The organism is Streptosporangium sp. NPDC002544 (assembly GCF_040295965.1).
In the GTDB taxonomy this organism is placed as follows: Bacteria; Actinomycetota; Actinomycetes; order Streptosporangiales; family Streptosporangiaceae; genus Streptosporangium.
On the sequence record NZ_JBEOWJ010000001.1, the window covers coordinates 248,512 to 306,182 of the forward strand.

Annotated in this window: 55 protein-coding genes (2 of these 55 only partly in view); 41 read left to right on the plus strand and 14 right to left on the minus strand. The window is 69.3% G+C overall.

The annotated features are described in order from the left end of the window. The 18 genes from rpsH to truA all read left to right on the plus strand — a co-directional run. On the plus strand, window positions 1-201 hold the 3' portion of the coding sequence (gene rpsH / locus ABT061_RS01225) for a 30S ribosomal protein S8 (RefSeq protein WP_343968325.1). The gene continues 198 nt to the left of window position 1, outside the view; 201 of the gene's 399 nt are visible here — the last part of the coding sequence; its start codon lies beyond the left edge, outside the window; it ends in the stop codon at window positions 199-201. Window positions 202-218: 17 nt separating this feature from the next. Continuing rightward, window positions 219-761, plus strand: coding sequence for a 50S ribosomal protein L6 (rplF, locus tag ABT061_RS01230; protein WP_343968323.1), 543 nt, complete (start codon window positions 219-221; stop codon window positions 759-761). A gap of 2 nt (window positions 762-763) precedes the next feature. Continuing rightward, entirely contained in the window at window positions 764-1,147 is a 384-nt protein-coding gene (gene rplR, locus ABT061_RS01235; protein WP_030912897.1) for a 50S ribosomal protein L18, read from the plus strand. Window positions 1,148-1,208: 61 nt separating this feature from the next. Next, entirely contained in the window at window positions 1,209-1,841 is a 633-nt protein-coding gene (rpsE, locus tag ABT061_RS01240; RefSeq protein WP_030912894.1) for a 30S ribosomal protein S5, read from the plus strand. Window positions 1,842-1,844: 3 nt separating this feature from the next. Further along, window positions 1,845-2,027 carry a 50S ribosomal protein L30 gene (rpmD, locus tag ABT061_RS01245; RefSeq protein WP_030912892.1) on the plus strand — a complete coding sequence of 61 codons (183 nt, stop codon included), beginning with the start codon at window positions 1,845-1,847 and terminating at the stop codon, window positions 2,025-2,027. Between the two features lie 2 nt (window positions 2,028-2,029). After that, the gene (rplO, locus tag ABT061_RS01250) at window positions 2,030-2,485 is read left to right on the plus strand and encodes a 50S ribosomal protein L15 (RefSeq protein WP_350911377.1); all 456 of its coding nucleotides are present in this window, start codon (window positions 2,030-2,032) and stop codon (window positions 2,483-2,485) included. Between the two features lie 179 nt (window positions 2,486-2,664). After that, on the plus strand, window positions 2,665-3,984 hold the full coding sequence (gene secY / locus ABT061_RS01255; protein ID WP_343968316.1) for a preprotein translocase subunit SecY: 1,320 nt from the start codon (window positions 2,665-2,667) through the stop codon (window positions 3,982-3,984). Further along, a complete protein-coding gene (locus ABT061_RS01260; protein ID WP_030912884.1) occupies window positions 3,984-4,634 on the plus strand; it encodes an adenylate kinase in 651 nt (216 codons plus the stop codon). Before secY ends, ABT061_RS01260 begins: the two co-directional genes overlap by 1 nt. Window positions 4,635-4,757: 123 nt before the next feature. Next, complete coding sequence (map, locus tag ABT061_RS01265; protein ID WP_350911379.1) at window positions 4,758-5,576, plus strand: type I methionyl aminopeptidase; 819 nt, start codon at window positions 4,758-4,760, stop codon at window positions 5,574-5,576. Window positions 5,577-5,626: 50 nt separating this feature from the next. Further along, complete coding sequence (locus ABT061_RS01270; protein WP_350911381.1) at window positions 5,627-6,061, plus strand: DUF1707 SHOCT-like domain-containing protein; 435 nt, start codon at window positions 5,627-5,629, stop codon at window positions 6,059-6,061. Window positions 6,062-6,492: 431 nt separating this feature from the next. After that, window positions 6,493-6,714 carry a translation initiation factor IF-1 gene (gene infA, locus ABT061_RS01275; RefSeq protein ID WP_012887858.1) on the plus strand — a complete coding sequence of 74 codons (222 nt, stop codon included), beginning with the start codon at window positions 6,493-6,495 and terminating at the stop codon, window positions 6,712-6,714. A gap of 23 nt (window positions 6,715-6,737) precedes the next feature. After that, the gene (rpmJ, locus tag ABT061_RS01280) at window positions 6,738-6,851 is read left to right on the plus strand and encodes a 50S ribosomal protein L36 (RefSeq protein WP_003956441.1); all 114 of its coding nucleotides are present in this window, start codon (window positions 6,738-6,740) and stop codon (window positions 6,849-6,851) included. 210 nt (window positions 6,852-7,061) lie between these two features. Next, complete coding sequence (rpsM, locus tag ABT061_RS01285; protein ID WP_012887859.1) at window positions 7,062-7,442, plus strand: 30S ribosomal protein S13; 381 nt, start codon at window positions 7,062-7,064, stop codon at window positions 7,440-7,442. Window positions 7,443-7,487: 45 nt separating this feature from the next. Further along, window positions 7,488-7,892 carry a 30S ribosomal protein S11 gene (gene rpsK / locus ABT061_RS01290; protein WP_012887860.1) on the plus strand — a complete coding sequence of 135 codons (405 nt, stop codon included), beginning with the start codon at window positions 7,488-7,490 and terminating at the stop codon, window positions 7,890-7,892. A 19-nt stretch (window positions 7,893-7,911) separates the two neighbouring features. Beyond that, entirely contained in the window at window positions 7,912-8,538 is a 627-nt protein-coding gene (gene rpsD, locus ABT061_RS01295; protein ID WP_030912875.1) for a 30S ribosomal protein S4, read from the plus strand. A 99-nt stretch (window positions 8,539-8,637) separates the two neighbouring features. After that, the gene (locus ABT061_RS01300; protein ID WP_030912872.1) at window positions 8,638-9,654 is read left to right on the plus strand and encodes a DNA-directed RNA polymerase subunit alpha; all 1,017 of its coding nucleotides are present in this window, start codon (window positions 8,638-8,640) and stop codon (window positions 9,652-9,654) included. Window positions 9,655-9,743: 89 nt separating this feature from the next. Continuing rightward, entirely contained in the window at window positions 9,744-10,280 is a 537-nt protein-coding gene (rplQ, locus tag ABT061_RS01305; RefSeq protein ID WP_350911386.1) for a 50S ribosomal protein L17, read from the plus strand. 89 nt (window positions 10,281-10,369) lie between these two features. Then, window positions 10,370-11,248: a tRNA pseudouridine(38-40) synthase TruA gene (gene truA / locus ABT061_RS01310; protein ID WP_350911388.1), complete on the plus strand. Its 879-nt coding sequence runs from the start codon at window positions 10,370-10,372 to the stop codon at window positions 11,246-11,248. On the opposite strand, the gene ABT061_RS01315 is transcribed toward truA, so the two are convergent. The 3 genes from ABT061_RS01315 to ABT061_RS01325 all read right to left on the minus strand — a co-directional run bounded on the left by ABT061_RS01315 (window position 11,238) and on the right by ABT061_RS01325 (window position 14,702). Beyond that, window positions 11,238-12,959, minus strand: a complete 1,722-nt coding sequence (locus tag ABT061_RS01315; protein ID WP_350911390.1) for a hypothetical protein — start codon at window positions 12,957-12,959, stop codon at window positions 11,238-11,240. The two genes, truA and ABT061_RS01315, sit on opposite strands and share 11 nt — an antisense overlap. A gap of 94 nt (window positions 12,960-13,053) precedes the next feature. Next, entirely contained in the window at window positions 13,054-13,980 is a 927-nt protein-coding gene (locus ABT061_RS01320; protein WP_350911392.1) for a hypothetical protein, read from the minus strand. A 35-nt stretch (window positions 13,981-14,015) separates the two neighbouring features. Next, on the minus strand, window positions 14,016-14,702 hold the full coding sequence (locus ABT061_RS01325; RefSeq protein ID WP_350911394.1) for a CAP domain-containing protein: 687 nt from the start codon (window positions 14,700-14,702) through the stop codon (window positions 14,016-14,018). Between the two features lie 493 nt (window positions 14,703-15,195). Here ABT061_RS01325 and rplM point away from each other — a divergent pair, with 493 nt between their 5' ends. The 5 genes from rplM (at window position 15,196) to ABT061_RS01350 (ending at window position 30,351) form a co-directional block, all read left to right on the plus strand. Next, the gene (rplM, locus tag ABT061_RS01330) at window positions 15,196-15,639 is read left to right on the plus strand and encodes a 50S ribosomal protein L13 (protein WP_343968292.1); all 444 of its coding nucleotides are present in this window, start codon (window positions 15,196-15,198) and stop codon (window positions 15,637-15,639) included. A gap of 69 nt (window positions 15,640-15,708) precedes the next feature. Further along, window positions 15,709-16,230: a 30S ribosomal protein S9 gene (rpsI, locus tag ABT061_RS01335; protein ID WP_030912863.1), complete on the plus strand. Its 522-nt coding sequence runs from the start codon at window positions 15,709-15,711 to the stop codon at window positions 16,228-16,230. A gap of 1 nt (window position 16,231) precedes the next feature. Next, the gene (gene glmM / locus ABT061_RS01340; RefSeq protein ID WP_350911396.1) at window positions 16,232-17,587 is read left to right on the plus strand and encodes a phosphoglucosamine mutase; all 1,356 of its coding nucleotides are present in this window, start codon (window positions 16,232-16,234) and stop codon (window positions 17,585-17,587) included. Between the two features lie 322 nt (window positions 17,588-17,909). Continuing rightward, window positions 17,910-29,609, plus strand: a complete 11,700-nt coding sequence (locus tag ABT061_RS01345; protein WP_350911399.1) for a DUF7927 domain-containing protein — start codon at window positions 17,910-17,912, stop codon at window positions 29,607-29,609. Window positions 29,610-29,691: 82 nt separating this feature from the next. After that, window positions 29,692-30,351 (plus strand): hypothetical protein, encoded by a 660-nt coding sequence (locus ABT061_RS01350; protein ID WP_350911401.1) that lies wholly within the window; start codon window positions 29,692-29,694, stop codon window positions 30,349-30,351. A gap of 78 nt (window positions 30,352-30,429) precedes the next feature. On the opposite strand, the gene ABT061_RS01355 is transcribed toward ABT061_RS01350, so the two are convergent. The 7 genes from ABT061_RS01355 to coaA form a co-directional block, all read right to left on the minus strand. Then, window positions 30,430-31,146: an ABC transporter permease gene (locus ABT061_RS01355; RefSeq protein ID WP_350911403.1), complete on the minus strand. Its 717-nt coding sequence runs from the start codon at window positions 31,144-31,146 to the stop codon at window positions 30,430-30,432. Window positions 31,147-31,148: 2 nt separating this feature from the next. Beyond that, window positions 31,149-32,063 (minus strand): ABC transporter ATP-binding protein, encoded by a 915-nt coding sequence (locus ABT061_RS01360; RefSeq protein WP_350911405.1) that lies wholly within the window; start codon window positions 32,061-32,063, stop codon window positions 31,149-31,151. Beyond that, on the minus strand, window positions 32,060-32,938 hold the full coding sequence (locus ABT061_RS01365; RefSeq protein ID WP_350911407.1) for an ABC transporter permease: 879 nt from the start codon (window positions 32,936-32,938) through the stop codon (window positions 32,060-32,062). Before ABT061_RS01365 ends, ABT061_RS01360 begins: the two co-directional genes overlap by 4 nt. Further along, the gene (locus ABT061_RS01370) at window positions 32,931-33,836 is read right to left on the minus strand and encodes an ABC transporter ATP-binding protein (RefSeq protein WP_350911409.1); all 906 of its coding nucleotides are present in this window, start codon (window positions 33,834-33,836) and stop codon (window positions 32,931-32,933) included. Before ABT061_RS01370 ends, ABT061_RS01365 begins: the two co-directional genes overlap by 8 nt. Window positions 33,837-33,910: 74 nt before the next feature. Continuing rightward, a complete protein-coding gene (locus tag ABT061_RS01375; RefSeq protein WP_350911411.1) occupies window positions 33,911-34,861 on the minus strand; it encodes a DUF389 domain-containing protein in 951 nt (316 codons plus the stop codon). 56 nt (window positions 34,862-34,917) lie between these two features. Beyond that, a complete protein-coding gene (locus ABT061_RS01380) occupies window positions 34,918-35,445 on the minus strand; it encodes a DinB family protein (protein ID WP_350911413.1) in 528 nt (175 codons plus the stop codon). A gap of 259 nt (window positions 35,446-35,704) precedes the next feature. Further along, window positions 35,705-36,640, minus strand: coding sequence for a type I pantothenate kinase (coaA, locus tag ABT061_RS01385; protein WP_350911415.1), 936 nt, complete (start codon window positions 36,638-36,640; stop codon window positions 35,705-35,707). 122 nt (window positions 36,641-36,762) lie between these two features. Between coaA and glmS the strand changes: the two genes are divergently transcribed. From glmS to tsaD, 12 genes are all read left to right on the plus strand, one after another. Further along, window positions 36,763-38,604, plus strand: a complete 1,842-nt coding sequence (glmS, locus tag ABT061_RS01390) for a glutamine--fructose-6-phosphate transaminase (isomerizing) (protein WP_350911417.1) — start codon at window positions 36,763-36,765, stop codon at window positions 38,602-38,604. A gap of 178 nt (window positions 38,605-38,782) precedes the next feature. Beyond that, window positions 38,783-40,198, plus strand: coding sequence for a PhoX family protein (locus tag ABT061_RS01395; protein ID WP_350911419.1), 1,416 nt, complete (start codon window positions 38,783-38,785; stop codon window positions 40,196-40,198). A gap of 97 nt (window positions 40,199-40,295) precedes the next feature. Next, complete coding sequence (locus tag ABT061_RS01400; protein WP_030912838.1) at window positions 40,296-40,646, plus strand: holo-ACP synthase; 351 nt, start codon at window positions 40,296-40,298, stop codon at window positions 40,644-40,646. 10 nt (window positions 40,647-40,656) lie between these two features. Continuing rightward, window positions 40,657-42,270: an NAD(P)H-hydrate dehydratase gene (locus tag ABT061_RS01405; RefSeq protein ID WP_350911421.1), complete on the plus strand. Its 1,614-nt coding sequence runs from the start codon at window positions 40,657-40,659 to the stop codon at window positions 42,268-42,270. Then, window positions 42,267-43,394, plus strand: coding sequence for an alanine racemase (gene alr, locus ABT061_RS01410; protein ID WP_350911423.1), 1,128 nt, complete (start codon window positions 42,267-42,269; stop codon window positions 43,392-43,394). The genes ABT061_RS01405 and alr overlap by 4 nt, the downstream gene beginning before the upstream one ends. Window positions 43,395-43,414: 20 nt before the next feature. Further along, the gene (locus ABT061_RS01415) at window positions 43,415-44,491 is read left to right on the plus strand and encodes an alpha/beta fold hydrolase (RefSeq protein ID WP_350911425.1); all 1,077 of its coding nucleotides are present in this window, start codon (window positions 43,415-43,417) and stop codon (window positions 44,489-44,491) included. Continuing rightward, window positions 44,488-44,985 carry a tRNA (adenosine(37)-N6)-threonylcarbamoyltransferase complex ATPase subunit type 1 TsaE gene (tsaE, locus tag ABT061_RS01420; RefSeq protein ID WP_451934970.1) on the plus strand — a complete coding sequence of 166 codons (498 nt, stop codon included), beginning with the start codon at window positions 44,488-44,490 and terminating at the stop codon, window positions 44,983-44,985. Before ABT061_RS01415 ends, tsaE begins: the two co-directional genes overlap by 4 nt. A gap of 169 nt (window positions 44,986-45,154) precedes the next feature. Beyond that, the gene (locus ABT061_RS01425; RefSeq protein ID WP_350911427.1) at window positions 45,155-45,832 is read left to right on the plus strand and encodes a hypothetical protein; all 678 of its coding nucleotides are present in this window, start codon (window positions 45,155-45,157) and stop codon (window positions 45,830-45,832) included. A 6-nt stretch (window positions 45,833-45,838) separates the two neighbouring features. Continuing rightward, window positions 45,839-46,393: a class F sortase gene (locus ABT061_RS01430; protein ID WP_350911429.1), complete on the plus strand. Its 555-nt coding sequence runs from the start codon at window positions 45,839-45,841 to the stop codon at window positions 46,391-46,393. A 126-nt stretch (window positions 46,394-46,519) separates the two neighbouring features. Further along, complete coding sequence (gene tsaB, locus ABT061_RS01435; protein WP_350911431.1) at window positions 46,520-47,203, plus strand: tRNA (adenosine(37)-N6)-threonylcarbamoyltransferase complex dimerization subunit type 1 TsaB; 684 nt, start codon at window positions 46,520-46,522, stop codon at window positions 47,201-47,203. Next, complete coding sequence (gene rimI / locus ABT061_RS01440) at window positions 47,200-47,652, plus strand: ribosomal protein S18-alanine N-acetyltransferase (protein WP_350911433.1); 453 nt, start codon at window positions 47,200-47,202, stop codon at window positions 47,650-47,652. Before tsaB ends, rimI begins: the two co-directional genes overlap by 4 nt. Continuing rightward, window positions 47,645-48,676 (plus strand): tRNA (adenosine(37)-N6)-threonylcarbamoyltransferase complex transferase subunit TsaD, encoded by a 1,032-nt coding sequence (tsaD, locus tag ABT061_RS01445; protein ID WP_350911435.1) that lies wholly within the window; start codon window positions 47,645-47,647, stop codon window positions 48,674-48,676. The genes rimI and tsaD overlap by 8 nt, the downstream gene beginning before the upstream one ends. 93 nt (window positions 48,677-48,769) lie before the next feature. On the opposite strand, the gene ABT061_RS01450 is transcribed toward tsaD, so the two are convergent. Then, window positions 48,770-49,828, minus strand: coding sequence for an alkene reductase (locus ABT061_RS01450; RefSeq protein WP_350911437.1), 1,059 nt, complete (start codon window positions 49,826-49,828; stop codon window positions 48,770-48,772). A 107-nt stretch (window positions 49,829-49,935) separates the two neighbouring features. On the opposite strand from ABT061_RS01450, the gene ABT061_RS01455 reads away from it, so the two are divergent. Next, window positions 49,936-50,463 (plus strand): MarR family winged helix-turn-helix transcriptional regulator, encoded by a 528-nt coding sequence (locus ABT061_RS01455; RefSeq protein ID WP_350911439.1) that lies wholly within the window; start codon window positions 49,936-49,938, stop codon window positions 50,461-50,463. 78 nt (window positions 50,464-50,541) lie between these two features. Here ABT061_RS01455 and ABT061_RS01460 read toward each other — a convergent pair whose 3' ends face one another. Beyond that, window positions 50,542-51,801, minus strand: coding sequence for a hypothetical protein (locus ABT061_RS01460; RefSeq protein WP_350911441.1), 1,260 nt, complete (start codon window positions 51,799-51,801; stop codon window positions 50,542-50,544). 190 nt (window positions 51,802-51,991) lie between these two features. Further along, the gene (locus ABT061_RS01465; RefSeq protein WP_350911443.1) at window positions 51,992-53,158 is read right to left on the minus strand and encodes a class I SAM-dependent methyltransferase; all 1,167 of its coding nucleotides are present in this window, start codon (window positions 53,156-53,158) and stop codon (window positions 51,992-51,994) included. Window positions 53,159-53,400: 242 nt separating this feature from the next. Here ABT061_RS01465 and groES point away from each other — a divergent pair, with 242 nt between their 5' ends. The 4 genes from groES to ABT061_RS01485 all read left to right on the plus strand — a co-directional run bounded on the left by groES (window position 53,401) and on the right by ABT061_RS01485 (window position 56,623). Further along, window positions 53,401-53,712: a co-chaperone GroES gene (groES, locus tag ABT061_RS01470; protein WP_030912806.1), complete on the plus strand. Its 312-nt coding sequence runs from the start codon at window positions 53,401-53,403 to the stop codon at window positions 53,710-53,712. A gap of 90 nt (window positions 53,713-53,802) precedes the next feature. After that, complete coding sequence (gene groL / locus ABT061_RS01475) at window positions 53,803-55,425, plus strand: chaperonin GroEL (protein WP_350911445.1); 1,623 nt, start codon at window positions 53,803-53,805, stop codon at window positions 55,423-55,425. 273 nt (window positions 55,426-55,698) lie between these two features. Further along, window positions 55,699-56,337 (plus strand): sigma-70 family RNA polymerase sigma factor, encoded by a 639-nt coding sequence (locus tag ABT061_RS01480; protein ID WP_030912801.1) that lies wholly within the window; start codon window positions 55,699-55,701, stop codon window positions 56,335-56,337. Between the two features lie 142 nt (window positions 56,338-56,479). Continuing rightward, window positions 56,480-56,623, plus strand: a complete 144-nt coding sequence (locus ABT061_RS01485) for a hypothetical protein (RefSeq protein WP_350911447.1) — start codon at window positions 56,480-56,482, stop codon at window positions 56,621-56,623. A gap of 55 nt (window positions 56,624-56,678) precedes the next feature. On the opposite strand, the gene ABT061_RS01490 is transcribed toward ABT061_RS01485, so the two are convergent. Then, entirely contained in the window at window positions 56,679-57,056 is a 378-nt protein-coding gene (locus tag ABT061_RS01490; protein WP_030912798.1) for a DUF5319 family protein, read from the minus strand. A gap of 294 nt (window positions 57,057-57,350) precedes the next feature. Between ABT061_RS01490 and guaB the strand changes: the two genes are divergently transcribed. Further along, window positions 57,351-57,671 carry the start of an IMP dehydrogenase gene (gene guaB / locus ABT061_RS01495; RefSeq protein ID WP_350911449.1) on the plus strand. Its footprint extends 1,161 nt past the window's final position, so 321 of the gene's 1,482 nt are visible here — the first part of the coding sequence; its start codon is at window positions 57,351-57,353; its stop codon lies beyond the right edge, outside the window.

The following is a 57,671-nucleotide window of genomic DNA, read 5'->3' on the forward strand; positions in this document are numbered from 1 at the left end:
GGGCCGAGCCGTGAGCGGTCGCTCGCGGGCCTGCGACGGGTTTCCAAGCCCGGCCTGCGGGTTTATGCAAAGAAGGACAACCTGCCCCGAGTCCTGGGCGGACTGGGCGTCGCGATCATCTCGACGTCCGGCGGTCTCATGACGGACAAGCAGGCCGGCAAGCGTGGAGTGGGCGGGGAAGTCCTCGCCTTCGTTTGGTAGAGGGGAGAACGAACAGCATGTCAAGAATCGGACGGCTGCCCATCCCCGTACCGAACGGAGTGGACGTCGCCATCGACGGCCGGGACGTCACGGTCAAGGGCCCCAAGGGCACGCTTTCGCTTACGGTCGCGGAACCCATCGCGATCGCCAAGGGTGAGGACGGAAATCTCTCCGTCACCCGCCCCAACGACGAGAACAAGGTCCGTGCGCTGCACGGCCTGTCCCGCACCCTGGTCGCCAACATGGTGACCGGTGTGACCCAGGGGTACTCGAAGTCCCTGGAGATCGTGGGCGTCGGTTACCGTGTGCAGGCCAAGAGCCCGACTCAGCTTGAGTTCGCTCTCGGCTTCAGCCACCCGGTGATCGTCAACGCTCCCGAGGGTGTCACCTTCCGCGTCGAGAAGCCGACGCTGTTCCACGTGGACGGCATCGACAAGCAGAAGGTCGGCGAGATCGCCGCGAACATCCGCAAGCTGCGCAAGCCCGACCCGTACAAGGGCAAGGGCGTGCGCTACCAGGGTGAAGTTATCCGCCGCAAGGTCGGAAAGGCTGGTAAGTAGGCATGGCTGGCAAGACTGCGTTCGGCAAGCACACGGCCGCCCGCGCCGTCTCGCGGGCCCGCCGCCACGGCCGAGTCCGCAAGAAGGTTGTCGGTACGGCCACGCGTCCGCGTCTGGTCGTCAACCGCTCCACGAGGCACCTCTTCGTGCAGATCGTCGACGACGCCCAGGGCCACACGCTGGTGAGCGCCTCCACCATGGACGCCTCCCTGCGCTCGGCCGAGGGCGCCAAGACCGACAAGGCCAAGCAGGTCGGCGAGCTTCTCGCTCAGCGGGCCAAGGCAGCCGGGATCACCGCGGTCGTGTTCGACCGGGGTGGCAACCGCTACGCGGGCCGCATCGCGGCTCTCGCGGACAGCGCCCGCGAAGGTGGACTGGAGTTCTGATGACTCCTTTCACCAGTGCGCAACCGATGGCCCGTCTTACGAATGAGAAGAGGAACCACTAATGGCTGGAGCTCCGCGTCGCGGTGGCGCCGCCGGTGGCGAGCGGCGTGACGGTCGTCGTGACGACCGCCGCGGTGGCAACGCTGACAAGGGCGTCTCGTACATCGAGCGCGTTGTGAAGATCAACCGAGTGGCCAAGGTCGTGAAGGGTGGTCGTCGCTTCAGCTTCACCGCCCTCGTCATCGTCGGTGACGGCAACGGCATGGTCGGTGTCGGCTACGGCAAGGCCAAGGAAGTGCCCGCGGCGATCGCCAAGGGTGTCGAAGAGGCCAAGAAGCACTTCTTCAAGGTGCCCCGTATCCAGGGCACCATCCCGCACATCGTGCAGGGCGAAGAGGCCGCCGGCGTCGTCTTCCTGCGTCCGGCATCGCCCGGTACCGGTGTCATCGCCGGTGGCCCGGTGCGCGCCGTGCTGGAGTGCGCGGGCATCCACGACGTGCTGTCCAAGTCGCTCGGCTCGGACAACCCGATCAACATCGTGCACGCCACCGTGGCCGCTCTGAAGGGCCTCAGCCGCCCCGAGGAGATCGCGGCCCGCCGTGGCCTGCCGATCGAGGACGTCGCCCCCAAGGCGATGCTCAAGGCTCGCGCCGAGGGTCTCGCGGAGGCCGCGGCGGCGAAGGCGGTGAGCTAGCCCATGGCGCGCCTGAAGATTACCCAGGTCCGCTCGAAGATCGGTGGCAAGCAGAAGCAGCGTGACTCGCTGCGCTCGCTCGGTCTTAAGCGAATCGGCGACGTCGTCGTCAAGGAGGACCGCCCGGAGATCCGCGGCATGGTCTCCGTGGTGACGCACCTCGTCACCGTGGAAGAGGTCGACTAGACATGGCAGAGAACACTCCGCTCCGCATCCACCACCTGCGTCCGGCCCCCGGCGCCAACAAGTCGAAGGTCCGCAAGGGCCGCGGCGAGGCGTCCAAGGGCAAGACCGCGGGTCGCGGAACCAAGGGCACGAGGGCCAGGAACACTGTCCCGCTCGGCTTCGAGGGTGGTCAGGTTCCGCTGCAGCGGCGCCTGCCCAAGTTCAAGGGCTTCTCCAACGCCCTGTTCAAGACGACCTACCAGGTCGTCAATCTCGACAGGCTCGGTGAGCTGTTCCCCGACGGTGGCGACGTCACCGTGGAGGCGCTGGTCGCCAAGGGCGCGGTTCGCAAGAACCAGCTCGTCAAGGTTCTGGGAACCGGTGACATCTCCGTGGCGTTGAACGTGGAGGCGCACGCCTTCTCCGCCAGTGCCAAGGAGAAGATCGCTGCCGCCGGAGGCTCCGTCTCCGAGCTGTAGGTGTCATCATCACGCGGCGCGGGGGCTCGTAATGGGCTCCCGCGCCCGTAGTGCGTTAGAGTTCGCTGGACAGTGGGCCTCGACTCATTTCCTTGGGCTCATTGACTGGATATGGCAAAGATGGAACACCCCCGCACCATCGCTGACCGACCTCGCCTTTCAGGCGCGCAGGAGGGACCGTGCTGACCGCATTTACCCGAGCGTTCCGTACGCCGGACCTGCGTAAGAAGCTGCTCTTCACTTTGGGCATCATTGCGCTGTTCCGACTTGGGTCGGTCCTGCCGACTCCGGGTGTGCATACCGAGAACATCAGCCGTTGTCTCACCCAGGCGCAGGCGGGGGACGCGGGCAACATCTACGGAATGGTGCAGCTGTTCAGCGGCGGCGCCCTCCTGAAACTTTCAGTGTTCGCCCTCGGCATCATGCCGTACATCACCGCGAGCATCATTCTTCAGCTGCTCGTCGTGGTCATCCCGCGCCTGGAGGCCCTCAAGAAGGAGGGACAGGCCGGACAGACCAAGATCACGCAGTACACGCGTTACCTGACGGTCGGGCTTGCCGTCCTGCAGTCGACCGCCTTCGTGGCCCTGGCCCGCGGCGGCCAGCTGTTCCCGCAGTGCCGCGAAGAGATCCTCCTCGACAAGGACAACGTCTTCGCCATCGTCACGATGGTGCTGACCATGACCGCCGGCACCGCCGTCGTCATGTGGCTGGGCGAGCTCGTCACCGACCGCGGCATCGGCAACGGCATGTCCATCCTGATCTTCACTCAGGTCATCGCCGTCTTCCCGTCCGAGCTGCTGAACATCGCCAGGCAGAAGGGCGGCTTCGTCTTCGCCGTGGTCATCGTCGTCGGTATCGCGATGATCGCCCTGGTCGTGATGGTCGAGCAGGCCCAGCGCCGGATCCCGGTGCAGTACGCCAAGCGCATGGTCGGCCGCCGGATGTACGGCGGGACGTCGACCTACATCCCGCTGAAGGTCAACCAGGCCGGCATCATCCCGGTCATCTTCGCCTCCTCGCTGCTCTACCTTCCGCAGCTGATCACGACGCTCTTCACGAACAGCCAGGAAGAGCCGAACAAGATCATCCAGTGGATCTCGCAGGAGTTCGGCGGCGGAGGGACCACCCCGACGTACATGATCACTTTCTTCCTGCTTATTGTGTTCTTCACGTACTTCTACGTGTCGATTACCTTCAACCCCGTTGAAGTCGCCGACAACATGAAGAAGTACGGTGGTTTCATCCCGGGCATCCGCCCGGGGCGCCCGACGGCTGAGTACTTGAACTATGTGCTCACGCGACTCACCGCTCCTGGCGCGCTGTATCTGGGCCTGATCTCCATGGTGCCGATCGTCGCGCTGGCGCTCGTCGGTGCGAGTCAGAACTTCCCGTTCGGAGGGACGAGCATTCTGATCATGGTTGGTGTCGGCCTTGACACCGTGAAGCAGATCGAAAGCCAGCTGCAGCAGCGCAACTATGAAGGCTTCCTGAAATAGTGCGCCTCGTCCTGGTCGGGCCCCCCGGAGCGGGTAAGGGGACACAGGCCCAGTTCATTGCGTCGAACCTGTCGATCCCGAAGATTTCGACAGGTGACATCTTCCGTGCCAACGTCTCGGGTGGTACGGAGCTCGGCAAGCTTGCCAAGGAATACATGGACCGCGGTGACCTCGTGCCTGACGAGGTCACCATCGCGATGGTCCGTGACCGCCTCGCTGAGAAAGACGCGCAGGACGGTTTCCTGCTCGACGGCTTCCCCAGGAACGTGCCCCAGGCCGAGATCCTGAAGAAGATCCTCGCCGAGTTCGGATCCGGTCTGGACATCGTTCTGGAGCTCGTGGTCGACGACGAGGAGGTCGTCCGCAGGCTCGCCGGGCGCCGCACCTGTAGCCAGTGCGGTCGTATCTGGCACGTCGACTTCGACGACAAGAAGGACGACATCTGCGACGCCTGTGACGGCCGGCTGTACCAGCGCGACGACGACAAGGAGGAGACCGTCAGGCACCGCCTGGAGGTCTATCAGGAGCAGACCGCCCCTCTGGTCTCCTTCTACGCGGACGAGGGCATCCTTGTCGGAGTCGACGCCACCGGTCCGGTGGAAGAGATCACTCAGCGCGCTATGGAGGCCCTGAGCCCCTTCGTCGGCTAGCGAAGCGATATCTACCTTGCACGCCACCCATGGCTTCTCATGGGTGGCGTGCTGTCATTTAGGGCAGAATCTGGGGAATTGGGCTCCCGGACCGCCCGTTGAACCACCCCAGGGGGTGTGCACGTGTTCAAGAAGAACAAGCACGGAATTCAGCTGAAGACGCCCGAACAACTGGAGAAGATGCGGGCGGCGGGCCTGGTGGTCGGTCGTACCCTGCAGTTGCTGCGGGAGAGCGTCCAGCCGGGCATGACGCCCCTGGACCTCGACGCGATCGCGGAGAAGGCCATCAGAGGCGAGGGGGCGATCCCCTCCTTCAAGGGCTACCAGGGCTTCCCGGCGACCATCTGCGCGTCGGTCAACCACGAGGTGGTCCACGGCATCCCGGGCGACCGCAGGGCGCTGCGGGAGGGCGATGTCATTTCGATCGACTGTGGTGCCATCCTGGACGGCTGGCATGGCGACTCGGCCATCACGGTCGGCATCGGTGAGGTGGACCCCAAGCTGACCGAGCTGATGCGGGTCACCGAGGAGGCCATGTGGCGGGGCATCGCCGCGCTCACCGTGGGTCGCCACCTGTCCGATATCGGGCACGAGGTGGAGAAGTACGTCCGCTCCCAGGGGCGCTACGGCATCCCGCAGGAGTACGGCGGGCACGGCATCGGCACCGAGATGCACATGGACCCGTGGGTGGCCAACCACGGCAAACCGGGCCGTGGCCCGCGTTTCGAACCGGGTATGTGCTTCGCCGTCGAGCCCATGGTCAACCTGGGGACGGACCGGACCAAGGTGCTGGCCGACGACTGGACCGTGGTCACGATCGACGGTAAGGCCTCGGCACACTTCGAACACAGCGTCGCCGTGACACATAATGGACCTTGGGTACTGACCGCCCTTGACGGGGGTAAAGAGCGGCTTGTCGACTTGTTGGGAGACGCGGGCTAGATCAGGCTCGCCGGTGAGCGGAAGTGGTTGATATGGCGGCTGGTCCAGATATGCGAGCTTCCGACGGGGACCGCGACAAGGTCGCCTCGGTCCTGCGGGAGCACTACGCGCAGGGCCGCCTGACCACCGAGGAGTTCGACGAGCGCCTCGAACAGCTCTACAGCAGCAAGACGTACGGCGAGCTCGCCGTCCTCACCTCCGACCTTCCCGACGTCGACCTGCGCCGGCTTCCAGAGACCCCCTCCCGCGCCCCTGAGCGCGCCAAGGGGGACAAGCAGGACAAGGCGCAGAAGGGTCTGGCGGCCGCCTGGGCCGCCTGGGCGACGGCCAGCGGCGTCAACTGGATGATCTGGCTCATCATCGGAGTGACCAGCGGCCTCGACTTCCCCTACCCGTGGCCGCTCTGGGTCATGGGCCCGTGGGGTGTGGTGTTGCTGGTGACGACCGTCCTCGCCGGGCTGGGCGGGGACAAGAAGTCCACCTGAGTGGTGGGGAGGGTGTGGCTCCCGGTGCCGGGTCATCGGGACCTGCCCATGGCGCGAGCCGCCGCGGGACGTCGGGCGGATCTTCTCGGGCGGCCTCGATAGGGGCGGTCGTCCGCGGGGATCCGGTCTGACCGGGCCGTAGGAGTGCTGGCCTGACCAGGCTGGACATGCCACAATGAGGCCACGAGCATTCGCGCGTCGAACCGTGCCGTCCATCCCTGAAGGGATCTGCGGTATCCTTTGTAGCGGTTGTGTCAAGGTGCCGGCCGTGTGTTTCGCATTTCCTCGCCCGGTGCCGTACACTCCTTCTTCGGTTCACTATGACCATTGCGCGTCGGCGGTGTCGCAACCGCCGCTCTCATCGAAGCGCTGGGTCGCGGCTGCTTAGTGTTCCGAAGCCTCAGACGACCGATCAGTGAAACGCGAGGGACATGGCCAAGAAAGACGGCGCCATCGAGATCGAGGGCACTGTGGTTGAGTCGCTCCCGAACGCGATGTTCAGGGTGCAACTCGATAACGGCCATAAGGTCCTGGCCCACATCAGCGGGCGGATGCGGATGCACTACATCCGGATCCTTCCTGACGACAGGGTTGTCGTCGAACTGAGCCCCTACGACCTCAGTCGTGGGCGGATCGTCTACCGATACAAGTAAGCGTCTGAGGGACGAATAGGACTATGAAGGTCAAGCCGAGCGTCAAGAAGATCTGTGACAAGTGCAAGGTGATTCGCCGGCACGGTCGCGTCATGGTGATCTGCGACAACCTGCGCCACAAGCAGCGCCAGGGCTAGTCGTTCCAACAGGCCCCACGAGAGTCCGTTCCCAAGAGGCGGGCTCGACCCATGTGGGGCTTCCAAGGTAATCGCGTTTCACACCTGCGCAGGCGGCTCGCGCCGTACCCCGCAGGAGACCCCCGGTCGGAGGCCGGGGCCCTCACCCCGGGCATGGGGAGGGGAAGTGAGGCGTAGGACCTCCGCCACAACGAAGGAGAATGCCCGACCATGGCTCGCCTGGTTGGCGTCGACCTCCCCCGCGACAAGCGGCTGGAGATCGCTCTCACCTACATTTTCGGGATCGGCCGCACGCGCGCGCTCGAGACCCTCAAGGCCACCGGTGTGAACGGCGACCTTCGCGTTCACCAGCTCACGGACGAGGAACTCGTCCCGCTGCGCGACTACATCGAGGCGAACTACAAGATCGAGGGTGACCTCCGTCGCGAAGTTCAGGCCGACATCCGTCGCAAGATCGAGATTCAGTGCTACCAGGGCATCCGGCACCGCCGTGGCCTTCCCGTGCACGGTCAGCGCACGCAGACCAACGCACGCACCCGTAAGGGCAAGAAGAAGACCGTGGCCGGTAAGAAGAAGCCCGGTAAGAAGTAGTCCGCGTAGCCGCAGGACCGAAGACCTCAGGAGTGAAGGCACAGAATGCCTCCTAAGAGCCGCCAGGGTGCACCGAAGAAGGTGCGCCGCAAGGAAAAGAAGAACGTCGCTCACGGGCACGCCCACATCAAGAGCACGTTCAACAACACGATCGTTTCGATCACCGACCCGAGTGGGAACGTGATCTCCTGGGCCAGCGCCGGCCACGTCGGGTTCAAGGGCTCTCGCAAGTCCACCCCGTTCGCCGCGCAGATGGCCGCGGAGAACGCCGCCCGCCGCGCCATGGAGCACGGCATGCGCAAGGTCGACGTCTTCGTCAAGGGCCCCGGCTCCGGTCGTGAGACCGCGATCCGCTCGCTGCAGGCGACGGGTCTTGAGGTCGGGTCCATCCAGGACGTCACCCCCGTGCCGCACAACGGCTGCCGTCCGCCCAAGCGCCGTCGCGTCTGAGCCCAGGAGAAGATAGAAAATGGCTCGTTACACGGGTGCGGACTGCAAGCTCTGCCGCAGGGAGAAGACCAAGCTCTTCCTCAAGGGCAAGAAGTGCGAGTCCGCGAAGTGCCCCATCGAGATCCGTCCTTACCCGCCGGGTGAGCACGGCCGCGGCCGTCCCAAGGAGTCTGAGTACCAGCTCCAGCTCCGCGAGAAGCAGAAGACCCGCCGCATCTACGGCGTCCTCGAGAAGCAGTTCCACAACTACTACGAGGAAGCCAACCGCAAGACCGGCAAGACCGGCGAGAACCTCCTCCAGATCCTGGAGAGCCGTCTCGACAACGTGGTCTACCGCGCCGGTTTCGCCGAGTCGCGCGACGCCGCCCGCCAGCAGGTCCGTCACGGCCACATCCTGGTGAACGGCAAGAAGGTCGACATCCCGTCGTACCGGGTGCGCGAGCACGACATCGTCGAGGTCCGCGAGAAGTCGCGCAACCTCCTGCCCTACGAGGTGGCCCGCGCCACCGCCGGTGACAAGACGTACCCGGCGTGGCTCGGCGTCGTCCCGGACGCGCTGCGCGTCCTGGTCCACCAGCTCCCGGTCCGTCAGCAGATTGACACCCAGGTCCAGGAGCAGCTGATCGTCGAGCTCTACTCCAAGTAGCGGCTCCTCAGGTGCCGTGCGGCGATTCGCCGCACGGCACCTATGCTGTTGTTCGAGCGGCGTCAAATAGCGGGCGCCGTCATGCAAGGGAGATTCAACATGCTGATCGCTCAGCGTCCCTCCCTCCTCGAGGAGTCAATCGAGGAGACCCGGTCCAAGTTCATCATCGAGCCGCTGGAGCCGGGCTTCGGCTACACCATCGGCAACTCGCTGCGGCGCACGCTGCTGTCGTCCATCCCGGGCGCGGCGGTGACCAGCATCCGCATCGAGGGCGTGCTGCACGAGTTCACCACCGTGCCGGGTGTGAAGGAGGATGTCACCGACATCATCCTGAACCTCAAGGACCTGGTCGTCTCCTCCGAGCACGACGAGCCGGTGGTTATGTACCTGCGCAAGCAGGGCCCCGGTGACGTCACCGCCGCCGACATCGCGCCCCCGGCCGGTGTCGAGGTGCACAACCCCGAGCTGCGCATCGCCACCCTGAACGGCAAGGCGAAGCTGGAGATGGAGCTGACCGTCGAGCGCGGTCGCGGTTACGTCTCCGCCGCGCAGAACAAGCAGCCGGGCCAGGAGATCGGTCGCATCCCGATCGACTCCATCTACTCCCCGGTGCTCAAGGTCACCTACAAGGTCGAGGCGACCCGTGTCGAGCAGCGCACCGACTTCGACCGTCTGATCCTGGACGTCGAGACCAAGCCGTGCATGAAGCCCCGCGACGCGGTGGCCTCCGCGGGCAAGACCCTCGTCGAGCTGTTCGGCCTCGCCCGCGAGCTGAACGTCGAGGCCGAGGGCATCGACATCGGCCCGTCGCCGACGGACGCGGCCCTGGCCGCCGACCTGGCACTGCCGATCGAGGAGCTGAACCTCACGGTCCGCTCCTACAACTGCCTCAAGCGCGAGGGCATCCACACCGTGGGTGAGCTCGTGGCGCGCAGCGAGCAGGACCTCCTCGACATAAGGAATTTCGGTGCGAAGTCCATCGAAGAGGTCAAGCAGAAGCTGCACGAGATGACGCTCGCGCTCAAGGACTCCCCGCCCGGGTTCGACCCGAGCGCGGTGGCCGGCGGCGGCTACGACGACGACGACAGCGCCTACGTCGAGACCGAGCAGTACTGATTTTTCTGTAACGGGGATCGTGAGCGACTCCCCGGCCCGACCCCGGTACCTCGTACGGCCGGGGCGGGTTTACTCCCAAGGAGAACGTTATGCCTAGGCCCACCAAGGGTGCCCGTCTCGGCGGCAGCCCGGCCCACGAGCGGCTGATCCTGGCGAACCTCGCCACCCAGCTGTTCCAGCACGGCCGGATCAAGACCACCGAGGCCAAGGCGAAGCGTCTGCGCCCGCTGGCGGAGAAGCTGATCACCAAGGCGAAGAAGGGCGACATGCACAACCGTCGCCAGGTGCTGACGGTCGTCAGGGACAAGGGTGTCGTCCACCACCTCTTCACCGAGATCGCCTCGACCTTCGCCGAGCGTCCCGGTGGCTACACCCGGATCACCAAGGTCGGCCTCCGTAAGGGCGACGCCGCCCCCATGGCCGTGATCGAGCTGGTGTCCGAGCCGCTGAACACGGTCCGCGTCGGCCAGACCCAGGCCGCCAAGGCCGCCCCGGCCGCCAAGGCCGAGGAGACCAAGGCTGAGGAGGCCAAGGTCGAGGAGGCCAAGGCCGAGAGCGCCGAGGAGACCGCCGAGGCGACCGAGGCTCCCGCCGAGGAGACCGAGGCCAAGAAGGACAACGCCTGATCTTTCAGGCCCAGTGAATGGGCCCGGCACTCCCTCCACCGGGATGCCGGGCCCTTTCCGTTCTCCGAGAGTCTTTCGAGAGGAACATCGTGGTGCGGCTGAGGCTGGATCTCGCCTATGACGGGACCGACTTCTCCGGCTGGGCCAAGCAGCCGGGACGGCGTACGGTCCAGGGGGAGATCGAGGAGGCGCTCGGCAGGATCCTCCGGCTTCCCGAGCCTCCGGCGCTGACCGTGGCGGGGCGGACCGACGCGGGCGTGCACGCCCGCGGCCAGGTGGCCCATGTCGACCTGGACGCCGGCGTGCTCGGCGCGCTGGACAGCCGCAACCGCCGCGGGGTGCCCACGTGGGAGCCCGGATCGGTGGAGGAGCTCGACGAGAGGCTTTCTGCCACGCGCAGGAGGCTCGCCGGAGTCCTCCCCCCAGATGTACGTGTGCATCGCGTCACGGTGGCTCCTGAAGGCTTTGACGCGAGGTTCTCGGCACTGTCAAGGCGGTACGCCTACCGGATCTCCGACGCCCCCGGCGGGGTCGACCCGCTCCGCCGCCGCGAGATCGTCTGGTACAACCGGCCCCTGGACGTGGACAGGCTCAACGCGGCCGCCGCCGGTCTCCTCGGTGAGCACGACTTCGCCGCGTTCTGCAAGAGGCGTGAGGGCGCGACCACGATCCGCGAGCTGCAGCGGCTCGACTGGGTCCGCGAGGACGGGTTCATCGTGGCGACGGTCGTGGCCGACGCCTTCTGCCATTCCATGGTCCGGGCGCTCGTCGGGTCGCTGCTGCCCGTCGGTGAGGGCAGGCTCACGGTCGAGTGGCCGCAAGGGGTGCTGTCGCGGGCCGTACGGGACTCGGGGGTGCACGTCGCGCCCGCGCACGGGCTCTGTCTTGAGGAGGTGCGCTACCCCGGCGCCGAGGAGCTCGCCAGGCGGGCCGCGGAGACTCGCCGGGTGCGGACGCTCAGTTCGTGACGCGGCGTTCCACGACCTTCGCGGTCTGGTCGCGGAAGGCACCGCTGATCTTGCCCAGGGCCTTCTCCTTGGCCGTCGGTGTATGGCCGTCACTGTAGGTGGCGTAGCTGAACACGATGTAGCGGCCCCACACCATCCCGGCCGCGTAGCCGCCCGCGATGTGCACCCGCTCACCGCCCGTGCCGGCGGCCGAGGGCAGGCCGCGGAACCAGAGGTTGCGCTCCAGGTCCTTGGCCCGGTCCGCGGCGACCGCGGACTCGCGGGTGGGAAGCACGGCGATCCCGGTGGTCACGGCGTACCTGCGCTTGCTGTCCACGTACGTGGCCCGCAGCACCCGGCGGCATTCCTGGCTGCGCAGGGTGCCGGCGAACTTGCCGGTCGCGGCCTTCTGGCACTGCTCGGTGAGGTTGGTCTTGACCCGGGTGAACGTCGTCCCCGCCACGGACACCTTCTTGACGAAGGCGTCGGCCACGGTCATCTTGCCCGGGTCGGTCTTCTCGGAGTTGAGCATCGTGGTGTTGATCGGCTCGGGCTCACTGGTGATGTCCAGTTTGTCGGTGGGGTCGATCTTTCCCGGACCGAGGATCGGATCCGCCGCGTTCGCCGCCTGCTTGGCGTTGAACGACTGGTAGGCGAAGAAGGCCCCGACGCCGATGCCGACCACCACGACCGCGACCACGGCCGCGAGCAGCGTCGTGCCGGCCTTGCCGCGGGTAGGCGGTGGGGGAGTGGGGGGCGGCTCGGGGGTGAACGCGGAGAGCGGGGTGAACGGCCCGCGCGTCGCCGCCGGGTCGCTCGGGGGTGCCGGCGGCTCGCTCGCGGATGGGGACGTCAGCGGCGGGGGAGGGAAGGCGGGGAGCGGGAACGGCGAGGCGACCGCCGGGACGCCGCTGGGCGGGGTCACCTGTTCCGCAGGGGTGAAGAGCGGTGCGGGCGGGCCGGAGGCGGCCGGAGGTGTCCGGGCGGGAGCGGTCTGCTCGGTGGCCGGCAGGGGCGCCTGCGAGATCGGCTCCGGCTCGGTCGCCACGGGTTGCGCGACGGGTGCGGACACGGGGGGCCGAGCCGCCGGCACGGATCGGTCACTGTCTTGGCGGACGTCCTGGCGGACGTCCTGGGAGTCGTCCTGGGGACCGCCGGAAGAGAGGGCGGGAGCCTGGGGTGGCGGGTCCTGGTGGGCGAGGGGGGCCTGCCGGGGTGAGGCGGCGCGGACGCCGGCCGTCTTCTCGCCCCCGCCGCGCTCCTCCTGGAAGACCGCGTCCGGCGGCCAGACGGCGACGTCGCCGGGCTCTCCCGGGCGGGCGACGGTCTCCTCCTGGTCCGTCCACACCGGCTCGCCGGTCGCGGCGGGCCAGGGAGCCTGCTGCCCGGACGAGGGCCAGACCTGCATGCCCGCGGCGGCGGCGGTGAAGGCCGGAGGCGGCTGCCAGGGCGGTGCTCCCGGCACGATGGGCGCGGTGGACAGCGGCGGGCCGTCCTCCGGCTGGGCGTACCAGTCGTAGGGAGCCCCGTCGTCGCCGGGGACCGTCCATGGCTGGGCCGCACCCGGATCCGTCTCCGGCCACGCGGAAGGACCGCCGGGCTGCTCATCACCTGCGAGATCGGTCCGCGGCACGTGGGGCGAGGGCTGGCCGAAACTCGGCGGCGGCGTCGCCGGTGTCGCCGAACCCTCGGCTTCATGTCGGTGCTCGGACCCGGATTCCTGGCCACGCATACGCGGCAGCCTAGCGACAGCTGGAGATCATCATGCGGGTATGGCTGTATCGTCTGCCGGATTCATGCCTGAAAGCGACAGTATGGCCCCGTGCTCAGGGTCGCTTGCCGGTCAGCGAACGCGATTCCAGCGCGGGGGTGACGGTCGCGTCCGCCGCTCCGAAGGCCGCCTGGTTCAGTTGCTTGACCTCGTTCTTCTTCGGCAGGTGCCCGTCTTTGTACTGGAACCAGACCATTACCACGTAGTGCCCATGGCGCCACTCGCCGACGAAAGCCTCGCCGGTTCCGAGAAGTTTGGTGACCTTATCCTTACCTGGAAGCGGTTTGATGTACTCTTCCCGCTCCTTGCCCGAACTGGCCGAGACGACCTTGGTCGCCCCCGCGGACGTCTTGAGGTTGGCGACTCCCACGGTTCCGATGATCTTCCCCGAGGCGTCGCGGAAGCTGGCGCGCAGGAGCTGGGTGCACTTGGCGGCGGTGAGGGCCTTCTTCAGCTTGTCTCCCACCACGGCCTCGCCGCACTTCCGGTCCGTCCTGCGCGTGGTCATCAGGTAGTTCTGCTTGCCGATCCGTATCTTCCGGTGTTTGAACACCTCGTTCAGGGTGAGGGCGTACGGGTCGGTGGCGCGGGAGGAGGCGAGGCCGAACTTGCCGTTCGCGATGTTGGCGGGCGGCACGAGGGGGGCCTGGGCCGAGGGGGTCGCCGCCCCGGGCACCGGGGCGGGGTCGGAGTTGGCCAGCACGGCCAGGCCGACGCCCCCGGCGATCAGCGCGGCGAGTGCTCCGAGCGCGATGAAGATCGGGCGGCGCGAGCGGGGGCCCTCGTCGTACGGGCTCCACATCTCCTGCCGTGGTCGCTCCTGCGGCGGGGGAGGCTGGACAGGCGGCGCCTGCGGCGCCCGCGGGGGCTCGGGGGCACGGTTGTGCGGCGAGGCGTCGAACCAGTGCTGGCCCTGTGCGGGCGGCGACGCGTCAGGCCGGTTGTAAGGCTGGCGGCGCGGCGGCTCCACGGGAAAACCCATGCGCCGAGCGTAGCCCGGGATCAGGGCCGGTCGGCTCAGGAGTATCCGAAGTCCTGGGTCCACCACGGCCCGTCGGGCCCCTGGACGGCTCCGACGCCGGTGGCGGTGAGCTCGCAGTTGAGGATGTTGCGCCGGTGGCCGCTGGTCTCCATCCAGTTCCGCACCGCCTCGTCGGGAGAGGTGTAGCCGCGCCCGATGTTCTCCGCGCCGCCGTCACGGTAGCCGGTGGCGTCCATCCGCTCCCAGGGCGACGTGCCGTCGGGAGAGGTGTGGGAGAGGCTGCCGGCGGACGCCATCCCGGCCGAGTGCCTCCTGGCGGACAAGATCAGCCTCCGGTCGATGCGGAGCGGCCCGCACCCGGCCCGCCTGCGCTCGATGTTGACGAGCCTGACGACCTCGCGCTCCATCGCGCCGAGGGCGGGGGTGGTGGCGTCGTCGTCACCGTTGCCGTTGAGCAGGTAGCGAGAGGGGCCGTCGTCGCCGGATCCGCCGAGCTTCGTGTCGGCGTCGTGGGTGGGGCGCGGGCGCCGGTCCGCCGGGACGGTCGGGAGGGCGGAGGGGCGGGCGACCCGGGCGAGCGGAGCCCGCTCCACCTGCCCGGCCAGGGCGCCGTTGCTGGGCGTGGGCCTGGTCGACCCGGGGTTGTTCAGGTAGATCTGGTCGGCGGCCTCCTCGTCGCGGCTGCCCCGGCCGATGATGAAGCCGACCAGCAGAACCGTCATCAGGCACACGAACACCCCCATACGACGCAGGCGCGCTCGCTGGGTATGCCCGGGGTGAGGAAGCTGCCACATACCGCTATCAAAGATAGAGATGTTTGCGGTGAGGAAAAAGAGAATGATGAGAACGTGTTGGAACCGTCACGGATCCACGTTCCTCGCCGGGTTCCGGTGGCGGGCTTCCCGGGAACCGCGGTCTCATGGCCGATCGCCCGCCCGTGTGTGGCGGTTCCCGGGCACTGCCGGGTCCCGGGTAGAATGCCAGGGGCACCGCCGGAGAGTCGTGTCTTTTTGACTCGTGCTCATTCGCGCCGGTACTCTGCTAGTTCGTTGTGTGCGAATTGGTCTCCTCTGCAGACCGATACGCGGCGCGTCCGGCGTCATCTCCTCTGTTCTGGAGACGGAAGGTCCGGGCTGTCGTGTGCCCGCACCTACCGACCCATGTTGCTGTCATCTCCGACAGCGCCGAAGACGCGACCAAAGAAGGCATACGACCGTGCGCACGTACACACCCAAGCCTGCCGAAGTCGAGCGTCAGTGGCACATCATCGACGCCACCGACATCGTGCTTGGCCGGCTGGCCAGCCACGTCGCGATCCTGCTTCGCGGTAAGCACAAGCCGACCTTCGCCAACCACGTCGACACCGGTGACTTCGTCATCGTCATCAACGCCGACAAGATCGCGCTGACCGGCAACAAGCTTGAGCAGAAGAAGGCTTACCGCCACTCGGGCTACCCGGGCGGTCTGCGTTCCATGACCTACGGCGAGCTCATGGACAAGCGTCCTGACCGCGCCGTCGAGAAGGCCGTGAAGGGCATGCTGCCCAAGAACGCTCTCGGCCGGAAGATGATCAAGAAGCTCAAGGTCTACTCCGGTTCCGAGCACCCGCACCAGGCGCAGCAGCCGGTGCCCTTCGAGCTCACCCAGATCGCCCAGTAGTCGCTAGCTGCTTGTCGCCAGCAGCGTTGGCCGACGGCCGACGCCGAGTAGGAAAGTTAGAGGAGAACCGTGGCTGAGCCCACCGGTGTCGAGACGCCCATCGAGGGCGATCAGGAAGCGTACTCCGCGGAGGAGTTCCCCTCCGAGTACACCTCCGAGTCCACTGTCAGCGGCGACGTCGCCGTCCGCAAGCCCATCACCACCGGCAACTCGTACGGCACTGGGCGCCGCAAGGAGTCCGTCGCCCGCGTGCGCATCGTGCCGGGCACCGGCAAGTGGACGATCAACGGTCGTACGCTTGAGAACTATTTCCCGAACAAGGTCCACCAGCAGATCGTCAACGAGCCCTTCGTGGTTCTTGGCGCCGAGGACCAGTTCGACGTCATCGCCCGCATCAACGGTGGTGGCGTCACCGGCCAGGCCGGTGCCCTGCGCATGGGTCTCTCCCGCGCGCTGACCGCCCTGGACGTCGAGGTCAACCGCCCGCCGCTGAAGAAGGCAGGCTTCCTGACCCGTGACGCCCGCGCCACCGAGCGCAAGAAGTACGGTCTCAAGAAGGCCCGTAAGGCTCCGCAGTACAGCAAGCGTTAAGTTGGGGCGCCTTTTCGGCACCGACGGGGTACGTGGGGTCGCGGGACGCGACCTCACGGCCGAGCTCGCCATGGACCTGTCCGTGGCCGCGGCTCATGTCCTCGGCGATGCCGGGGCGTTCAGCGCCAGCGTCGGGCGGCGAGGCCGCCCCGTCGCCGTCGTGGGCCGGGACCCCCGGGCTTCAGGAGAATTCCTGGAGGCCGCGGTGGTCGCCGGCCTTGCGTCGTCTGGCGTGGACGTTCTCCGGCTCGGCGTGCTGCCCACCCCGGCGGTCGCTTACCTGACCACGGCTCTCAGAGCCGACATGGGCGTGATGATCTCCGCCTCCCACAACCCCGCCCCGGACAACGGGATCAAGTTCCTCGCCCGTGGCGGCTACAAGCTGCCGGACGCGGTGGAGAACGAGATCGAGCAGCGGGTCGGCGAGAAGTGGGAGCGCCCTGTCGGTGCCTCGGTCGGCCGCGTGCGCGAGGCGTACGGCGAGGCCGACCGTTACGTGTCCCACGTGCTGTCCACGGTGGACTGCCGTCTCGACGGCCTCAACGTGGTCCTCGACTGCGCCCACGGCGCCGCCCACATGGTGGCTCCCGAGGCGCTGCTGCGGGCCGGGGCCACGGTGGAGACGATCGGGGCGCGCCCCGACGGCCTCAACATCAACGCCGGGGTCGGCTCCACCCACCTGGACAAGCTCCAGCAGATCGTCGTCTCCCGCAACGCGGATGTGGGCATCGCCTACGACGGCGACGCGGACCGCTGCCTGGCCGTCTCGCACACCGGCGAGGTCGTCGACGGTGACCAGATCATGGCGGTGCTGGCCATGGCCATGCACGCCGAGGGGAAGCTGGTCGGCGACACCGTGGTGGCCACGGTCATGTCCAACCTGGGTTTCAAGCTCGCGCTCAAGAGCGCGGGGATCGACGTGGTGGAGACCGCCGTGGGCGACCGCTACGTCCTGGAGGCCATGAGGGCGGGTGGTTACAACCTGGGCGGCGAGCAGTCCGGCCACGTCCTGATGCTCGACCACGCCACCACCGGGGACGGTCTGCTGACCTCGCTGCACCTGCTGGCGGTCGTGGCGCGGGCGAAGAAGTCGCTGGCGGAGCTGGCCTCGGTGATGACCCGCCTGCCGCAGGTCCTGGTCAACGTCAAGGACGTCGACCGGGCCAAGGCCTCGGCTCCGGAGCTGGAGGCCGCGGTCGCCGTCGCCGAGTCGGAGCTGGGGGAGACCGGCCGGGTGCTGATCCGGCCGAGCGGCACCGAGCCGATGATCCGCGTCATGGTCGAGGCCGCCTCGGCGGAGCAGGCCGAGCAGCTGGCCGGTCGGCTGGCCGAGGTCGTCCGTACGGCCTGCGTCTGAGGGGCCGGTGACCGTCCGGGAGCGACGGCTCTCGGCAGGAATATCGAAAGCACGGCCCGCACTCCGGTGCGGGCCGTGCTTTTTGTCATTCTCTGACTGTCTCGTCAAATAATGCATGGTTCTGCCCGTCGCCACGCCGGACTTCCCGCTGATTGACACTCTAGGTAGTCGATCGGACACTTTCAGTGGTTGCGGCGAGATTTCCGCCCGGAAACACCACTCATCGAGCCGGTTGCCTGGGCCTGGCCACCGCACTTCGTGCTGCTCGCGCAGCGCCCGTACGGCGGCAGGCCGCCGGTATCACGACCGATCGGAGGGTGGCGTGCCGCTGTTCACCATTGCCCGGGCCGCCGGCCCGCTGTCGCGGTCCGAGCGGGGGCTCGCCAGGTTTCTCACCCTGGCCCTGTTCGGCACGTCCGTGGTACTCACCCCGGTGACGGCCGCGTCGGCGGCCGGCACCGTCGTGTTCAACCAGCCCTTCCACAACAACACGGCCAACGGCACCGGTGCAGTGGTGCTGCCCGCGCTGCCGAGCGGTTCGTCCGGGTCGAACTACGCCTGCCTGACCGCCTCCGGCAACACCGGCACCGGCGTCCTGCAGAGCTGCAGCGGGAACACGGACAGTCAGGGCTCGGGCAAGCTGCGCCTGACGAACGCGACGACGAGCAAGGAGGGCGGCCTCTTCGGCGCGGTCAGCGTGCCCGCCTCGCAGGGGCTCGACGTGACGTTCAACACCTACCAGTACGGCGGGAGCGGAGCCGACGGCATCGCCTTCGTGCTGGCGGCGGTCGATCCGGCGAACCCGAAGTCTCCGGCCAACATCGGCCAGTCGGGCGGTGCCCTCGGTTACTCCGGGACCAGCTCCGTGGTCGGCATGGCGTACGGGTATCTCGGTATCGGTCTCGACGTGTACGGAAACTTCAGCAGCAGCACCTACCAGGGAACCGGCTGCACGAACCTGTCGGGCACGGGTGTCCGGGTGCCCGGCCAGGTCGTCATCCGCGGGCCGGGCAACGGCACTGTCGGATACTGCGCGCTCAACACCACGGCCGCCTCGACGAGCGCCACCCCGCTGGCGCTGCGGGCGACCAGCCGTACCGCCGTTCCTGTTCAGATCGGTATCAACCCCACCGCGGTGTCGCTGACCACCGCCGCCGGACTGGTGGTCCCGCCCGGCAGTTACGTGGTGGTGGTCACTCTGGTGGGCGGGACGAACAAGACCCTGACCGGTAGCCTTCCGACGGTTCCCACCGGCCTGTACCCGGCGAGCTGGCTGAACGCCAACGGGACTCCCCGGCAACTGGCCTTCGGCTGGGTGGCCTCCACCGGAAGCGTGACCGACTTCCACGAGGTCGACGCGGCCACGGTGACCACGACCAGTTCGGTCCCCCAGCTGACCGTCGCACAGACCGGCTACAGCGCCACGACGCCGGCGCCGGGCGCCCCCGTGACCTACAGCGTCGTCTCCGGCGTCGGCACGGACAGCATCGCGGAGTCCTCGCCGATCTCGATGACCCAGACCGTGCCGGCCGGGGTGGTGCCCACCGGCGCCTACGGAACGGGATGGGTCTGCGCGGCGCCGGTCGGGCAGTCCGTCACGTGCACCAACAGCAACGTCCCGTTCGCGGCCGGAGCGACGTTATCGCCGATCACGGTGACGGGCGTCGTCACCGGGACCGGTGTCACCCAGACCCTGATCCAGACCGCGACCGTGGTCACCTCCTCGTCGATCGACGCCAACCCCGCCTACTCGACGACGACGACCCAGGGAACGCTGCCGTCGGCGCCCAGCGGCATCAGCCTGAGTTCGACGACGGGGTCGATCTCCGGTGGCTCCTCGAACACCGTGAGCGGGACGAACATCTCCAACGCGACGGCCATCATGATCGGTACCGCCGCCGAGCAGGCGGCCGGCACCGCCGTCGTCCTGCTGCCCTGCGCCTCGGGGGCCACCACCGGGTGTTTCACCGCCAATGCCAACGGCACGTTGACCATTCCCGCCATGCCGGCCCGAGCCGCCAGCGCGTCGGTGTCGGTCACCGTGGTCACCCTGGGACTCGCCGCGTCCGCCACCTACATCTACGCCGCCTCCCCGGCCGCGCCCGCCGCCCCCACCGCCACGGCGGGGGTGAGCAGCGCCACGGTGACCTGGACGGCGCCGAACAACAACGGCAGCGCCATCACCGGTTACCTGGTGACCCCGTACAAAAACGGGGTGGCCCAGACCTCGGTGGCCTATGACGCCTCGACCACCACCCGGACGCTGAGCGGGCTGACCACCGGTGTGCCGTACACCTTCACGGTGACCGCCACGAACGCCTTCGGCACCGGGTCGGCCAGTCCGGCGTCCAACGCGGTCACCCCGTACGCCGTTCCCGGTAAGCCGACCATCGCTTCGGCCACCGCCGGAACCTCCTCGGCGAACCTCACCTGGACGGCACCGGCGACCAACGGCAGCGACATCACCGGCTACATCGTCACGCCCTACATCGGTGGCGTCGCGCAGTCGCCCCAGACGTTCAACAGCAATGCGACCACCCAGGTCGTCACCGGTCTGACACCGGGGACCTCGTACCGGTTCACCGTAGCCGCCGTGAACGCGGCGGGCTCCGGCGCGCCGTCCGACCTGTCGGCCACCGTCGTCCCCAACTCCGCTCCCGCGTTCACCTTCGCCGCGCCGCCTGCCGGTGAGGTGAACGTCGCCTACAGCGTGCCGCTGACGGTCACCGGTGGTACGACCCCGTACGTGTGGTCGGTCAGCGCGGGCAGCCTGCCGCCGGGGCTGACCCTGAACGCCTCCACCGGCGTGCTGTCCGGTACCCCCACTCTGGGAGGTAGCTACTCCTTCACCGCTCAGGTGACGGACGCCAGCAACGTGACCGCCACCCGGGCGGTCACCCTGGTCATCGCGGCGGCACCCGTTCTGACGTTCCCGGCGCCGCCCAACGGCGAGGTGAGCATCCCCTACAGCATCCCGCTGACCGTCACCGGGGGGACCGCGCCGTACGTCTGGTCGGTCACGGCGGGCAGTCTGCCACCGGGGCTGACCCTGAACGCCTCCACCGGCGTGCTTTCGGGCACCCCGACGGCCGGAGGCGCCTTCTCCTTCTCCGTCAAGGTGCTCGACGCCCTGAACCAGAGCGACACCAGGACGGTGAGCCTGACGATCGCGGCGCTGCCGGCGTTCACCTTCCCCGCGCCACCGGCAGGGCAGGTCGGAGTCTCCTACAGCGTCCCGCTGACCGTCGGCGGAGGGGTCACGCCCTACACCTGGTCGGTCAGCGCGGGCAGCCTGCCCCCTGGGCTCACCCTGAACGCCTCCACCGGTCTGCTGTCGGGCACCCCGACCACGACGGGCAGCTACCCCGTCACCTTCCGGGTGGTCGACGCCGCCGGCCTGGCCGCCACCCAGTCCGCGACCCTGGTCATGGTGGCCGGACCGCTGGTCATGGTCAAGACGGCCGGCGCCTCCTCGGTGGTACCTGGTGACAGGCTCACCTACACGATCACCGTGAACAACACCGGGTCGAGTGCCTTCAACGGGGCGACACTGACCGACCCGCTGGCGGATGTCCTCGACGACGCGACCTACAACGGTGACGCGTCCGCGAACATCGGCTCGGTCTCGGTGACCGGTCAGACCCTGAACTGGGCCGGAAACGTGCCGGCCGGCGGAGTCGCCACCATCACCTACTCGGTCACGGTGAGCAGCCCAGGCGCCGGTAACAAGGTGCTGGCCAACGCGGTGACCTCGTCGACCGTCGGCAGCACCTGCCCGAGTGGCGGCGGCGACCCCCGATGCTCCGCCACGGTGACCGTATCCGGCCTGTCCATCGCCAAGGTCGCCAGCGTCGCGACGACGACTCCCGGAGGGACGATCGGCTACACCGTCACGGTGACGAACAACGGTCAGACCCCGTACACCGGCGCGACGTTCGTCGACTCGATGGCCGGCCTGCTCGACGACGCCGTCTACAACGCGGACGCGACCGCCTCCAGCGGCAGCGTGTCGTACACCGGCCCCAACCTGACCTGGACCGGCAACCTCGCTCCCGGTGCGAGCGCGAACATCACCTACTCGGCCACGGTGCGAAACCCCGACGGCGGGGATCGGACCGTATCCAACACGATCACCTCCGGCACCCCCGGCAGCACCTGTCCGGCCGGCAACCGCGCCGCGTCGTGCACCGCCACCGTCACGGTCCTGGTCCCGGGTCTCACGATCAGCAGCAGCGCGGACGTGGCCACGGCCACGCCGGGCTCGGTCGTGAACTACACGTTGACGGCCGCCAACACCGGGCAGACCCCGTACGCCGGGACGAGTTTCACCGCCTCGCTGGCGGGCGTGCTGGACGACGCGACGGTCAACGGCAGCCTCTCCGCGACGTCGGGCACCGTCGTCAACAACCTGAACGGCACCTTCACCTGGACAGGTGACCTTGCCATCGGCGCGAGCGTCACCATCACCGGCTCGGTCACCGTGAACAATCCCGACACCGGAGACAGGGTCCTCCGGACCGCCGTCACCTCGGCCGCACCGGGCAACAACTGCCCGGTGGGCAACCAGGCCCCCGGGTGCTTCAGCACCGTCACGGTCCTGATCCCCGGCCTGACGATCGCCAAGTCGGTCGGCACGTCGACCACGACCCCCGGTTCGGTCGTGAACTACACGGTGCTGGTCACCAACTCGGGGCAGACCGCCTACACCGGTGCGACGTTCGCGGACGCGCTGGGCGGGGTGCTGGACGACGCGACCTACAACGCGGACGCCGCCGCGACCAGCGGCTCGGTCGGCTTCGCGAGCTCCACGCTGACCTGGACCGGCAACCTCGCGGTCGGGGCGAGTGCCACGATCACCTACTCGGTCACCGTCAACAACCCCGACACCGGGAACAGGACGCTGACCGACACCCTCACCTCGGCCACCGCCGGCAGCAACTGCCCCGCGGGCAGCGGCGACGCCCGGTGCGCCAGCAGCGTGACGGTCCTCGTCCCGAAGCTGACGATCAACGCCGGGACGGACGTGGCCACGACGACCCCGGGGGGCGTCGTGAATTACACCACCACGCTGGCCAACACCGGGCAGACCCCGTACACGGGCATCAGTGCCGTGATCGATGTCTCGGCCACGCTCGACGACGCGACCTACAACGGCGACCTCACGGCCAGTTCGGGCAGTGTCAGCGTGTCCCCGAACGGTTCGGTCACCTGGGGCGGGGACATCGCGGTCGGGGCGAGCGCCACGATCACCTACTCGGTCACCGTGAACAACCCCGACACCGGCGACAAGGTCCTGAGAAGCGCCGTCACCTCCGCCGCTCCGGGCAGCGGCTGCCCGGTCATCGGTGCGACGGCGCCCGGCTGCTTCACCCTGGTCACCGTCCTGGTCCCGGCGTTGACGATCACGAACACCGCCGACACCCAGACGACCACGCCGGGTGGCACGGTCACCTACACGACGACGGTGACCAACACCGGGCAGACCCCCTACAGCGGAGCCCAGGTCACCAACCAGCTGGCCCAGGTGTTCAACGACGCCGACTACAACGGCGACGCGACCGCGACGACCGGCACCGTCTCCTACGCCGCTCCCAACCTGACCTGGACCGGTGACCTGGCGATCGGGGCGAGCGCGACCGTCACCTACTCGGTCACCGTGCGAAACCCCGACCGCGGCGACAAGGTGATGACCAACACCGCGGTGTCGTCCGCCCCGGGCAGCACCTGCCCGGCGGGGAGCACCGGCCCGGGGTGCGTCTCGGTGGTGACAGTCCTGGTGCCGAGGCTGACCATCGCGGTGAGCGCGGACACCGGCACGACGACGCCCGGGGCCACCGTCCACTACACGGCCACCGTCACCAACTCCGGGCAGACCCCGTACACCGGGGCCGCCGTCACCGACCTGCTGACCGGGGTGCTGGACGACGCGACCTACAACGCGGACGCCGGGGCCACGACGGGTACGGTCACCCTCGCCGGGTCCAACCTGGGCTGGACCGGTAACCTGGCGGTCGGCGCGAGTGCCACGATCACCTACTCGGTCACCGTCAACAATCCCGACACCGGAGACGCGCTGCTCTCCAGCACCGCCGTCTCGTCCACCACGGGGAGCAACTGCCCGGCAGGGGGCACCGATTCGCGCTGCACCGTCGTGGTGGCGGTGGCGCGGCTGGTCATCTCGCAGAGTTACGTCGGGAGCAGTGCCACACCGGGGTCGACGATCCGGCTCAACGCCACGTTCAGCAACACCGGGAAGGTCCCCTATACGGGGATCAGCATTTCCAGTCCGATCGCCGGCACCGTCGACGACGCCGTCCCCAACGGGGACCAGACCGCGAGTTCGGGGACGCTGGTCCTCGGCGCCACGGCCATCACCTGGACCGGCAACATTCCCGTCGGGGGCACCGTCACGGTCACCGGCACCCTGACCGTGAAGAATCCCCCCACCGGGGACAAGATCGTCACCGGCACCCTGGTCTCGGCCGCTCCCGGTAACAACTGCCCGGCCGGCGGCTCCGACCCCCGCTGCACGGCCCTGCTCAACGTCGTCGTCCCCGGCCTGACGATCACCAACATCGCCGACACCCCCGTCACGGTCCAGGGTGGCACCGTCAACTACACGGTCACCGTCACCAACTCCGGGCAGACGCCGTACACCGGTGCGACGTTCACCGAGTCGCTGGCGGGCATGCTGGACGACGCGGTCTACAACGGCGACGTGTCGGCGACGAGAGGCACCGTCTCCTACGCCGCCCCCAACCTGACCTGGACCGGTGATCTGGCGGTCGGGGCGAGTGCGACGATCACCTACTCGGTCACCGTACGAAACCCCGACTCCGGCGACAGGAACCTGACCGGCACGATCTCCTCGCCCACCATCGGCGGCAACTGCGCTCCGGCGAGTGGCAACGCGCAGTGCACCAGCACCGTGATCGTGCTCATCCCCGCGCTGACCATCACCCAGACCGACGTTCCCACCACGGCGGTGCCGGGGAGCACGGTCACCTACACGATCACCGTCACCAACACCGGGCAGCTTCCCTACACGGGGGCGACGTTCACCGAGTCGCTGGCGGGTGTGCTGGACGACGCGGTCTACAACGGCGGCGCGACGGCGACGACCGGCAGCATGTCCTACACCAGCCCCAACCTGACCTGGACCGGAAACCTCGTGCCCGGCGCGAGCGCGACGATCACCTACTCGGTCACCGTCGACAACCCGGTGACCGGTGACGCGAACCTGGTGAGCACGATCACCTCCACCACTTCCGGCAACAACTGCCCGTCCGGTGGGACCGACCCCCGCTGCGGCACCAGCGTCCCGGTCACCGGGCTCACCACGCTGACCTTCGACAAGGCCGCGAGCACCCCCTCGGCCGGGCAGGGCGAGACGGTCACCTACACCGTCACGATCAGCAACAGCGGGCTGACGCCCTACGTCGGCGCGACGTTCACCGACGACCTGACCGACGTCCTGGACGACAGCACCTACAACAACGACGCCGTGGCGGGCACGGGCACCGTCGGCTACACCGCGCCCGACCTGACCTGGACCGGAACCGTCCCGGCCGGCGGGTCGACCACGGTCGTCTACTCGGTGACGGTGAACACCTCGCCCGACGGGAACCTCGTCAACACCCTGGTCTCGACCTCACCGGACGGCAACTGCGCCGCGGCGAGCACCGATCCGCGCTGCTCGGTCACCGTGACCGTGGCCAAGCTGACCATCGTGACCACGTCCAACGCGGCGACCTACCTGCCGGGCGAGGTGGTGCACTACACGTCGGTGATGACCAACGCCGGACAGACGCCGTACCACGGGATCAGCGTCCTGTTCAACGGGATCGAGGGCGTCGACGACAGCGTCTCCAACGGGGACCAGAGCGCCACCTCCGGATCGCTGTCACTGGGCCTCGACGGGCTGACCTGGACCGGAAACATTCCGGTGGGCGGCAGTGTCACGCTGACCGGCAGCCTCACGGTGAACAACCCCGACACCGGCGACAAGCTGATCACCCTCACCTCGGTCTCCTCGGCACAGGGCAGCGGCTGTCCCGTGACGACCGCTCCCGGCTGCACCACCTCGGTCACCGTGCTGACCCCCGGTCTGACGATCACCAAGGTCGCGGACCGGAGCGCGGTGGTCCCCGGTGACCCGGTGGCCTACACCGTCACGATCGCCAACAGCGGGAACAGCGCGTACACCGGCGCCGTCGTCACCGACTCGCTGACCGGGGTGCTGGACGCGGCGACGTACAACGGCGACGCGGCGGCGACGACCGGCACGGTCCGCCTCGCGGACGAGGTCCTGACCTGGACCGGTGACCTGGCGGTCGGCGCGATCGCGACCGTCACCTACTCCGTCACCTCGGTCAGCCCTCCCACCGGTGACAAGCTTCTGAGCAACGGCGTCGCCTCCACCGAGATGGGCAGCACCTGCCCGCCCGGCAGCGGGAGCTCGGCCTGCCGTTCGGGGATCGTCGTTCTCACGCCACTCCTGACGATCGTGAAGACGCCCGGCGTCACGTCGACCACCCCCGGGGGGACGGTCGGCTACACGGTCACCGCCACCAACACCGGACAGGTCCCCTTCGCCGCGGCGACGTTCACCGACGCGCTGGCCGGGGTGCTGGACGACGCCGTCTACAACGGCGACGCGAGCGCCACGCGCGGCACCGTCACCTTCACCAGTCCCAATCTGACCTGGACCGGAGCTCTCAACCCCGGACAGGGGGTCACCCTCACCTACAGCGTCACGACGAACACCCCCGGTACCGGTGACCAGAAGCTGACCAACACGGTCACCTCGGCCACCGCGGGCAGTACCTGCCCGACCGGAAGCACGGACCCCCGCTGCTTCGACGAGGTCCTGATCTCCAGGATCAAGATCACTATGGTGGCGGACGTCGTCACCGCCGTCCCGACCGGGGTCGTCACCTACACGGTCACGATCGCCAACACCGGGCAGACGCCGTACACCAGCCGCATCACCGTGAACGGCCTGCTCGCCGGGATCCTCGACGACGCGGTCTACAACGGTGACGGAACGGCCTCGTCGGGCAACCTCGCCTTCACCTCCGCGACCAGCCAGATGGTGTGGACCGGTCTTCTCCCGATCGGCACGAATGTCACCATCACCTTCTCGGTAAGGGTGCAGAACCCCGATCCGGGCGACAAGGTGCTCAACGCCGTCATGACCTCCGGCGCGCTGGGCAACAACTGTCCGGTGGGGAGCACCGACCCGCTCTGTGCCTCGACGGTCACCGTGCTGACCCCCGTCCTGGCCCTCTCCACGAGCGCGGACCGGACGACGGTCACTCCCGGCGGGACCATCACCTACACGACCACGGTCGCCAACACCGGCCAGACCCCGTACACCGGGGCGACGGCGACCGACGATCTCTCGCAGGTGCTCACCGACGCCGTCTACAACGGCGACGCGAGCGCTACCAGCGGCACCGTCGCCTTCACCGGCCCCGGCCTGACCTGGACCGGTGACCTGGCGGTCGGCGCGAGTGCGACGATCACCTACTCGGTCACCGTGAACAACCCCGACCTGGGTGACAAGCTGATCGAAAACGAGGTCTCCTCCGACACGCTGGGCAGCACCTGCCCGTCCACCGCCTCCACCCCTGCCTGTACGACACTCGTCACCGTGCTCGTCCCGGCGCTGACCATCGTCAAGACCGCCGACACGGTGACCACGACCCCCGGCGGCACGGTCGGCTACACGATCACGGCCACCAACACCGGGCAGACGGACTACACCGGCGTGACCGTCACCGATCCGCTGGCGGCGGTGCTGGACGACGCCGACTACAACGGGGACGCGACCGCCACGGTCGGTACGGTCGCCGTTGCCGGGCAGACCCTGACCTGGAGCGGTGATCTGGCGGTCGGGGTGACGGTGACCATCGGCTACTCGGTCACCGTCAACAATCCGGACACCGGCAACCTGCTGCTCACCGACACCGTCGCCTCCGGCGTGCCGGGCAGCACCTGCCCGGTGGGGGGCGGCACCCCGGCCTGTACCTCGACGGTGACCGTGCTCATCCCCGGACTGGCCGTCTCCATCGCCGCCGGCCGGCCGACCACGACCCCCGGCGGCGTCACCCGTTTCACGATCACGATCGCCAACACCGGCCAGACCCCGTACGAAGGCGTGAGCGTCGTGAACGCTCTCGCCGACGTGCTGGACGAGGCCGTCTACGACAATGACGCGATCGCCACGGCCGGCACGGTCGCCGTTGCCGGGCAGACCCTGACCTGGACCGGCGATATGGCGGTCGGGGCGACCGTGACCGTCACGTACACGGTGAAGACCGGCGACCCCAACCGCGGAGACACGGTCATGACCAGCGTCGTCTCCTCGTCCGCACCGGGCAGCACCTGCCCGGTGGGCGGCACCGCCCCGGCCTGCAGTGCCACGGTCACCATCCTGATCCCGGCACTGAGCATCGCCATGACCGCCGACACGGCGACCACGACCCCCGGGAGCACGGTCGGCTACACGATCACGGTCACCAACACCGGGCAGACGGACTACGCCGCGGCCTCCGTCGTCGCCGCGCTCGACGGGGTGTTCCCCGACGCCGTCTACAACGGCGACGCGAGTGCCTCCACCGGCGTCTTCGACTACACCGCGCCGAAACTGACCTGGACCGGCGCCCTCGCGATGGGCGCGAGCACCGCGATCACCTACTCCATCACGGTGAAGGATCCCGACCCCGGGGACAAGGCCCTGACCAGCGGCGTGAGCTCCACCACGCCGGGCAGCACCTGTCCGGTGGGCAGCACCGACCCGGCGTGCGCGACGCTCGTGCGCGCCCTGGTGCCGCGGCTCACGATCACGCAGACCGCCGACACCGGCACCGTCGTCGCCGGGGGCGCCGTCCACTACACGGTGACCCTGGTCAACACCGGTGAGACCGCCTACGCCGGTGCCGCGTTCACCGAGTCGCTGGCCGGGGTGCTCGACGACGCCACCTACGGCAACGACGCGAGCGCCTCCGCCGGCACCGTCACCTTCACCGACGGCGTCCTCGGCTGGAGTGGCGACCTCGCCATCGGCGCCACCGCCACGGTCACCTACTCGATCACCGGCATCTATCCTCCTCAGGGCGACAGGATCATGACCACTACCGTCGTCTCCGCCACCGCCGGATCGACCTGCCCCGAAGGGGGAGACGATCCGGGCTGCACCACGACCGTCACCGTCCTGACCCCCGGTCTCACCATCACCAAGACCGCGAACAACAGCGGTGCCGTGGTGGCGGATGCCACCGTCCAGTACACGATCACGGTCACGAACACCGGTGAGACCCCGTACGCCGCTGCCGCGGTCACCGACTCGCTGGCCGGGGTGCTCGACGACGCCGTCTACAACAACGACGCGAGCGCCTCCACCGGCACCGTCACCTATGCCGACGGGGTCCTCGGCTGGACCGGAGCGCTGCCGATGGAGGCGAGCGCGGTCATCACCTTCACCGTCGTCACCGACGAGGAGATCACGGGTGAGGAGGTCACGGGTGACGGAACTCTCGACAATCGGGTCACCTCGGCGACGACGGGTAGCAACTGTCCGGTCGGGGGCGCCGACCCGCGGTGCTCGGTCGTGATCACCTTGACCCCCACCAGTATCACCCTCACCGACCTGACCAGCAGCTTCGTCTTGGCAGGCACTCCGGATTCGACGGCCAGGAGCAACGGAGCCGTGACCATGACCGTCATCACGAACAGCGTCGACGGCTACAGCGTCACCGTGCAGGCGGATTCGGCCGAGCTCACCTCGGACCAGCCCGGCAACGACGTCACCATCCCGATCGGGAACCTGCGCGTGCGCGAGAGCGGCACGTCGGCCTTCCAGGCCGTCTCAGTCGGCACCCCGGTACTCGTCCACCAGCAGGACGGTCCGTCCGCTCCCGGCGGGGACGCCATCGGCAATGACTTCGAGGGTTACATCCCCCTTGTCCCGGTCGGCGGCTATTCGGCGACGCTCACCTACGTCGCGACGGCCAGTTGACGCGCAGACGCCCCCGCCGGGAACTCGGTGGGGTCCACCAAGCACCTCTCACTCGAACCCGAACAACGTGAAGGAGCAAGCCATGGCAGTGATCACGCGGCGTGCCGCCGCTCTCTGCGGACCCGGCGCGGTCCTGGTCGTCGCCCTTGCCACACCCTCGGCGGCGTTCGCGCTCAAACCGCACCCCGACGACAAGGAGGTGAAGGCGGCCATCGTGGCCGCCCCCAGGCTGAGCATCAGCATCGACAACGGCCAGACCACCGCCGAGGCGGGGGACCGGTTCACCTATACCGTCACCGTCAACAACGTCGGCACGGACAAGGCGCGTGAGCTCAGGATCACCCAGAGCCTGCCGACCGGCCTGCACTTCGTCTCGGCCGACGGCCAGGGCCGGGCGGAGGAGGGCCAGGTCCTCTGGACCGCCGATGTGCCGGCGGGCAAGAAGGCCGTCTTCCACACCACCGCCGAGGTGCGAGACACCCCGGAGGACCTGCTCCGCCTGGCCACTGTCGCCTGTGCGAGCGTCAAGACGGACGACAAGCCCCTGGTCTGCGCCACCCACTCCGACCAGCTGCCGGCCGGCGCGGCCGCCGAGGCGGCCGCCCACGAGGCGGCCAACCCCGTGACCGGCCGCCTGTGGTACGCGGGTGCGGGCGCCGGTCTGCTGGCCCTGGCCCTGACCGTGCTCCTGGCCCTCCGCCGCACCAGACTCCGCCGTCACCTGGGGCGGTCGCCCTCGTAACGATCCGCGCCCAGCCTCATGACACGGGCGAGATGAACCGGTATGTGGGCACCCCCGGCCGTGGGGGGTGCCCACGGCCTACTCGTCGCCGGTGAGGGAGAAGCCGCGGAGGCGCTGGCCCGACCAGACCACCGCGCCGACGGTGATGATCAGCAGGGCCGGTACGGCGAAGCCGAGGGTGATCTCGGTGGAGAAGAACGGTGAGGAGGACACCTGGTCGGCGATCGACTGGGCCCACTGCTGGATGGAGAACCTCCGGGCACCGGGGACGAAGTTGCCCACCACGCCCTCCCAGACGAGCGCGTAGACGATGCCGATGGTGACCGCGTGCCGGGTCAGCACACCCAGCAGCATGAACACCGCCGCGTACGCGATCCCGCCGACCAGGGCACCGAGGGCGAAGCCGTAGGCGATCCCGGATTCGAGGTTGACCAGCAGGTAGGCCGCGACGAAGGTCGGTACGGCGGCGAACAACGCGAGCATCGAGGCGGCGACCACGAACTTGGTCTGCGCGATCACCGGGCGGGAGATCGGCTTGGCCAGCAGGTGGATGATCGTGCCGTCGTCGATCTCGGGGGCGATCACCCCGGTCCCGGCGATCAGGCCGAGCAGCGGCAGCATGGTGCCGATGGCGAAGGTCCGCATGAGCGTGACCGCGGTCCGCTCGTCGGCGGCGCCGATGAGGTTCAGCAGGGCCGCCATGACGACCAGCACCAGGGGCAGCATGATCAGCAGCCAGATCCGGCGGCGGCCGAGGAGGGCCCGGTAGGAGATTCCGGCGATGACACCGTTCATGATCAGCTGCTCCTGTTGATCAGGTAGGAGAAGACGCTCTCCAGGTCCTCGTCGGCGGGGGAGACCTGCCAGACGCGTACGTCCGCGTCCCTGGCGACCCTGGGCAGCAGGCGGGTGAAGCGCCGGAAGTCGACCGCCTGCACCTCCAGGCCCGCCTCGGTCAGCGAGACCGCGCCCGAGGAGGCGTCGGCGATCAGCGCGGACGCCAGGCGGCGGTCGTCGCTGGAGCGGACCCGGAACAGGTGCGGGCGGTCGGTCATCCGGCGACGGATCTCACGGAAGTCCCCGGAGGCGGCGTGCCGGCCCGCGACCAGCACCTCGATGTGCTGGGCGACGCGTTCCACCTCCTCCAGGATGTGCGAGCTGAACAGGATGGTCTTGCCCGCCGCGCCCATGGCGCTGACCAGGTCCATCAGGTGCAGGCGCTGGCGGGGGTCCATGCCGTTGAACGGCTCGTCGAGCAGCAGGACCTGGGGGTCGTGCACCAGGGCGGCGGCCACCTTGACGCGCTGGCGCATGCCCTTGGAGTACGTCTCGATCCTGCGGTCCTTGGCGCTCTCCATCTCCACCAGGGCGAGCGCCTTGCGGGCGGCGTCCTCGGGGTCGGGCAGGCGGTGCAGCTTCGCGCTGGACAGTACGAACTGCCAGCCGGTGAGGAAGCCGTAGACGGCCTCGCGCTCGGGGACCAGGCCGATGGAGCGGTAGATCTGGTGGTTGCGCCAGATCCGGTCGCCGTCCAGGGCGACGGTGCCGCCCGAGGGCGCCAGGAACCCGGCCATCATGTGCAGCAGCGTGGACTTGCCCGCGCCGTTCGGGCCGAGCAGCCCGGTGACGCCGGGGCCGACGGTCATGGTGATGTCGTTGACGGCGACCACGTTGCCGTACCAGCGGGAGACCTGGGCCAGTTCGATCCTCATCGGGAGGCCGCCTTCCGGTAGCGCGCGATCAGGGCCGTCACGGACAGGCCGATCAGCGCGATCATGATCACTCCGGCGACCAGGCTGCCCGCGCCCGAGGGGTAGATGACGTTCGAGGCGGGGGTCGCCCCGAAGATTCCGACGTGCACGGCGGCGTCCACCAGGAAGAACGGGTTGATCAGCCAGGCCCACGCGGCGGTGGCGTCGTCGCCCATCGACTCCAGCACCCCGTACAGCACCGTGGAGACGGCGGAGGTGAGCAGGTAGAGGGCGATGACCGAGGCCACGCCCAGACCGCGTCTGGGGGTGAACGAGGCGATGGCGATGCCGAGACAGGCCAGCAGCAGCGCGTAGCCGACCGCGCCGGCCATGCTGGTGAGGTATTCGACGGTGTGCGTGTCGCCGGGCAGGTCGATGACCACCTCACCGATGAACAGCACGGTGAGCGGCACCGCCAGCAGCAGGAACATCGCCGCGGTCATCGCCGCCAGCTTCGCCCCGACGTAGTCCCAGAGCGTCACCGGGCGCGACAGGTAGAGCGGCAGCACCCGGAAGCGCAGGTCGGGGGCGACGGCGTACGGCGACTGGGAGGCCAGGAAGATCGCGAGCACGACCTGCATGAAGACCGCGTAATCGGTGTAGCGCATGCCCTCCTGCTTGATCAGCGCCATCGCCGCGATGGAGACGACGGCGGGCAGGAACATGATGCCCACCAGCATGAAAGGAATGATCTTGGAGCGGGCGGTGCGGCCGAGCCCGAAGATCCCGCGCAGGCTGTGCACGGTCAGCGCGGCGGTGGCGTGGCCCCGGCCGAGCCGCACCCCGTCGTAGTGGCGGTATCCGATGTCGTGGATGACACCCGTGGGTTCAGACATTGGCCGGCTCCCTGAAGACGTCCTCGATGCGCTGGCGCCCCTGTTCCAGGCGGACGAGGCAGAGATCGAGCTCGCAGACGGCGTCGCGGAGGACATCAAAGGTCTCCGGCGCGCGGACGTGGACGAGCAGCATCCTGCCGTGCGGGGTGACGGTCTCGCCCAGCTCGGTCAGCCGGGCCACGAGCGCGTCCTGGCCCTCCTCCACCTCGACGGTCACGGTCTGGGTCTGCTGGGTGAACTCCCCGATGGCCGAGGAGCGCAGCAGCTTGCCGCCGTCGATCACGATGACGTGGTCGCAGACCCGCTCAAGCTCGCCCAGCAGGTGGGAGGTGACCAGCACGCTGATGCCGAACTCCGAGCCGATCCTGCGGATCAGCGCGAGCATCTCGTCACGGCCCTGCGGGTCGAGGCCGTTGGTGGGCTCGTCCAGCAGGACCAGGCGCGGGTCGTGCACCAGGGCCTGGGCCAGCTTGACCCGCTGCTTCATGCCGGTGGAGTAGCCGCCCATCGCGCGGTAGCGCTCCTCGTACAGCCCGACGTGGCGCAGCACGTCGGCGGCGCGTTCGCGGGCCGCGGTGCGCGGCAGGCCGGACATCTGGGCCATGTGCACGGTGAACTCGGTGGCGGACAGATCGGGCGGCAGGCAGTCGTGCTCGGGCATGTAGCCCACGATCCGGCGGATCTCCGCGCCCCTGGTCGCGGTGTCCATGCCCAGCACCTGGGCGCGGCCGGCGCTGGGTTCGAGCAGGCCGAGCAGGATCTTGATCAGCGTGGACTTGCCCGCGCCGTTGGCGCCGACCAGACCGGTCACACCGGGGCCGACGGTGACGGTGAGCTGGTCGAGCGCCGTCACCCGGGGGAAACGTCTGGTCAGTCCCTCGGTGGCGAGGATAGTCATACCGGGACACTATCCGCCGTCGCGGACGGACACCTCAGCCGTACGAAGGAATCCCCCTCGTCCAAAAGGGCGGTTCACCGCCTGCCGGGGGGTACCGGAAGTCGCATGCCGAACCGGGACCAGTAGGCCCTCTGCACGAGGAGCGTCAGCACCCCGGAGATGATCATTCCTGCGATGTTCACCCCGAGCTGGACGGCCGACGCGCCCATGTCGCCCCAGCGCGACAGCGCGGCGGCGACCGCGAAGTAGCCCGCGGCCGGGACCGTGGTGACCGAGATGAAGACGCCGACCAGCGCCGATGACTTGCCGGCGGTCACCGAGAGCACCCCGGCGGCCCCGGCGAGCAGCGCCACGATGAACGACCACCTGTCGGGCTTGACGATGAACTCGATCTCCTCGTGCCCGGTCCGCAGCGAGCCGCTGTCGATCCAGCCCAGCCACCGCCAGGCCAGCGCGCAGGCGAAGGTGATCGCGAGGGCGACGGCGAAGCCCACGGCCAGGGTACGGAGCGCGCGGCCGATCAGCTGCCGGTCGGCACGGATCAGGCCGAAGCAGATGGCCGCGATCGCACCGAACTCCGGCCCCAGCACCATCGCGCCGACGATGAGGATCGGCGAGTTGACGATCACACCGATCGCCGCGATCTGGGTGGCGATCACCAGGAACGCGAGGAAGGCCCAGGTGAGCCGGGAGTCGTCGCCGACCCGCTGGGCGAACTCCGCCCAGACCACCGCGTCGTCCCCGTCGCCGGGCGCCTCCTCCTGGGCGCGCTCGGACACCTCCGAGATCGACAGGTCGACCTCCTCGGCCGCGATCGACCCCTCGGTGTGCAGGCCGAGCCGCTGCAGGTACTCGATCACCTCGTTGGCGGCCTCGCGGGCGACGTCGAACTGGACGAGGTCCCCGGCGGGGGAGCGCGCGGCACCGGGAAGCACGACGATGTTGACCACGCCGACGCAGGTTTCGAGCACCTCCAGTACCCCGTCCGACAATTCCGGCGGACTGATCACGCGCAGATGCAACACGGGCCAACCTTAGGACCTGTGGGCGGCTCACTGAAGCCCGGAGAATCTCCGACCTGTCATCCGGCGGACGCGGCGCGGAGCAGGCGGAGCTGGCCGATCTCGGTGATGTTCTTCATCAGTTCGGAGTTGACCCAGGCGATCATGTGGGCGACGGTCAGTTCGGGGCTGTCCGGCCAGGGGAAGGGGGCGGGGGCGTCCAGGTCGTCGTCGGTGAGCCGGTCCAGCACCGCCAGCCACTCCACGCGAAGGCCGCGTAGCCAGTCGACGGTGGCCTGCCCGTCGCCCGGCCACCCGATCTCCTCCCGGTCACGTGGTGTCCGCCCCCGCGCGTGGTCGATGGTCACCGTCCACCACCAGCCGATGTGCCAGGTGACCCAGCCGAGGGTGGGGACCGGAATGGGATCGGGCTCGGCATCGTCCCAGTCCGGCACCCACATCCCGTCGACGCCCGGGTGCACCGTCCAGCAGTGGGGCGCGGGCTCCCAGAGAAAGTCCTCCGGCCGCAACCGCTCCAGATGGAGTTCGAACAGCGACCAGGTCAGCTCGAACTGCCAGCGGAGCAGTTCACCACGGGAAACAGTCACCGGCCGACCCTGCCACAGCGCCGGTCCGTTCAGAAAGCCGTTTTCCGGCGGCCGGGGCCGGACCGTCCAGGCCGTCGGGGTACTCCCCCCCGTACGGCGGGTCCGAGGCCGAGCGGCGAGACGACGTAGGCGTCGCGGCAGCGCAGGTACTGCTCACCGGCGAAGGCCGACGCCTGACCACCTCCACCGGCGCGCAGACGCCGACCACTCGACGCGCTTTTGACGGACGCTGATCCCAGGGGGCGAAAGGGGCGGAAAGTCAGATGCGGCGGAGGCGGACGCGGCTGACCGAGTGGTCGGCGCTCTTGTGCAGGACCAGGTCGGCGCGGCCCCTGGTGGGGGCGATGTTCTCCAGGAGGTTGCGCTCGTTGATGTCGCGCCAGATGTCCTTGGCGAACTCGGTCGCCTGCTCCTCGGACAGTTCGGCGAGGTGCCTGAAGTAGGACTTCGGGTCCTCGAAGGCGGTCTGCCGCAGCTTGTGGAAGCGGTCCACGTACCAGTCGCGGATGTGCTCGACCTTGGCGTCCACGTAGATGGAGAAGTCGAAGTAGTCGTTGATCGCGAGCGCGGTGGGCGGGGCGGGCTGCAGCACGTTGAGGCCCTCGACGATGAGGATGTCGGGCCGGCGGATGGTCTGGGTCGCACCGGGCACGATGTCGTACTCCAGGTGGCTGTAGACCGGGGCCGTCACCTCGGGCAGGCCCGCCTTGACGTCGGCGACGAACCTGACCAGGGCCCGCCGGTCGTAGCTCTCCGGGAAGCCCTTCCGGTGCATGATGTCCCTGGCGGTGAGGACCTCGTTCGGGAACAGGAAGCTGTCCGTGGTGATCAGATCCACCCGGGGGTGCTCCGGCCAGCGGGCCAGCAGGGTGTGCAGCAGCCTGGCGGTGGTCGACTTGCCGACCGCGACGCTGCCGGCGATGCCCAGGACGTACGGGGCCGTCCGCCGCTCGCCGCCGAGGAAGGTGTTGAGTGCCATGCTGCGCTGCCTGACCCCGGTGAAGTGCAGGTTGAGCAGCCGGGTGAGCGGCAGGTAGATATCGGTGACCTCGGTCAGGTCGATCGGGTCGTCGACGCCGCGCAGCTCCTCCAGTTCGCTCTCGGTGAGCGTCAGGGGGGTGTTCTTCCGCAGGTCGCTCCACTGAGCCCGGCTCAGCTGCACGTACGGTGTCGCGGTGTCCAAACCGTTGGCCATGTTCAGCAAGCCTACTGATCGCCTCTGCGTACGATCCTGCCGGGTGCCGGGCGGGATTCTTGGGGTGTCTGGGGGGTTCTCCATAGACAAGGTGGCCGATCTCTCAGGGAAGGGGGTAGGTCATGTGCGGCATAGTGGGATATACGGGACAGCGGCAGGCGATCGAGGTCGCCGTCGAGGGACTGGGCCGGCTGGAGTACCGGGGGTACGACTCGGCGGGAATCGCACTGGTCGGATCCGGCGGCCTGGTCGTGGAGAAACGGGCGGGGAAGCTGGCCAACCTGCGCTCGGCACTGGTCTCGCGGCCCGCGCCGCCGTCGACGGTCGGGATCGGGCACACCAGATGGGCCACCCACGGGGCGCCCACCGACCGCAACGCCCACCCGCACACCGACTGTCACGGGCGGATCGCGGTCATCCACAACGGGATCATCGAGAACTTCGCCGTGCTCAGGAGTGAGCTGGAGGACAAGGGCCACCGGATCGTCTCCGAGACCGACACGGAGGTGGTGGCGCATCTGCTGGAGGAGTTCGCCGCCGGTGGCCTGGCGGAGGCGATGCGCCGGGTCTGCCTGCGGCTGGAGGGGGCGTTCACGCTGCTCGCGGTCTCGGTGGACGAGCCCGAGGTGGTGGTGGGGGCGCGGCGTAACTCGCCGCTGGTGGTCGGCAGAGGGGACGGGGAGAACTTCCTCGGCTCGGACGTGGCGGCCTTCATCGCCTACACACGCGAGGCGGTGGAGCTGGGGCAGGACCAGGTGGTCGAGCTGCGTCCCTCGAAGATCACGGTCTTCGACTTCCAGGGGGCTCCGGCCGAGACGCGTGACTATCACATCGGCTGGGACGCCTCGGCCGCCGAGAAGGACGGCTACGACCACTTCATGCTCAAGGAGATCGCCGAGCAGCCCAGGGCCGTCGCCGACACGCTGCTCGGCAGGGTCGGCCAGGACGGCCTGCTGGTGCTGGACGAGATGCGCCTGTCCGACCAGGAGCTGCGCGACATCAACAAGATCATCCTGGTGGCCTGCGGGACCTCGTACCACGCCGGGCTCATCGCGAAGTACGCCATCGAGCACTGGGCCCAGCTGCCCTGCGAGGTCGAGGTGGCCAGCGAGTTCCGCTACCGCGACCCGATCCTCACCCGGGACACGCTGGTCGTCGTGATCAGCCAGTCGGGCGAGACGATGGACACGCTCATGGCGGTACGGCACGCGCGCGGGCAGCGCTCCCGGGTGCTGGCGGTGTGCAACGTGAACGGCTCCACGATCTCCCGCGAGTCCGACGCCGTCCTCTACACGCACGCGGGCCCGGAGGTCGCGGTGGCCTCCACCAAGGCCTTCCTCACCCAGCTGGTGGCCTGCTACCTGGTGGCGCTCTATCTCGCGCAGGTCCGGGGCACCAAGTTCGGCGACGAGATCACCCAGATCGTCGACCGGCTGGCGGAGATGCCGTCGAAGGTGAGCGAGGTCCTCTCGACGGTCGAACCGGTCCGCGCGCTGGCCAGATCGCTGGCCGCCGAGCGGTGCGTGCTCTTCCTCGGGCGGCACGTGGGCTTCCCCGTCGCGCTGGAGGGAGCGCTGAAGCTCAAGGAACTGGCGTACATGCACGCCGAGGGCTTCGCCGCGGGGGAGCTCAAGCACGGCCCGATCGCGCTGATCGACAAGGGGCTCCCGGTCGTGGTGGTCGTCCCCTCGCTGTCCGGCCAGCGGGTGATCCACGACAAGATCGTGTCCAACATCCAGGAGATCAGAGCCAGGGGCGCCAGGACCCTCGTCATCGCCGAGGAGGGCGACGACGTGGTCGAGCGGTACGCCGACACGCTGATCCGCATCCCGGCCGTGCCGACCCTGCTCCAGCCGCTGGTCGCCACGGTGCCGCTCCAGGTCTTCGCCTGCGAGCTGGCCACCGCCAAGGGGCACGACGTCGACCAGCCCCGCAACCTCGCCAAGTCGGTCACGGTGGAGTAAGCCCAGGACAGGGGTTGTCCACAGCCTGTGGACAACCCCTATGGATTACCGAGGGGCAGAAGCGGGAATAGGAGCTGCCCGCTTTCTTGCATGGTTAATTGTCGATATATGCCATATAGCGGACTGCTGACGGCGGATTAACGTGGCGTGAATCCACCGGACCTCAGGGAGTCGCAAGATGGATCGTCGTCGTTTCCTTGCCGGTAGTGGTGCGCTGGCCACGGTAGGGGTGGCCGGGCCGTTCGCCGGCGTCGCGCGGGCGGGGCTGAACGGGGAGACCCGCCCCGGAGGCGGGTACGGGCCGTTGAGGCCGGTCGCCGACGAGCGGGACGGCGCGGTCCGGCTTCACCTGCCCGACGGCTTCCGCTACGCCTCCTTCAGCGTCGCCGGGGACAGGTTCGGCGACGGGTCCGCCGTCCCCTCCAGGCACGACGGCATGGCCGCGTTCCGCGGACCCGCGAACACCGCGATCCTCGTCCGCAACCACGAGGTCAACGGCCCGGTCGGCGCGTTCGGCGACCCGGCCAGGGCCTACGACCCGGCGGCGGGCGGCGGCACCTCCACGCTCAGGGTCACCCGTTACGGCAAGGTGATCTCCGCAGCCCCCAGCCTGACCGGCACCCAGATGAACTGCTCGGGTGGCCCGATGCCCTGGGGTGCCTGGGTGACCTGCGAGGAGACGGTCAACGGGCCGGACGTGGGCAACGACTTCACCGGCCAGGACAACGGCAAGCTCACCCAGAGGCACGGCTACATCTTCGAGGTCCCGATCGACGGCAGAGCCTCGGGACCGATCAGGAGCGCCGGGCGGTTCGCCCACGAGTCGGCCGCGTTCGACTCGTTCACCGGCGCCGTCTACCTCACCGAGGACAACTTCGCGTTCGCCTCCGGGTTCTACCGCTACCTGCCGCCGAAGAACCCGCTCCGGGCCGGTCGCATCCTCGACGGCGGCAGGCTGCAGATGCTGGCCGTGCGGGGCGCGCCGGGCAAGGACCTCTCGGTCGGCCAGTCCAAGGGGGCCACCTACGCGACCACCTGGGTGGACATCGACGACCCCGACCCCACCTTCATCGGTACCCCCGCCAACGACCTCGCGGTCCAGGCGGTCGGCAACCAGGGCAGGGCCAAGGGGGCGGCGCTCTTCTCCCGGCTGGAGGGGGCGATCAACCATCACGGCACGATCTACTTCACCTCCACGCAGGGCGGCGCGACCGCGCCCGGCGACACCCCGCCCAGCGGCTTCGGCAAGGGGCGCGGCCAGGTGTGGGCGTACGAGACGTGGAGCGGGAGGCTCAGGCTCGTCTACGAGTCGCCGGGCTCGGTCACTCTCGACCTGCCGGACAACGTCACCGCCAGCCCCCGGGGCACGCTGGTCCTGTGCGAGGACGGCTCGGGCGACAACTACCTGCGCGGCCTCACCAGCCGTGGCGAGATCTTCGACTTCTCCCGGCTGGCCCCCGTCGCCGGGGACTCCGGCGCCGAGTTCGCCGGCTCGACCTTCGGTCCCGGCGGGCACACCCTCTACGTCAACGTCCAGTCGTCGGCGGGGATGAGCTTCGCCATCTGGGGGCCCTGGCAGCGCGGCGGCTTCTGACCTCCCCGCCGACCCCCGCGACCCGCTTCGGGGCCGATCGTACGACGTCCGTGCCGGCAGGCGGGCGGCCGATGAAGATCATCGGTAACCTGGGGAAATGATCGTTGGGATCGGCGTCGACGTCGTGGACGTGGCCAGGTTCGAGGCGACCCTGGTGCGGACGCCCGCGCTGCGGGGGCGCCTGTTCACCGCCGCCGAGAGCGCGCTGGCGACGGAGTCGCTGGCCGCCAGGTTCGCGGCCAAGGAGGCCGTCGCCAAGGCGCTGGGCGCGCCCCCCGGGCTGCGGCATCTGGACGCCGAGGTGCTCACCGGCGAGCACGGGCGGCCCGAGCTGCGGGTGACCGGCAAGGTGGCGGACGTCGCCCTGGCCCTGGGCGTGGTCAGATGGCACGTCTCCCTGACGCACGACGGGGGTGTCGCCATCGCCTATGTGATCGCCGAGGGATAAATTCGGTGGAATGCGGACCGCGTACACATCTGACCAGATCAGGGCGGCCGAGGCGGCGCTGATGGCGACCCTGCCCGAGGGCACCCTGATGGAGAGGGCGGCCACCGGGCTCGCGGTGGTCTGCGCCAGGATGCTCGGCGGCGTGTACGGCTCCCGCGTCGTGCTGCTCGTCGGCGGCGGTGACAACGGCGGCGACACCCTCTACGCCGGGGCACGCCTGGCGGCCAGGGGGGCCGGGGTTGACGCGATCATCGCCGGGAAGCGCGTCCACGAGGCGGGACTGGAGGCCCTGCGCCGCGCGGGCGGCCGGGTGACCGACCTGCCCGGCGGCGAAGCCGCTGCCCCCGCGACCACCCCGGCCGGTCGGCCGGTCGCTTCGGAGGGGCCGGCGACGGGAAACCTCGCGGAAGCGCCCGGGGACGGTGTGACGGGTGGTGACGCGGTGGTGGGCGGGGCGGTCCGCGACCTGATCGGCGCGGCGGACCTGATCGTGGACGGGATGCTCGGGATCGGCGGGACCGGGGCGCTCAGGGAGCCGTACGCGACCCTGGCCCGGCTCGCGGGTGACGCGCCCGGCGAGGTCGTCGCGGTGGATCTGCCGAGCGGGGTGGACGCGAGCAGCGGCCAGGTGGAGGGCGCGGCGGTCCGCGCGGACGCCACGGTCACGTTCGGAGCGTGGAAGACCGGGCTGCTGGTGGATCCCGGCGCCGGGCACGCGGGCCGGACGGAACTCGTCGACATCGGTCTCGGCCCCCATCTGCCGGGACCCGACGCGGTCGCGCTGACGGACGCCGACGTGGCCGCCCTGCTGCCCAGGCCCGGTGCCTCCTCCGACAAGTACCGCCGGGGCGTCGTCGGGATCGCGGCGGGCAGCGAGCGCTACACCGGTGCGGCGGTGCTGGCGGTGGGCGGGGCCCTGCGGGCCGGGGTGGGCATGGTCCGCTACGCGGGGGTCGCCGAGCCGGTGGCCCAGGTGCGGGCCCGCTGGCCCGAGGCGGTGATCACCACGCTCGCCCCCGGCGAGGGCGTCGAGGAGGTGGGCCGGGTGCAGGCGTGGGTGCTCGGTCCCGGGCTCGGCACCGGCGACGAGGCGCGCGCCATCGCCCGCTCGGTGCTGGCCGACGATGTCCCCGTGCTCGTCGACGCCGACGCGCTGACCCTGGTGGCCCAGGAGCGGTCACTGCTCCGCCGCGACGCGCCCGTCCTGATCACCCCGCACGCCGGCGAGCTCTCCCGCCTGACGGAGGTGCCGAGGGAGCTGATCGAGGCACGGAGCCTGGAGAACGTACGGCGGGCGGCGGCCGAGCTGGACGTGACCGTACTGCTCAAGGGCTCGACCACGCTGGTCGCGCAGGAAGGGCGGCCGGTCAGGATCAACCCCACCGGAAGTCCCTGGCTCGCGACCGGCGGCACCGGCGACGTGCTGGCCGGCCTGGCGGGCGCGCTGCTGGCCGCGGGACTGAGTGGTTACGACGCGGCCTCCTGCGCCGCCTACCTGCACGGAATCGCCGGTCGGCGCGGCCCTCTCGCCGCCTCCGACGTCGCCGAGGCCCTGCCGGAGACGGTGCGGTCATTGGTCAACGGGCTCAGGCAGAGCCGCTCACCTGCCAAACTGGAGCGATGAGCTTCCCGATGACGCCCGCCGAGGCACGGGTGGACCTCTCGGCGATCCGCGAGAATCTGGCACTGCTCGGGAGCCACGCCCCCGGCGCCGAGATGATGGCGGTGGTCAAGGCCGACGCCTACGGGCACGGGCTGGTCCCCGCCGCGCGAGGTTGCCTGGAGGGCGGTGCCGGGCGGCTGGGCACCGCCTACGTCCGCGAGGCCCTCCAACTGCGGGCCGCCGGGATCACCGCGCCGATCCTGGCGTGGATCCTCCCGCCGGGCGAGCCCCTGGCGCAGGCGGTCGAGCACGACATCGAGCTGTCGGCGGGCTCGGTCGCGGTGGTCGACGCGATCGCCGACGCCGCGGCCCTGACCGGCCGGACGGCCAGGGTGCATCTGAAGGCCGACACCGGCATGTCACGTGGTGGTGCGACGCCGCGTGAGTGGCCCGACCTGCTCGACCGGGCGCTGCGGCGGCAGGCCGAGGGGACCGTCGAGATCGCCGGGCTCTGGTCCCACTTCGCCTGCGCGGACATTCCGGGAGATCCATCCATCGTGGCCCAGCTGATGGCGTTCGACGAGGCGCTGGCCGTCGCGGAGAAGGCGGGTGCCGGGGGCTCCCACGTCATCAGGCACATCGCCAACTCGGCGGCCACCCTGACGCTGCCGCAGGCGCACTACGACATGGTCCGCCCCGGGATCGCGACCTTCGGGCTGAGCCCCGTGCCCGAGCTCGGCGACTTCGGGCTGCGCCCGGTGATGACGCTCGTGGCGCGGGTCGCGCTGGTCAAGCGGGTGTCCGCCGGATCGGGTGTGTCGTACGGCCACCTGTATGTCACGGATCGGGAGACCACGCTTGGTCTCGTCCCGCTCGGGTACGCGGACGGGATCTCGCGGCGCGCCACCAACCTGGCGGAGGTGCTGGCGGGTGGCCGCAGGCGGCGGATCGCCGGTCGGGTCTGCATGGACCAGTTCATGATCGACGTAGCGGACGACCCACTGGCGGAGGGCGACGAGGTGATCCTGTTCGGTGACGGATCGCGGGGCGAGCCGACCGCCCAGGAATGGGCGGATTCCCTCGGCACGATCACGCATGAGATCGTGACCGGGATCGGTTCGCGGGTCCCACGCGTTTACCGGTAAAAGGGAGCTCAGGGGGTCGCATGAGTACTACCACACGGCGCAAGGTCGGTATCGCGAGCGCGATCGTCGGTGTCGCGTCCGCGGGAGTGGCCGCCGGGGCCCTCGCCAAGCGGTACGCCGTCGGCCGCATCAGACTCCGCCCCGACCTGGAGGCGAGCGAGCCGCTTGGAGAGCTCCGGGGCCGTCCCACCACGGTCACCACCTCCGACGGCGTTTCGCTGTACGCCGAGGTGGACGGCCGGGAAGACGCTCCGCTGACCGTGGTGCTCTGCCACGGCTACACGCTCAACCTCGACTCCTGGCACTACCAGCGGCGCGATCTGGGTGACGCCTACCGCCTGGTCCTGTGGGACCAGCGCTCCCACGGGCGATCGCCGCGCATCCCGACGGAGGACTGCTCGATCGACCGGCTCGGCGACGACCTGGCCGAGATCGTCGAGGCGCTGGTGCCGGGCCCGTGCGTGCTCGTCGGCCACTCCATGGGCGGTATGACGATCATGGCGCTCGCCGACCGGCACCCCGAGTTGTTCGGCGACAAGATCAAGGGTGTCGCGCTGATCTCCACCTCCCCCGGCAGGCTCGGCGAGATCTCCCTCGGCCTGCCCGCGCTGCTGTCGAAGGCGGTGCACAAGGTCACACCGGGCACGGTGTCGATCCTGAGGCGCGGTGGCGCGCTGGTCGACAAGAGCCGCCAGGTCGGCAACGACGTGGCCTTCCTGGCCCTGCGCCACCTGGGGTTCGGCGATTCCAAGAACGTCAGTCCCACGGTCGTCGACTTCGTCGAGTCGATGATCCGTTCCACCCCCTTCGAGGTGATCGCCGAGTTCTACCCGGCGCTGATGTCGCACGACAAGCTGAGCGCGCTGGGTGTGCTGGACGAGGTGCCCACCTCCATCATGGTCGGTGACAAGGACTGGCTCACCCCCGTCGAGCACAGCAAGGCGATGGCGGCGGCGCTGCCGAGCGCCCGGTTCACCGAGATCCCGGAGAGCTCGCACCTGGTCCACCTGGAGCGGCCGGCGCTCGTCAACAACGCGCTGCACGACCTGCTCAAGCGGGCGATCGCCGACACCGACGCGGGCGACGAGAACCGATGAGCCCGGACACGGGCGGGAGTGGTGACAGGAGTGACGCACCGGTGATAGTCGTGGCGACCGCCGAGGAGATGCGGGAGCTGGGCCAGAGGCTGGCCGAGCTGTTGCGGCCGGGAGACCTGGCCGTGCTGTCGGGCCCGCTCGGCGCGGGTAAGACGACCCTGGTGCAGGGCATCGCAGAAGGGCTCAAGGTACGCGGACCGATCACCTCGCCGACCTTCGTCATCGCCCGGGTGCACCCCTCGCTCTCCGGCGGTCCGGCACTGGTCCACGTCGACGCCTACCGCCTCGGCGGGGATCTGGAGGTCGACGACCTGGACCTGGACGCCTCGCTGGAGGAGTCGGTGACCGTCGTGGAGTGGGGCGAGGGCCTGGTGGAGGGGCTCGCCGACGACCGGCTGGAGATCCTCATCGGCAGGGGCGCGTCCGGCGAGCCGGGTGAGGAACGGACCGTGACCCTCCGCGGGGTCGGACCGCGCTGGGAAGGTGTCATCTGATTTGCCCACGGGGGCTGGGAAATCCTGACAGGCTGGTACCCCGCCCCATTGGTCTAGATCGTCGGGCGCGTTGATCGACTCTGGCGGGTTTGCCCATGTTTAATGGGGAACAGGTGGGACATCGTGCCGGGCGAGGGTCGTCGGCCGGAGGGCGAAGTGGAGTTCGACGGTGCCAAGCGTCAAGCGTGTCGCGGTTACGGGAGCCATCGTTCTTTTCGGGATGGTCGGGCTGGTCGGGTGTTCGGCGGAGGCCAACTCAGGCAGCCCGACGGCCACCCCCACCACCACCCCACCTGATTCCGGCATCAGCCGGCAGGACATCGAGGTCCAGCTCCAGCCGGCCCGTGCCAAGGCCGGGCAGAAGGTGTGGGTCCTGGCGAACTGCCCGATCCCGCAGGGGGGTCCCGAGCACCGCGGCACCGCGTCATCCCGGATCTTCCGCACCCCGGTGACCCTCGACCCGATCCTCGCGACGCCCACGCCGGCCCCCGCGAACACCGCCAGCCCGACGCCGCGCCCATGGGTCCGCGGCCAGGCCACCGTCGCCGACAGCGTGGCCGCCGGTGTCTACGAGGTCAACGCCAGGTGCGAGGGGACCAACGACACGGGCAAGACCAACCTCAGGATCGTGGCCGACACCGAGCCGAGCTCCAGTCCGACGTCCAAGCCCACTTCCAAGCCGACCAGAACGATCATCAGCACCGAGGCGCCGGGCACGGGCGGCGGCGGCACCGCGGCGGGAGGCCCCGCCGACTCGGGCGGGCCGATCGGCACGACGGGTGTCCTGCTCGCCCTCGCCCTGGCCGGCGGCATCGGCATCGCGGTCGTGCGTCGCCGCCGCTCGTAGTCCCTGATGGCCGATTCCACCCGCTGGTCCAGGATCATCCTGGCCGGAGTCGTCACCGGTGCCGTCATGGTCGCGCTCAACAGCAGGGACGGCGGTGAGGAGCAGCCGCCGGTCCGGGCCTCGATCGTGCCCAGCCGCATCGACATCCCGTCCCTGGGTATCAAGGCGCCCCTGATGAAGCTCGGCGTGAAGGACGGCCGGATCGAACTGCCGCCGTACGAGAAGCCGAACACCGCGGGCTGGGTCAAGGACAGCGCGGTCCCCGGGGACGAGGGCTCCGCGGTGATCCTCGGGCACGTGGACACCAAGACCGCGCCCGCCGTCTTCTACAAGCTCAAGGAGATGCGGGAGGGACAGGTCATCAAGGTGGTGCGCAGCGACGGCAAGGTCGCCCAGTACCGGGTGGACACGATCGAGCAGATCAGCAAGAGCCGGTTCCCCGCCGACAAGGTCTACCTTGAGGACGGCCTGCGGCTCATCACCTGCGGCGGGACCTTCGACTGGGACAACCACGAATATCGCGACAACCTCATCGTCTACGCCACCCTGGTCAAGACCTGAGCCCGGCTGCCCGGGGCTCGCGCGGGCCCCGTACAGGGCTCGGACGGGGGCGCGGCGGGCCGTACGCCGCCGCCCCGCCAGGGCGGCGCTACTGAGCCCTCCCCGGAAGGACTAGGCTAACTGTTCGTGCTGGTCCTGGCCTTTGACACCGCAACCCCCGCCGTCACAGCAGCGCTGCACGACGGTGCGAGGGTCCTCGCCGAGTCGACGACGGTCGACGCGCGCCGCCACGGTGAGCTGCTCGTACCCACGATCGAGACGGTCCTGAGTGAGGCCGGAGCCTCGCTCCGCGACGTCACGGCGGTCGTCGCGGGCTCCGGCCCCGGCCCCTACACCGGGCTCCGGGTCGGCCTGGTGACCGCCCAGGCCCTCGCGACGTCACTGGGCGTCCCGGCGTACGGTGTGTGCACGCTCGACGCGCTCGCCTACGGCAGCGGGCTGACCGAGCCGTTCCTGGTGGCCACCGACGCCCGGCGCAAGGAGGTGTTCTGGGGGCACTACCAGGAGATGCGCACCCGGCTGTCCGGCCCCGCGGTGGACCGGCCCCAGGACCTGCCGGGGGAGCTTCCGCTGGTCGGCGCGGGCGCGCGGATGTACGCCGAGGTCGTCGGGGCCTCCCGGCTGCTGGACACGCCGGAGTATCCCCACGCGGGCGCGCTGGCGGCGCTGGCCGCCGAGCAGCTCGGCGAGCCGGGCGTCCACACGGTCGTCGAGAGCGGCACCCACCCCGTGCTCGGCCTGCCCCACCCGATCTATCTGCGCCGTCCCGACGCCCGGGTGCCCTCGGCGCCCAAGAAGGTCTCCGCATGACGACGGTGCTCCGTCAGATGACCTTCGACGACCTGCCCGCGGTCATGGAGATCGAGCGCAGGACCTTCCCAGCCGACGCCTGGAGTGAGGGCATGCTCCGCGGCGAACTCGACGACCAGCCGAGGACCAGGCACTACGTGGTGGCCCTGGCCGAGGACGCGATCGTCGGCTACGCGGGCCTCGCCGCGGCGGGGGACCAGGCCGACGTGCAGACCATCGCGGTCCTGGCCGAGTGGCGCCGGAACGGCATCGGCGGCGCCCTGCTGACCGAGCTGCTGACCGAGGCCGAGCGCAGGGGCGCGGTCTCGGTCTTCCTTGAGGTGCGCGCCGACAACCCGGGCGCGCAGGCGGTCTATGACAGGTTCGGGTTCGAGCGGATCGGCATGCGCCTCCGCTACTACGACGACGGCACCGACGCGATCATGATGAGAAAGGATCTCCATGCGTGACGAACCGGTGGTCCTGGGCATCGAGACCTCCTGCGACGAGACGGGGGTGGGAATCGTCCGGGGGCACACCATGCTGGCCAACGCCATCGCCTCCAGCGTCGAGCAGCACGCCCGTTTCGGCGGGGTGGTGCCCGAGGTCGCCTCCAGGGCGCACCTGGAGGCGATGACCCCGACCGTCGAGCGGGCACTGGAACGGGCGGGCCTGCGCCTCGCGGACATCGACGCGATCGCGGTCACCGCCGGGCCGGGTCTGTCCGGCGCGCTGCTCGTCGGCGTCGCCGCCGCCAAGGCGTACTCGCTGGGTCTGGGCGTGCCGCTGTACGGCGTCAACCACCTGGCGGCCCACGTCGCGGTGGACCAGTTGGAGCACGGAGCCCTGCCCAAGCCGTGTATCGCCATGCTGGTCTCCGGTGGGCACTCGTCCCTGCTGCTGGTGCCCGATGTCGCGAAGGACGTCATCTCGCTGGGGTCCACCGTGGACGACGCCGCGGGCGAGGCGTTCGACAAGGTGGCCAGAGTGCTCGGCCTGCCCTTCCCCGGCGGGCCGCACATCGACAGGGTGGCCCGCGACGGCTCCGGCGCGGCCATCGCGTTCCCGCGCGGCAAGTACGACGACGGGACGCTCGACTTCTCCTTCTCCGGCCTGAAGACCGCCGTGGCCCGGTGGGTGGAGGCCAGGGAGAAGGCGGGCGAGTCGATCCACGTGCCCGACGTGGCGGCGTCCTTCCAGGAGGCCGTCGTCGACGTGCTGACCCGCAAGGCCCTGAGCGCGTGTGCCAAGTACGGTGTCGGTGACCTGCTGATCGGCGGCGGGGTGGCGGCCAACTCCCGGCTTAGGGCGATGGCGCAGGAGCGCTGCGAGGCGGCCGGGGTCCGGCTCCGGGTGCCCAGTCCCGGGCTGTGCACGGACAACGGTGCCATGGTGGCGGCGCTGGGCTCCGATCTGGTGGCGGCAGGTGTCGAGCCGTCGCCGCTGGACATTCCCGCCGACTCCTCGCTGCCCGTCACCACGGTCCACGTGTAGCGGCCTCACGGCCGTCGCGGGGCTCCGTCCCGGGCCGCCGCGCCCCCGTGGGCGGCGGCTCTACGGGCTCTTCGAGGCGCTGTCGGGCCGCTCCTACACGGAGTGCAGGGCCAGCACCGGGTAGTCGGTGTAGCCGCGGTGGTCGCCGCCGAAGGCCGAGTTGAAGTCGGCCTGGTTGAGCTCGGCGCCGAGGCGGAGGCGGACCGGCAGGTCGGGATTGGCCAGGAACGACGCGCCCAGCGAGACCAGGTCGGCGCCGCGCTCCAGCGAGTGCGAGACCCTGGCGGCCGGGTCGCCTATCGACGCGTCGTTGACGATGAGGGTGTTCGGCCAGGACTTGCGGATCTCCAGGCTGAGGTCGTCCGAACCGTTCATCCCCAGGTGCAGGTAGGCCAGGTCGAGATCGGCGAGCTCGGAGACCAGCGCCGGGTAGACCTCGTGCCGGTCCTCCTCGACCAGGTCCCCGGCGCCGTTGCCGGGTGAGATCCGAATGCCGACCTTGGACGAGCCGATCCGGTCGGCGACCGCCCGCGCGGTCTCCACGCCGAAGCGGATCCTGTTGTCCACCGAGCCGCCGAAGCGGTCCTCGCGCAGGTTGGCGTTCTGCGACAGGAACTGGTGGATGAGGTAGCCGTTGGCGCCGTGCACCTCGACCCCGTCGAAGCCCGCGTCCACGGCGCGGGCGGCGGCGTCCGCGAAGTCCTGGATGGTGGCCTCCGCCTCGGCGGTCGTCAGCTCCCGGGGGACAGGGTGGTCCTGCAGGCCGTTGGGGGTGAAGATCTGACCCGCCGGTCGTACGGCGGACGGCCCGATGGGCAGCGCGCCGGTGTTGTCGGGGTGGCCGATCCGGCCGGAGTGCATGATCTGGGCGAAGATCCTGCCGCCCGCCGCGTGGACGGCGTCGGTGACCTCCCGCCATCCCGCGACCTGCTCGTCGGTGTGCAGGCCCGGGGTGTTCATGTACCCCTTTCCGGCCTGGCTGGGTTGCACCCCCTCGGTGATGATCAGGCCCGCGGAGGCTCGCTGGGCGTAGTAGAGGGCGGTCAGCGACGAGGGGATCCCGTCGACGTAGGACCGCGAGCGGGTCATGGGTGCCATGACCAGGCGGTTGGGCAGCTGGAGGCCGGCCAGTGAGAACGGTGAGAACGGCATGACGATTCCCTTCTTGGCTGGCCAACTTGGCTAGCCAATAAGCAGTTCTACAACTTGGTCGGCCAACATGCAAGCGGTAGTCTCGGAGGGGACGGAAGGACCTGAACATGGCGGAGCCGCTGTTCGACGAGGGGTGCGAGGCGACCAAGGGGTGCGGCGAGTACGACGCCGACCTCAACTGCCTGATGGCCTACGCCGCCCGAGGTCACCGGGTCCTGCTCGCCAGCCTTCTCGGGGAGATCGACCTCTACCCGGGCCAGGAGCGCGTGCTGGGCGCCCTGTGGGACAACGGCCCCCAGTCGCAGAACGCGCTGGCGAGGATCGTCGGCATCGACGTGTCCACCATGACCAAGACCCTGCAGCGCCTGGAGCGCAGCGGCTTCGTCAGCCGCAGGCCCGACCTGGCCAATCGGCGGATCAGCATCGTCGAGATCACGCCCAGGGGGCACGCGCTCCGCCCCGAGGTGGACCGGGTCCTCACCGAGATGCACCGCCGGATGACCCGGGGACTGACGGAGGAGCAGACGGAGGAGCTGACGTCCCTGCTCGGCGTGGTCAGGGGCAACCTGTGCCGCGAGGCGGGGGTGCGGGGCCCGGCCGAGGACCAGGCCCTCGACGCCGCTCGGACCGGCTGACGGCACCGGTACGGGATCGGCGATCGGTCAGGGAGTGGGGGAGTCCCGCGCACGGGCCCCTGCCCGGGAGGGCTCCGGTCAGTCCCTGGTGGGGCGGAGCAGTGCCTCGGCCAGGGCCAGCATGGTCTCCTCCAGGGCGCCCAGCCGGCGGGTGAGGTCCGCGTGCGCGGGCTCCACGGTCTCGCTCAGGGCGTCGGAGAGCTGGTCGCGGTCGGGCTGGGCGCGGAGCATCTCGGTCAGCGGTGCCAGCGCGGCCTCGGCCCGGATGACGCGCTCGTCCAGGGAGTCGAAGCGCTCGCGCTGCTCGTCGGTCTGGGCGCCGATGAGCGCGCTGACGCCGATACCGACGCCGAGGACGGAGGGCAGCGCCTCAAGGCGCTCGTCCAGGCTCTCCAGGCGCTCACCGGACTTCTCCGCCCGGCCGTCCAGGGTGGACAGGCGGGAGTCGATGACGTCCATCCGGCCGGTGAGGCGGCCCTCGATGTCGTCGAGGCGCTCGTCGAGGGTGTCGAAACGGCCACCCGCCGCCATGCGATGGCCGTTCAGCCGGTCGACGCGGCTCTCCACGGCGGCGGCGCGCTCGTCGATCCTGGGCACCACCAGATCGACCCCGGCCCCCACCCGCTCGACCCTGCCGTTGACCTGCTCGACGGCGGCGAGCACCCGGTCGGCGGCCGTGCCGACCGCCTGCTGGACGCTCGCGGACAGGCCGAGCATCCCCGCCTCGATGCGCCCGGCGCGCTGGGAGAGGTCGGCCAGCGCCCTGTCCAGGCGGCCGAACCGGTGCGCCGCGATGCCCATGTCGGCCTGGAGCCGGCCGAGGTGCTCGGCCAGCTGCCGCACCTGCTCGTCGATGCCCTGGGTGCCGTCGGAGATCGCCCGGAGGCGGGTGAGCGCCTCGTCCACGCTCTCGCCCACGGTGCCGAGATCGGTCCACAGGCTCGGCAGCTCGCCGAGGGGGGTGACCCGGTCGCGGACGGCGTCGACCCGCCTGCCGAAGGACTCGACCCGCTCGCCGACGGCGTCGACGTGGTCGCGGACCGCCTCGACGTGCTGGGCCAGGCCCTCGGCCCAGGAGGGCGGGCGGGCGGCGATGTCGTCCAGGCGCCCGTTGACGGACTCGAGCGTGCCGTTCAGCCCGCCGATCTCGCGCTCCCTGACCTCGCGCAGCAGCCACTCCATGCCCTCCAGGCGCTGCCGGATCTCGTCGAGCACGGCGCCCTGGGTCCGCTGCTCGTAGACGTGGTCCTGGGCCGCCCGGGCGAGGAGTTCGCGCATCCGGTCGGAGATGGCGGTCTGGCTGCCCGTCTGGAGCAGGGCGTGGTCAGAGTGATCCACCGAGAGCTCCTTCGCTCGCCGACGCTCAGCCGCGCGGTTGGATTGGGTCGGTTCTGCCGATGAACGGGATGAAATCGGAGGCGAGAGAACTCCCGCCCGGCAACCTTAGCCTCTGGATCAAGGTTTTCCAGGGGCGAGGTTAAAAGACAGGAATTGTCGGCTTGCTGGAATAATCGACCATTTTGGCTGGTCAGCTGGGGCTGCATATGAAAGCAAATGGCCTGTCACCTATTCGGGTGAGAATGACCGTCGCGGATTCACCTCCGGGCAGCCGGAGGTCTTTCCTGAGACGGTCGACATCCACCGCGGAGCCACGTTTCTTGATCGTCACATTGCCGGCCCCGCGCTCGCGGAGCGCCGCCCGCAGCCGCTTGAGCGAGAACGGCAGCGTCTCGTGGACCTCGTACCGCGACGCCCACGGCGTCGGCGCCGCGACGTCGCCGGTGATGTAGGCGATCTGCGGGTCGAGCAGGCGCCCGCCGACCGACGCGGCGATCTCGGCGACCAGGTGGGCGCGGATCGCCGCGCCGTCGGGCTCGTAGATGTAGCGGCCCGCCGGGCCGGTGCCGGGATCGCCGAGGGTGGGGTCGGGCGTCATCGTGACGCCCGACGGCAGGATCGTGGCCCTGCGCGCGGTCTCACCCGCCAGTGTGCCGCACCAGATCACGGCCTCCTTGACGTCGCCCCGGTAGGAGACCCATTCGGCCTCCGCCCCGGCGGGGACGAACTCGTACGGGATCCCGGGGGCGACCTTCAGGCAGGCGGCCCCGGCCCTGGCCACCATCTCCAGTACGGCGGGCCAGGCGGGCGAGTAGGCCATCGGGTCGAAGGTCCTGCCCCGCGCGGTACGGCGCGCGGGGTCGGCGAACAGGACGTCGAAGGCGGCCGGGTCCAGGGTGGAGGCGTCGGCGGCGCGGACCGAGACCCGGTCGCCGAAGCCCAGGGCGGCGGCGTTGGCCGCCGCGATCGCGGCGGTGAGCGGATCGGCGTCGACCGCCTCGACGACGCATCCGGCCCTGGCCAGGGCGAGGAGGTCTCCGCCGATACCGCAGCAGACGTCGGCGACCCGGGAACCCGCGGGGACGCGCCGCGCCCGGTGGTCGGCCACCTCGCGGCGGGTGGCCTGCTCCAGGCCGGGCCGGGTGAAGTACATGAGATCGGCGTCGGCGCCGAACTTCTCCCTCGCGCGCAGCCTGAGTTCGGCCTGGGTGAGCGCCGCCGAGGTCAGGTCCGCGTCGTAGATCTTTCTTAACCTTGTCACCGCCGCCACCGGGTCGTCGCCGATGGCCTCGGCCGCCGCGCCCAGCGCCTCCTGGCCGCGCGGGGTCAGGAGTTCGCGGAATGCGTCGAGATTCACACCACCCGACGCTACCGCCTTCACCGTGGGGCTTCGCGAGGGGCTTCCACCTGGTTTGACGTTCGCCCGAAGCGCAGACGGGCGCTCCGTGTTGACTGTCAAGCCCTCCTTGCATACTGTTCCGTATTGGCACTCTCCCGGTGAGAGTGCCAAATACATGCGACGAGGCAGGTCTGACACCCGCGACGGCAGACCGCTGGTCGCCTCTTCTAGATCATTCAAATCTGAAGGGGAGGTCCGACGTGACGACCGCCACCAAGGTTCCCGTTAAGCCGCTTGGCGACCGCATTGTGGTCCAGCCGCTTGAGGCCGAGCAGACCACCGCTTCCGGTCTGGTCATCCCGGACACCGCCAAGGAGAAGCCGCAGGAGGGCAAGGTCCTCGCGGTGGGTCCGGGCAACTGGGACGACGAGGGCGAGAAGCGGATTCCGCTCGACGTCAAGGAGGGCGACGTGGTCCTCTACAGCAAGTACGGCGGCACCGAGGTGAAGTACAACGGCGAGGAGTACCTCGTGCTCTCCGCCCGTGACGTGCTCGCCATCATCGAGAAGTAGTTCTCGCTTCACAAAGATGACGTATCGAGCCCCGGGTCGCGAGAGCGCCCGGGGCTTTGATGCGCCGACGTACTTATAGAGAGGACTGTCATGCCGAAGATCCTGTCGTTCGAGGAGGACGCGCGCCGAGCTCTCGAGCGCGGCGTGAACGCTCTCGCGGACGCGGTCAAGGTGACGCTGGGCCCGCGTGGCCGCAATGTCGTCATCGACAAGAAGTTCGGTGCGCCGACCATCACCAACGACGGTGTCACCATCGCCCGCGAGGTCGAGCTTGAGGCGCCGTACGAGAACCTTGGCGCGCAGCTGGCCAAGGAAGTGGCGACCAAGACCAACGACGTCGCCGGTGACGGCACCACCACCGCGACCGTCCTGGCCCAGGCCATGGTCCGCGAGGGTCTGCGCAACGTGGCCGCCGGTGCCCAGCCGCTCTCCCTCAAGCGCGGCATCGACATCGCGGCCAAGACCGTCAGCGACAGGCTGATCGAGTCGGCCCGCCCGGTCGAGGACAAGAAGGAGATCGCGAATGTGGCGACGATCTCCGCGCAGGACGCCAAGATCGGCGAGCTGATCGCCGAGGCGTTCGACAAGGTGGGCAAGGACGGTGTCATCACCGTCGAAGAGTCCAACAGCATGGGCCTGGAGCTCGAGTTCACCGAGGGTCTCCAGTTCGACAAGGGCTACCTGTCGCCCTACATGGTGACCGACCAGGAGCGCATGGAGGCGGTCCTGGAGGACCCCTACATCCTGATCACCCAGAACAAGATCTCCTCTGTCGCCGACTTCCTGCCGCTGCTCGAGAAGATCGCGCAGACGAAGAAGGCCCTGCTGGTCATCGCCGAGGACGTCGAGGGCGAGGCCCTCGCGGTTCTCGTCACGAACAAGATCCGTGGCACCTTCACCTCCGTCGCCGTCAAGGCGCCGGGCTTCGGTGACCGCCGCAAGGCCATGCTGCAGGACATCGCCATCCTCACCGGTGGCCAGGTGGTCAGCGAGGAGATCGGCCTCAAGCTGGAGCACGTCGGCCTGGAGGTGCTGGGCACCGCCCGGCGCGTCGTCATCACCAAGGACTCCACCACCGTCGTCGACGGTGCCGGCGAGGCCTCGGCGATCGCCGACCGGGTCAAGGAGATCAAGCTCGCCATCGAGCAGTCCGACTCCGACTGGGACCGTGAGAAGCTCCAGGAGCGTCTCGCCAAGCTCTCCGGCGGCGTCTGCGTGCTGAAGGTCGGCGCGGCCACCGAGGTGGAGCTGAAGGAGAAGAAGCACCGCCTGGAGGACGCCATCTCGGCGACCCGCGCGGCGATCGAGGAGGGCATCGTCTCCGGCGGTGGCTCCGCGCTCGTGCACGTCTCCAAGGTCCTCGACGACCTGGGCCTGACCGGCGACGAGGCGACCGGTGTCGCCATCGTCCGCAAGGCGCTCGTCGAGCCGGCCCGCTGGATCGCGGAGAACGCCGGCCTCGAAGGCTACGTGGTGACCTCCAAGGTCTCCGACCTGCCCGTCGGCCACGGCCTCAACGCCGCCAGCGGCGAGTACGGCGACCTGATCGCCCAGGGTGTCATCGACCCGGTCAAGGTCACCCGCTCGGCCGTCCAGAACGCGGCCTCCATCGCCGGCATGCTGCTGACGACCGAGGCGCTCGTGGTGGACAAGCCCGAGGAGGAGGCTCCGGCCGCCGCCGGTCAGGGCCACGGCCACGGCCACGGTCACTGATCTCACCGGTTCCGAACGGCTCGCGTCTCCCCGGAGGCGCGGGCCGTTCGCGTTTTGCGGTAAACCAAATGCGCCCGCACCGCGTCATGGCGCGTCACTCGTAAGGGCAAACGCGGTTCCTCCGAATAGTCGATGTATTTGGCAATCGAATGAAATATTTGCACATAGCGTAGTCGCCGTGGTCAGTGCGTGATTACGCACCGTTATCGCCGCCTCAATGTGACCAATCCGTAGCCGTTTGCCATGACGACAGGCACTATCAGGGCGGGCATCATGCCTAACGTGACCGAGGGATGCGTCGCCGACGCCAAAAATGGGGTGAGGCTTGCGACGAGGTCCGAAGGGGGCGTCCATAGGGACGATCTCAAGGATCTGACAAGCCTCGCCGTTCAGGGGGATCGCACCGCGATCGAATCTCTGATCGCGCAACTGCGGCCGATGGTCGTCCGTTATTGCCGTGGTCGTCTGGGCCGGGTTTCCGGTCAGTATCACATCGCGGACGACGTGGCCCAGGAAGTATGTATCGCGGTGCTGTCCGCGCTGCCCCGTTACCGTGACATGGGGCGCCCGTTCGCGTCCTTCGTCTTCGGCATCGCGTCGCACAAGGTGGCCGACGCGCTGCGCAGCTCCGTACGGTCCGCCGTGCCCACCCAGGACCTTCCTGACGGGCCCGACGAGGGGCCGGGGCCCGAGGAGACCGTGGTGCGCTACATCGAGGCCGAACACGCACGCCGGCTGCTGTCGAGGCTGCCGGACAACCAGCGCGAGCTTCTCATGCTCCGAGTGGTGTCGGGCCTTTCCGCCGAGGAGACCGGTAATGTACTCGGCATGTCACCAGGTGCGGTCCGGGTCGCCCAGCACAGGGCGCTGGCCCGGCTACGAGCGATGGCGGAGCTGGAGTCGATAGCTTGACCGCCGAGCTGTCGAGCAGGGGCCGCGAGCGAAAGCCCGAACCGCGGGACGGGGCTCGCGACGACCCGGAGCGAGAACGATCATGACAACGGTTCACCCGCGACGTCCGGCTCGAAGATACGGGCCGGACGAGGATCCGGCCGTGGCCGAGACCGACGCCCTGGTGGAGGCGCTCTCGCGCAGGACGCCCGTCTCCACGCCGGACGCCGCGGTCGCCCTGCTGGCCGCCTTGATCGACGACGTGGATCAGCGGTGTTCCTCGGCGTCGATCACGCAGTCCGGCTGATCCCGGGCGTGTTCACGGCTCACGGTGGGCGGACCGGGGTAACCGGCGACGTGGATCAGTGGTGTTCCTCGGTGTCGATCACACCGTCCACGTAGCCTCGGGCGTACTCCCAGCTCACATAGTCGGTGGGGTTGGGCTGGTAGGCGGGCTCGTGCACCTGGGGCTGGCCGTTTTCGATCATCTGGCGCAGGTTGCCGCGCAGCAACTCCCAGTCGAAGTAGTGCTGCTCCCCGCATTCGGGGCAGTCGAGCACCAGGCCGAGCACGCCCTGGGGCTCCAGCAGTGAGCGGAAAACCTCCACGTCGGCGAGGTCGGTCATGGCCTCGTCGCGCTCGTCCGTGGTCAACGGCTCGGGATCGTCGGGATCGCCCAGCGCCGCCGCCGGGTCGTCGGGGTCATCCGCGAACGGGTCGCGAGGGACATCGTCGAGCACGATCCCACCTTATGGCCTGGATGTGATAAACAGACCCCGAACCGGCACGAGTATGACGGTCCGGGGCGGTACGGGGCAGGCGACCGCGGTGGCCGGGAGGTCCTGGAAGCGGGAACCTGAAGATCTCCGGCCCGTACCGGAAACCCGGCTACTTACCAGTATGCGACTCCGGTGGGAGATCCGGGCCTCCGGCTTTTCCCCCGGGTCCACCAGGTTTGGCGTCAGACTCTAAACTGTGACCCGGGGGTCGGCGCCTTTCCCCTTCATGAGAGCGCCGCGGCAGGAGGGTTGCAGATGGCCAAGTTCACCGATCGGGGGCTCACGTTCGACGACGTGCTGCTGGTGCCCGCGTATTCGGACCTGCAACCCGGGGAGGCCGAGACCACCACGCGGCTGTCGCGGGGCATCACCCTGCGGATCCCGCTGATCTCCGCGGCGATGGACACGGTGACCGAGGCCCGCATGGCGGTGGCGATGGCGCGCCAGGGGGGCATCGGCATCCTGCACCGCAACCTGTCGATCGAGGACCAGGCCCAGCAGGCCGACCTCGTCAAGCGCTCCGAGGCCGGGATGGTCACCAACCCGGTCACCTGCTCTCCCGACGAGACGCTCGCC

Coding starts and splice junctions, on each gene's coding strand:
- rplF (WP_343968323.1), top strand. CDS start 219: ATGTCAAGAATCGGACGGCTGCCCATCCCCGTACCGAACGGAGTGGAC.
- rpmJ (WP_003956441.1), top strand. CDS start 6,738: ATGAAGGTCAAGCCGAGCGTCAAGAAGATCTGTGACAAGTGCAAGGTG.
- ABT061_RS01360 (WP_350911405.1), bottom strand. CDS start 32,063: ATGAGGATCGAACTGGCCCAGGTCTCCCGCTGGTACGGCAACGTGGTC.
- ABT061_RS01405 (WP_350911421.1), top strand. CDS start 40,657: ATGCGGACCGCGTACACATCTGACCAGATCAGGGCGGCCGAGGCGGCG.
- ABT061_RS01365 (WP_350911407.1), bottom strand. CDS start 32,938: ATGTCTGAACCCACGGGTGTCATCCACGACATCGGATACCGCCACTAC.
- ABT061_RS01350 (WP_350911401.1), top strand. CDS start 29,692: ATGGCAGTGATCACGCGGCGTGCCGCCGCTCTCTGCGGACCCGGCGCG.
- ABT061_RS01325 (WP_350911394.1), bottom strand. CDS start 14,702: ATGACGGTTCTGCTGGTCGGCTTCATCATCGGCCGGGGCAGCCGCGAC.
- ABT061_RS01270 (WP_350911381.1), top strand. CDS start 5,627: ATGCGAGCTTCCGACGGGGACCGCGACAAGGTCGCCTCGGTCCTGCGG.
- tsaE (WP_451934970.1), top strand. CDS start 44,488: ATGAGCCCGGACACGGGCGGGAGTGGTGACAGGAGTGACGCACCGGTG.
- ABT061_RS01450 (WP_350911437.1), bottom strand. CDS start 49,828: ATGCCGTTCTCACCGTTCTCACTGGCCGGCCTCCAGCTGCCCAACCGC.
- infA (WP_012887858.1), top strand. CDS start 6,493: ATGGCCAAGAAAGACGGCGCCATCGAGATCGAGGGCACTGTGGTTGAG.
- glmS (WP_350911417.1), top strand. CDS start 36,763: ATGTGCGGCATAGTGGGATATACGGGACAGCGGCAGGCGATCGAGGTC.
- rpmD (WP_030912892.1), top strand. CDS start 1,845: ATGGCGCGCCTGAAGATTACCCAGGTCCGCTCGAAGATCGGTGGCAAG.
- ABT061_RS01395 (WP_350911419.1), top strand. CDS start 38,783: ATGGATCGTCGTCGTTTCCTTGCCGGTAGTGGTGCGCTGGCCACGGTA.
- tsaD (WP_350911435.1), top strand. CDS start 47,645: ATGCGTGACGAACCGGTGGTCCTGGGCATCGAGACCTCCTGCGACGAG.
- alr (WP_350911423.1), top strand. CDS start 42,267: ATGAGCTTCCCGATGACGCCCGCCGAGGCACGGGTGGACCTCTCGGCG.
- coaA (WP_350911415.1), bottom strand. CDS start 36,640: ATGGCCAACGGTTTGGACACCGCGACACCGTACGTGCAGCTGAGCCGG.
- rplO (WP_350911377.1), top strand. CDS start 2,030: ATGGCAGAGAACACTCCGCTCCGCATCCACCACCTGCGTCCGGCCCCC.
- rpsM (WP_012887859.1), top strand. CDS start 7,062: ATGGCTCGCCTGGTTGGCGTCGACCTCCCCCGCGACAAGCGGCTGGAG.
- ABT061_RS01320 (WP_350911392.1), bottom strand. CDS start 13,980: ATGGGTTTTCCCGTGGAGCCGCCGCGCCGCCAGCCTTACAACCGGCCT.
- ABT061_RS01370 (WP_350911409.1), bottom strand. CDS start 33,836: ATGACTATCCTCGCCACCGAGGGACTGACCAGACGTTTCCCCCGGGTG.
- rpsD (WP_030912875.1), top strand. CDS start 7,912: ATGGCTCGTTACACGGGTGCGGACTGCAAGCTCTGCCGCAGGGAGAAG.
- ABT061_RS01430 (WP_350911429.1), top strand. CDS start 45,839: ATGGCCGATTCCACCCGCTGGTCCAGGATCATCCTGGCCGGAGTCGTC.
- rplR (WP_030912897.1), top strand. CDS start 764: ATGGCTGGCAAGACTGCGTTCGGCAAGCACACGGCCGCCCGCGCCGTC.
- rimI (WP_350911433.1), top strand. CDS start 47,200: ATGACGACGGTGCTCCGTCAGATGACCTTCGACGACCTGCCCGCGGTC.
- rpsK (WP_012887860.1), top strand. CDS start 7,488: ATGCCTCCTAAGAGCCGCCAGGGTGCACCGAAGAAGGTGCGCCGCAAG.
- ABT061_RS01315 (WP_350911390.1), bottom strand. CDS start 12,959: ATGCGTGGCCAGGAATCCGGGTCCGAGCACCGACATGAAGCCGAGGGT.
- ABT061_RS01300 (WP_030912872.1), top strand. CDS start 8,638: ATGCTGATCGCTCAGCGTCCCTCCCTCCTCGAGGAGTCAATCGAGGAG.
- ABT061_RS01355 (WP_350911403.1), bottom strand. CDS start 31,146: ATGAACGGTGTCATCGCCGGAATCTCCTACCGGGCCCTCCTCGGCCGC.
- ABT061_RS01480 (WP_030912801.1), top strand. CDS start 55,699: ATGCCTAACGTGACCGAGGGATGCGTCGCCGACGCCAAAAATGGGGTG.
- ABT061_RS01455 (WP_350911439.1), top strand. CDS start 49,936: ATGGCGGAGCCGCTGTTCGACGAGGGGTGCGAGGCGACCAAGGGGTGC.
- ABT061_RS01415 (WP_350911425.1), top strand. CDS start 43,415: ATGAGTACTACCACACGGCGCAAGGTCGGTATCGCGAGCGCGATCGTC.
- rplQ (WP_350911386.1), top strand. CDS start 9,744: ATGCCTAGGCCCACCAAGGGTGCCCGTCTCGGCGGCAGCCCGGCCCAC.
- groL (WP_350911445.1), top strand. CDS start 53,803: ATGCCGAAGATCCTGTCGTTCGAGGAGGACGCGCGCCGAGCTCTCGAG.
- rpsE (WP_030912894.1), top strand. CDS start 1,209: ATGGCTGGAGCTCCGCGTCGCGGTGGCGCCGCCGGTGGCGAGCGGCGT.
- ABT061_RS01400 (WP_030912838.1), top strand. CDS start 40,296: ATGATCGTTGGGATCGGCGTCGACGTCGTGGACGTGGCCAGGTTCGAG.